General features: G+C 64.1%; 59 protein-coding genes, 1 tRNA gene and 1 pseudogene (2 of these 61 cut by a window edge). 38 read left to right on the top strand and 23 right to left on the bottom strand.

The window, feature by feature from the left end; genetic code table 11:
- From FJ950_RS04535 to FJ950_RS04510, 6 genes are all read right to left on the bottom strand, one after another.
- Positions 1-339 carry the 5' portion of an SRPBCC family protein gene (locus FJ950_RS04535; protein WP_015314541.1) on the bottom strand. It extends 147 nt beyond the left edge of the window, so 339 of the gene's 486 nt are visible here — the first part of the coding sequence; its start codon is at positions 337-339; its stop codon lies off the left edge, out of view.
- Between the two features lie 2 nt (positions 340-341).
- Positions 342-653, bottom strand: coding sequence for a metalloregulator ArsR/SmtB family transcription factor (locus FJ950_RS04530; RefSeq protein WP_015314540.1), 312 nt, complete (start codon positions 651-653; stop codon positions 342-344).
- Positions 654-813: 160 nt separating this feature from the next.
- Positions 814-1,572 (bottom strand): SDR family NAD(P)-dependent oxidoreductase, encoded by a 759-nt coding sequence (locus FJ950_RS04525; RefSeq protein WP_140615345.1) that lies wholly within the window; start codon positions 1,570-1,572, stop codon positions 814-816.
- Positions 1,573-1,663: 91 nt separating this feature from the next.
- Positions 1,664-1,740, bottom strand: a tRNA-Arg gene (locus tag FJ950_RS04520).
- 229 nt (positions 1,741-1,969) lie between these two features.
- Positions 1,970-2,893 carry a DUF1003 domain-containing protein gene (locus FJ950_RS04515; protein WP_015314520.1) on the bottom strand — a complete coding sequence of 308 codons (924 nt, stop codon included), beginning with the start codon at positions 2,891-2,893 and terminating at the stop codon, positions 1,970-1,972.
- Between the two features lie 254 nt (positions 2,894-3,147).
- Positions 3,148-4,041, bottom strand: coding sequence for a D-alanyl-D-alanine carboxypeptidase family protein (locus tag FJ950_RS04510; protein WP_041163258.1), 894 nt, complete (start codon positions 4,039-4,041; stop codon positions 3,148-3,150).
- Positions 4,042-4,300: 259 nt separating this feature from the next.
- On the opposite strand from FJ950_RS04510, the gene FJ950_RS04505 reads away from it, so the two are divergent.
- The 4 genes from FJ950_RS04505 (at position 4,301) to FJ950_RS04490 (ending at position 8,524) form a co-directional block, all read left to right on the top strand.
- Positions 4,301-6,112: a methyl-accepting chemotaxis protein gene (locus FJ950_RS04505; protein WP_181171052.1), complete on the top strand. Its 1,812-nt coding sequence runs from the start codon at positions 4,301-4,303 to the stop codon at positions 6,110-6,112.
- 116 nt (positions 6,113-6,228) lie between these two features.
- A complete protein-coding gene (locus tag FJ950_RS04500) occupies positions 6,229-7,323 on the top strand; it encodes a hypothetical protein (protein ID WP_140615343.1) in 1,095 nt (364 codons plus the stop codon).
- A 138-nt stretch (positions 7,324-7,461) separates the two neighbouring features.
- Entirely contained in the window at positions 7,462-8,082 is a 621-nt protein-coding gene (locus FJ950_RS04495) for a nucleoside triphosphate hydrolase (protein WP_140615341.1), read from the top strand.
- A gap of 85 nt (positions 8,083-8,167) precedes the next feature.
- Complete coding sequence (locus tag FJ950_RS04490; RefSeq protein ID WP_140615339.1) at positions 8,168-8,524, top strand: hypothetical protein; 357 nt, start codon at positions 8,168-8,170, stop codon at positions 8,522-8,524.
- Positions 8,525-8,550: 26 nt separating this feature from the next.
- Here FJ950_RS04490 and FJ950_RS04485 read toward each other — a convergent pair whose 3' ends face one another.
- From FJ950_RS04485 to FJ950_RS04475, 3 genes are all read right to left on the bottom strand, one after another.
- Positions 8,551-9,255, bottom strand: coding sequence for a glutathione S-transferase N-terminal domain-containing protein (locus tag FJ950_RS04485; RefSeq protein WP_140615337.1), 705 nt, complete (start codon positions 9,253-9,255; stop codon positions 8,551-8,553).
- Positions 9,256-9,438: 183 nt separating this feature from the next.
- Positions 9,439-10,647 carry a beta-ketoacyl-[acyl-carrier-protein] synthase family protein gene (locus FJ950_RS04480; RefSeq protein ID WP_015314513.1) on the bottom strand — a complete coding sequence of 403 codons (1,209 nt, stop codon included), beginning with the start codon at positions 10,645-10,647 and terminating at the stop codon, positions 9,439-9,441.
- Positions 10,648-10,651: 4 nt separating this feature from the next.
- Entirely contained in the window at positions 10,652-10,906 is a 255-nt protein-coding gene (locus FJ950_RS04475; protein WP_015314512.1) for an acyl carrier protein, read from the bottom strand.
- Between the two features lie 202 nt (positions 10,907-11,108).
- On the opposite strand from FJ950_RS04475, the gene FJ950_RS04470 reads away from it, so the two are divergent.
- Genes FJ950_RS04470 through FJ950_RS04450 form a run of 5 tightly spaced genes read left to right on the top strand, consistent with a single transcriptional unit; the run spans position 11,109 to position 13,472 of the window.
- Complete coding sequence (locus FJ950_RS04470) at positions 11,109-11,951, top strand: urease accessory protein UreD (RefSeq protein ID WP_140615335.1); 843 nt, start codon at positions 11,109-11,111, stop codon at positions 11,949-11,951.
- Positions 11,952-11,979: 28 nt separating this feature from the next.
- Positions 11,980-12,282: an urease subunit gamma gene (locus FJ950_RS04465; protein ID WP_015314510.1), complete on the top strand. Its 303-nt coding sequence runs from the start codon at positions 11,980-11,982 to the stop codon at positions 12,280-12,282.
- Positions 12,283-12,292: 10 nt separating this feature from the next.
- Entirely contained in the window at positions 12,293-12,547 is a 255-nt protein-coding gene (locus FJ950_RS04460) for a DUF1272 domain-containing protein (protein ID WP_140615333.1), read from the top strand.
- 25 nt (positions 12,548-12,572) lie between these two features.
- Positions 12,573-13,160 carry a HupE/UreJ family protein gene (locus FJ950_RS04455; RefSeq protein WP_140615331.1) on the top strand — a complete coding sequence of 196 codons (588 nt, stop codon included), beginning with the start codon at positions 12,573-12,575 and terminating at the stop codon, positions 13,158-13,160.
- A gap of 6 nt (positions 13,161-13,166) precedes the next feature.
- Positions 13,167-13,472, top strand: coding sequence for an urease subunit beta (locus FJ950_RS04450; protein ID WP_015314507.1), 306 nt, complete (start codon positions 13,167-13,169; stop codon positions 13,470-13,472).
- A gap of 53 nt (positions 13,473-13,525) precedes the next feature.
- Here FJ950_RS04450 and FJ950_RS04445 read toward each other — a convergent pair whose 3' ends face one another.
- Positions 13,526-14,032: a hypothetical protein gene (locus FJ950_RS04445; RefSeq protein ID WP_140615329.1), complete on the bottom strand. Its 507-nt coding sequence runs from the start codon at positions 14,030-14,032 to the stop codon at positions 13,526-13,528.
- Positions 14,033-14,146: 114 nt separating this feature from the next.
- Positions 14,147-14,524, bottom strand: coding sequence for a hypothetical protein (locus tag FJ950_RS04440; RefSeq protein WP_140615327.1), 378 nt, complete (start codon positions 14,522-14,524; stop codon positions 14,147-14,149).
- A 164-nt stretch (positions 14,525-14,688) separates the two neighbouring features.
- Between FJ950_RS04440 and ureC the strand changes: the two genes are divergently transcribed.
- The 9 genes and pseudogenes from ureC (at position 14,689) to FJ950_RS04395 (ending at position 21,599) form a co-directional block, all read left to right on the top strand.
- On the top strand, positions 14,689-16,404 hold the full coding sequence (gene ureC / locus FJ950_RS04435) for an urease subunit alpha (protein ID WP_181171073.1): 1,716 nt from the start codon (positions 14,689-14,691) through the stop codon (positions 16,402-16,404).
- 159 nt (positions 16,405-16,563) lie between these two features.
- Complete coding sequence (locus FJ950_RS04430; protein WP_140615323.1) at positions 16,564-17,052, top strand: DUF29 domain-containing protein; 489 nt, start codon at positions 16,564-16,566, stop codon at positions 17,050-17,052.
- Between the two features lie 55 nt (positions 17,053-17,107).
- Positions 17,108-17,700 (top strand): annotated as a pseudogene (locus FJ950_RS04425) (hypothetical protein).
- A gap of 45 nt (positions 17,701-17,745) precedes the next feature.
- The gene (locus FJ950_RS04420; protein ID WP_140615321.1) at positions 17,746-18,381 is read left to right on the top strand and encodes a glutathione S-transferase family protein; all 636 of its coding nucleotides are present in this window, start codon (positions 17,746-17,748) and stop codon (positions 18,379-18,381) included.
- A 70-nt stretch (positions 18,382-18,451) separates the two neighbouring features.
- Complete coding sequence (gene ureE / locus FJ950_RS04415) at positions 18,452-19,012, top strand: urease accessory protein UreE (protein ID WP_140615318.1); 561 nt, start codon at positions 18,452-18,454, stop codon at positions 19,010-19,012.
- The gene (locus tag FJ950_RS04410; protein WP_015314499.1) at positions 19,005-19,676 is read left to right on the top strand and encodes an urease accessory protein UreF; all 672 of its coding nucleotides are present in this window, start codon (positions 19,005-19,007) and stop codon (positions 19,674-19,676) included. The genes ureE and FJ950_RS04410 overlap by 8 nt, the downstream gene beginning before the upstream one ends.
- Positions 19,673-20,113 carry a DUF3995 domain-containing protein gene (locus FJ950_RS04405; protein WP_140615316.1) on the top strand — a complete coding sequence of 147 codons (441 nt, stop codon included), beginning with the start codon at positions 19,673-19,675 and terminating at the stop codon, positions 20,111-20,113. The genes FJ950_RS04410 and FJ950_RS04405 overlap by 4 nt, the downstream gene beginning before the upstream one ends.
- Positions 20,110-20,751 (top strand): urease accessory protein UreG, encoded by a 642-nt coding sequence (ureG, locus tag FJ950_RS04400; RefSeq protein WP_015314497.1) that lies wholly within the window; start codon positions 20,110-20,112, stop codon positions 20,749-20,751. Before FJ950_RS04405 ends, ureG begins: the two co-directional genes overlap by 4 nt.
- A gap of 80 nt (positions 20,752-20,831) precedes the next feature.
- Entirely contained in the window at positions 20,832-21,599 is a 768-nt protein-coding gene (locus FJ950_RS04395; protein ID WP_140615314.1) for a class II aldolase and adducin N-terminal domain-containing protein, read from the top strand.
- Positions 21,600-21,602: 3 nt separating this feature from the next.
- Here FJ950_RS04395 and FJ950_RS04390 read toward each other — a convergent pair whose 3' ends face one another.
- Positions 21,603-22,235, bottom strand: a complete 633-nt coding sequence (locus FJ950_RS04390) for an HAD family phosphatase (protein WP_140615312.1) — start codon at positions 22,233-22,235, stop codon at positions 21,603-21,605.
- A 242-nt stretch (positions 22,236-22,477) separates the two neighbouring features.
- On the opposite strand from FJ950_RS04390, the gene FJ950_RS04385 reads away from it, so the two are divergent.
- The gene (locus FJ950_RS04385) at positions 22,478-23,437 is read left to right on the top strand and encodes a sugar-binding transcriptional regulator (protein WP_140615310.1); all 960 of its coding nucleotides are present in this window, start codon (positions 22,478-22,480) and stop codon (positions 23,435-23,437) included.
- Between the two features lie 25 nt (positions 23,438-23,462).
- Here FJ950_RS04385 and FJ950_RS04380 read toward each other — a convergent pair whose 3' ends face one another.
- The gene (locus tag FJ950_RS04380; RefSeq protein ID WP_140615447.1) at positions 23,463-23,648 is read right to left on the bottom strand and encodes a hypothetical protein; all 186 of its coding nucleotides are present in this window, start codon (positions 23,646-23,648) and stop codon (positions 23,463-23,465) included.
- A 110-nt stretch (positions 23,649-23,758) separates the two neighbouring features.
- On the opposite strand from FJ950_RS04380, the gene gcvA (FJ950_RS04375) reads away from it, so the two are divergent.
- The 9 genes from gcvA (FJ950_RS04375) (at position 23,759) to FJ950_RS04335 (ending at position 33,833) form a co-directional block, all read left to right on the top strand.
- The gene (gcvA, locus tag FJ950_RS04375) at positions 23,759-24,664 is read left to right on the top strand and encodes a transcriptional regulator GcvA (RefSeq protein WP_015314492.1); all 906 of its coding nucleotides are present in this window, start codon (positions 23,759-23,761) and stop codon (positions 24,662-24,664) included.
- Positions 24,665-24,900: 236 nt separating this feature from the next.
- A complete protein-coding gene (locus tag FJ950_RS04370; RefSeq protein ID WP_140615308.1) occupies positions 24,901-26,211 on the top strand; it encodes a sugar ABC transporter substrate-binding protein in 1,311 nt (436 codons plus the stop codon).
- 124 nt (positions 26,212-26,335) lie between these two features.
- The gene (locus FJ950_RS04365; RefSeq protein WP_015314490.1) at positions 26,336-27,208 is read left to right on the top strand and encodes a sugar ABC transporter permease; all 873 of its coding nucleotides are present in this window, start codon (positions 26,336-26,338) and stop codon (positions 27,206-27,208) included.
- An 11-nt stretch (positions 27,209-27,219) separates the two neighbouring features.
- Complete coding sequence (locus tag FJ950_RS04360; protein ID WP_015314489.1) at positions 27,220-28,044, top strand: carbohydrate ABC transporter permease; 825 nt, start codon at positions 27,220-27,222, stop codon at positions 28,042-28,044.
- A gap of 50 nt (positions 28,045-28,094) precedes the next feature.
- Positions 28,095-29,099, top strand: coding sequence for an ABC transporter ATP-binding protein (locus FJ950_RS04355; protein WP_015314488.1), 1,005 nt, complete (start codon positions 28,095-28,097; stop codon positions 29,097-29,099).
- Between the two features lie 38 nt (positions 29,100-29,137).
- Complete coding sequence (locus FJ950_RS04350) at positions 29,138-29,908, top strand: L-iditol 2-dehydrogenase (protein ID WP_140615306.1); 771 nt, start codon at positions 29,138-29,140, stop codon at positions 29,906-29,908.
- 164 nt (positions 29,909-30,072) lie between these two features.
- On the top strand, positions 30,073-31,551 hold the full coding sequence (locus FJ950_RS04345) for a mannitol dehydrogenase family protein (protein ID WP_140615304.1): 1,479 nt from the start codon (positions 30,073-30,075) through the stop codon (positions 31,549-31,551).
- Between the two features lie 15 nt (positions 31,552-31,566).
- On the top strand, positions 31,567-32,250 hold the full coding sequence (locus FJ950_RS04340) for an HAD-IA family hydrolase (protein ID WP_140615302.1): 684 nt from the start codon (positions 31,567-31,569) through the stop codon (positions 32,248-32,250).
- Entirely contained in the window at positions 32,247-33,833 is a 1,587-nt protein-coding gene (locus tag FJ950_RS04335) for an FGGY-family carbohydrate kinase (protein WP_140615300.1), read from the top strand. The genes FJ950_RS04340 and FJ950_RS04335 overlap by 4 nt, the downstream gene beginning before the upstream one ends.
- A gap of 11 nt (positions 33,834-33,844) precedes the next feature.
- Here the strand turns inward: FJ950_RS04335 and ugpC are convergent, their stop codons facing one another.
- The 6 genes from ugpC to FJ950_RS04305 all read right to left on the bottom strand — a co-directional run bounded on the left by ugpC (position 33,845) and on the right by FJ950_RS04305 (position 40,220).
- Positions 33,845-34,930 carry a sn-glycerol-3-phosphate ABC transporter ATP-binding protein UgpC gene (gene ugpC / locus FJ950_RS04330; RefSeq protein WP_140615298.1) on the bottom strand — a complete coding sequence of 362 codons (1,086 nt, stop codon included), beginning with the start codon at positions 34,928-34,930 and terminating at the stop codon, positions 33,845-33,847.
- 2 nt (positions 34,931-34,932) lie between these two features.
- Positions 34,933-35,979 carry an NAD(P)-dependent alcohol dehydrogenase gene (locus tag FJ950_RS04325; RefSeq protein WP_140615296.1) on the bottom strand — a complete coding sequence of 349 codons (1,047 nt, stop codon included), beginning with the start codon at positions 35,977-35,979 and terminating at the stop codon, positions 34,933-34,935.
- Between the two features lie 15 nt (positions 35,980-35,994).
- Entirely contained in the window at positions 35,995-36,807 is an 813-nt protein-coding gene (locus tag FJ950_RS04320; RefSeq protein ID WP_140615294.1) for a carbohydrate ABC transporter permease, read from the bottom strand.
- Positions 36,804-37,670, bottom strand: a complete 867-nt coding sequence (locus tag FJ950_RS04315; RefSeq protein WP_140615292.1) for a sugar ABC transporter permease — start codon at positions 37,668-37,670, stop codon at positions 36,804-36,806. Before FJ950_RS04315 ends, FJ950_RS04320 begins: the two co-directional genes overlap by 4 nt.
- A 118-nt stretch (positions 37,671-37,788) precedes the next feature.
- Entirely contained in the window at positions 37,789-39,060 is a 1,272-nt protein-coding gene (locus FJ950_RS04310; RefSeq protein WP_140615290.1) for an extracellular solute-binding protein, read from the bottom strand.
- 242 nt (positions 39,061-39,302) lie between these two features.
- Positions 39,303-40,220: an AraC family transcriptional regulator gene (locus FJ950_RS04305; protein ID WP_015314478.1), complete on the bottom strand. Its 918-nt coding sequence runs from the start codon at positions 40,218-40,220 to the stop codon at positions 39,303-39,305.
- Between the two features lie 240 nt (positions 40,221-40,460).
- Between FJ950_RS04305 and FJ950_RS04300 the strand changes: the two genes are divergently transcribed.
- Both FJ950_RS04300 and FJ950_RS04295 read left to right on the top strand, forming a co-directional pair.
- Positions 40,461-41,864: an MATE family efflux transporter gene (locus FJ950_RS04300; RefSeq protein WP_140615288.1), complete on the top strand. Its 1,404-nt coding sequence runs from the start codon at positions 40,461-40,463 to the stop codon at positions 41,862-41,864.
- Positions 41,865-42,037: 173 nt separating this feature from the next.
- Positions 42,038-42,955, top strand: a complete 918-nt coding sequence (locus FJ950_RS04295) for an NADP-dependent oxidoreductase (protein WP_140615287.1) — start codon at positions 42,038-42,040, stop codon at positions 42,953-42,955.
- Between the two features lie 148 nt (positions 42,956-43,103).
- Here the strand turns inward: FJ950_RS04295 and FJ950_RS04290 are convergent, their stop codons facing one another.
- The 4 genes from FJ950_RS04290 to speB all read right to left on the bottom strand — a co-directional run bounded on the left by FJ950_RS04290 (position 43,104) and on the right by speB (position 46,343).
- Positions 43,104-43,751, bottom strand: a complete 648-nt coding sequence (locus FJ950_RS04290; RefSeq protein WP_140615286.1) for an amino acid ABC transporter permease — start codon at positions 43,749-43,751, stop codon at positions 43,104-43,106.
- Positions 43,748-44,404: an amino acid ABC transporter permease gene (locus FJ950_RS04285; RefSeq protein WP_140615284.1), complete on the bottom strand. Its 657-nt coding sequence runs from the start codon at positions 44,402-44,404 to the stop codon at positions 43,748-43,750. The genes FJ950_RS04290 and FJ950_RS04285 overlap by 4 nt, the downstream gene beginning before the upstream one ends.
- A gap of 6 nt (positions 44,405-44,410) precedes the next feature.
- Positions 44,411-45,214 (bottom strand): transporter substrate-binding domain-containing protein, encoded by an 804-nt coding sequence (locus FJ950_RS04280; RefSeq protein WP_181171050.1) that lies wholly within the window; start codon positions 45,212-45,214, stop codon positions 44,411-44,413.
- A gap of 67 nt (positions 45,215-45,281) precedes the next feature.
- On the bottom strand, positions 45,282-46,343 hold the full coding sequence (speB, locus tag FJ950_RS04275) for an agmatinase (RefSeq protein WP_015314472.1): 1,062 nt from the start codon (positions 46,341-46,343) through the stop codon (positions 45,282-45,284).
- 210 nt (positions 46,344-46,553) lie between these two features.
- Here speB and gcvA (FJ950_RS04270) point away from each other — a divergent pair, with 210 nt between their 5' ends.
- From gcvA (FJ950_RS04270) to FJ950_RS04230, 8 genes are all read left to right on the top strand, one after another.
- Positions 46,554-47,525: a transcriptional regulator GcvA gene (gcvA, locus tag FJ950_RS04270; protein WP_140615280.1), complete on the top strand. Its 972-nt coding sequence runs from the start codon at positions 46,554-46,556 to the stop codon at positions 47,523-47,525.
- 118 nt (positions 47,526-47,643) lie between these two features.
- The gene (pncB, locus tag FJ950_RS04265; protein WP_140615278.1) at positions 47,644-48,948 is read left to right on the top strand and encodes a nicotinate phosphoribosyltransferase; all 1,305 of its coding nucleotides are present in this window, start codon (positions 47,644-47,646) and stop codon (positions 48,946-48,948) included.
- 14 nt (positions 48,949-48,962) lie between these two features.
- A complete protein-coding gene (locus FJ950_RS04260) occupies positions 48,963-50,396 on the top strand; it encodes a hypothetical protein (protein ID WP_140615276.1) in 1,434 nt (477 codons plus the stop codon).
- Between the two features lie 158 nt (positions 50,397-50,554).
- Positions 50,555-51,859 carry an ABC transporter substrate-binding protein gene (locus FJ950_RS04255; RefSeq protein WP_140615274.1) on the top strand — a complete coding sequence of 435 codons (1,305 nt, stop codon included), beginning with the start codon at positions 50,555-50,557 and terminating at the stop codon, positions 51,857-51,859.
- Positions 51,860-52,076: 217 nt separating this feature from the next.
- Positions 52,077-52,958, top strand: a complete 882-nt coding sequence (locus tag FJ950_RS04245) for a branched-chain amino acid ABC transporter permease (protein ID WP_140615272.1) — start codon at positions 52,077-52,079, stop codon at positions 52,956-52,958.
- Positions 52,955-53,917 (top strand): branched-chain amino acid ABC transporter permease, encoded by a 963-nt coding sequence (locus FJ950_RS04240; RefSeq protein ID WP_140615270.1) that lies wholly within the window; start codon positions 52,955-52,957, stop codon positions 53,915-53,917. The genes FJ950_RS04245 and FJ950_RS04240 overlap by 4 nt, the downstream gene beginning before the upstream one ends.
- Entirely contained in the window at positions 53,914-54,639 is a 726-nt protein-coding gene (locus tag FJ950_RS04235; protein WP_140615268.1) for an ABC transporter ATP-binding protein, read from the top strand. The genes FJ950_RS04240 and FJ950_RS04235 overlap by 4 nt, the downstream gene beginning before the upstream one ends.
- Positions 54,636-55,149, top strand: the 5' portion of a protein-coding gene (locus FJ950_RS04230) for an ABC transporter ATP-binding protein (protein ID WP_140615266.1). The gene runs 209 nt beyond the window's last position; 514 of the gene's 723 nt are visible here — the first part of the coding sequence; it begins with the start codon at positions 54,636-54,638; its stop codon lies beyond the right edge, outside the window. The genes FJ950_RS04235 and FJ950_RS04230 overlap by 4 nt, the downstream gene beginning before the upstream one ends.

Below are 55,149 nucleotides of genomic sequence, written 5' to 3'. Positions count from 1 at the left end.
CGTTTCGGCGGTGAACCGCACTTCCCACTCGCTGGTCTTGGCCGGATCGGTCTCGATGCGCCATTGCGGGCTGATGTCCCAGCTCAGGAGCACGCGGTTGGGGGGCTCATAGGCCAGCACGCGCGCCCAGCGGCACTCGCTGCCGTCGACGCCGCGGTCATAGACGTGGCCGCCGACGCGAGGCTCGAACACCGTCTCGGCGATCTGGGCTGCAAGCAGGTTATGCTCGGGCGGTTTGAAACTGCCGAAATCCTCGGTGAAGACCTTGAAGGCGCGCTCGATCGGCGCCTCGACGACGACGGATTGTTTCACGGAGGCGATGGGGATCTGGGTGTTCATGGTCACTCCTCTGGTGGGGTTTCGACGGCCAGCTTGTAGGCCGCGAGCGTCTTGCTCCAGAACCGGTCGAGCCAGGCGCGCATCTGGCCCAGCCCGTGCGGATCGATGTGGTAGACGTTGCTGGCGCCCTTCGGCTCCGCGCGCACCAGCCGCGAGTCGCGAAGCACCTTGAGATGCTGCGACACCGCGGACTGCGACACGCTGACCTGCCGCGTGACCTCCGCCACCGAGCGCGGACGCTCCGCGATCAGCTCGAAAATCTGCCTTCGGGTCGGATCGCCCAGGGCGGCAAGCTGTGCGCTATCAACAGTCATGACTTATGATTAGTGCAGGCTGATGGTTGAGTCAAGTGACGGTGCCAGCGGCCAGGTGGCGGCGGGGAAATTTCCTAGGAGATAGAGGTTACACTTCATTACGGTGGAAGGAGTTGCGCCAAGGTGGAAATCCGCCAAGGCATGAGACTGGCCGCGCCGTCTATCCCTTGCGTTCTTCAAGGCTGTTGCCGCCATCGACGACCAGCAAGGCGCCGTTGATATAGCTGGCGCTCTCGGAAGCCAGGAACACGACCGCCGCCGCGACCTCGTCGGGCCGGCCGGCGCGGCCCGGCGGCGCATGCAGGGCCGCCATCCGCTCCGCCTCGCTCGACGCGCCGGTTTCGATCCAGCCGGGCGCGACGGCATTGGCGGTGACCCCATGGCGCGCCGCTTCCAGCGCCAATGTCCGGGTCAGGCCGACCATGCCGGCCTTCGCCGCGGAATAGGCGGCGGTGCCCTGGTAGGATACCAGCGGCCCGGTCACCGACGCGACGTTGACGATGCGCCCATACCCCGTTTCGACCATCGCCGGCAGAAACGCCCTGGTGACGAGAAACGCGGTCTTCAGGCTGGTCTCGATGCCCCGGTCCCACTCGGCCTCGCTCATCGCCAGGAACGTCTTGTCCACGGACGGCGACGCCAGCGATCCCATGCCGGCATTGTTGACCAGGATATCGACAGCGCCGACCTCGGCCCGCAGCCGCTCCACCTCCGTCGCGATGGTAAGATCGGCGACCGCGGCCGTGGCATCGACGCCATCGCCGCGAAGCTCGCCAGCGCGCTCCAGCACCCGCGCGCTGGCGCCGGTCAGGAAAACCGCATGCCCGGCCCGGCCAAACTGCCGCGCAATGGCAAAGCCGATGCCGTCAGCCGCGCCGGCGCCGGTGATCAGGACACGTCTGGTGGTGGTTGTGGCCAAGTCTGGCTCCAAAACCCGTTCGGGTCAGAAGTGTTACCCATGTCTCCGGTATAAACCGTAACCTATGTGTCCGGAACGGACCTTGGAAGCATGGCGCACCCGACAGGATTCGAACCTGTGACCTCTGCCTTCGGAGGGCAGCGCTCTATCCAGCTGAGCTACGGGTGCTTTCAGGGCGAAGAGCCCGGAAAACGAACCAGCCGGCGAACCGGCAAGTCACGGCTTCTTAGCGGAAGCGGGCGCGGGCTTCAACGGGCAATTGGCGGCGTTGCGAACTTGGCTTGATGCGTCTGGGCCTCGCGTACGGCATCCTGCTCTTCGCAGGCTCAGGGCGTTCGAAGCTCGAAAGGCCAAGCAGTTGGCTTTTCGTCCGCTACACGGACCACTCCTCACCCCTTCACTGCTCTACCGGGCTCTTCACCGGCCGCCGCCCGCGCACCGCCCGCTTTGCCTTCTTGGCGCTCGCCAGCTCATGCATGGCATCGAGCTGCATCTGCTGCATCTCGGCCAGCCGCGTCCATTGCCGCGAGATGAGGTAGTCGAGCTTTTCGTGCAGGTGGCGGACTTCCAGTTCGGCCTTGAGGTTGACGCGGTAGTCGTTGAAGGAGCGCAGCCGATCCTTGGCCTCCGTCCGTCTCTGGCTCATCATGATGATCGGCGCCTGGACGGCGGCGATGCAGGAGAGCAGCAGGTTGAGCAGGATGAAGGGGTAGGGGTCGAAGGCGCCCGCCATGCCCGCGATCAGGTTGATGCCGATCCACACCAGGAGCACACTGGCGAACGAGATCAGGAACCACCAGCTGCCGCCGAATGCGGCCATGTTGTCGGAAACGCGGTCGGCGAAGGAGCGGTGCTCCTCGAATTCTTCTTCACTGTTCTCCGAGATCGTGTCCTGCCGGGCGATCGATTCCACCACCTGGCGGTCGAGCTCGGAGAATTCGCCGTGCTCCTGCTGTAAGAGCTCCTCCATGTAGCGCATGCGGTAGCGGCCGAGCTCCTCGCGGCTGATGCGCGCGCCCTTGGGCAGGTCGGGGTGGTCCGAATGAATGCGGTCGGCGAGGCTCGGGCGCAGCGTGTCGATGCGCACAAGGTCGCGCTTGCGGAATTTGCGGCCCGAGATCGCCGATGGCTTTTTCTTCGGCTTCAGCCGTGATGCGCCGGGGCCTGACGGTTCGGAGTCCGGCACTTCGGGCGTGTCGAAATGCTCGTCGGAAACCTCGTGCAAATCCTCTTGCGTGGTCGGCGCCTCGAAATACTCGCCGCCGCTGTCGTTCTCATTGTCGGCCGACTTCTGCTCGGATGCCTTGGGAACGGTGCTCATGATGGGCTCCTGCGCTGTAAGTTAGGATACGCTGAGGCGACGGCGCTTATCCACTGTCGGATTTCGCAGCCTATGCCACGTCTTCCGCACGATTGCGTGACAGTCGCAAGATGGTAGCCGGCTGTGAGGTTTTTACAGTGACCAAGGCACGACTTGGGTCGGCGTCCGCCCAAGGGCGGACCGTGTCTTCACCGTTCATCGTTCAAAAAGCCAGGCAAGTGGCTTTTTGTCCGCTGCGCGGATCACGCCTCACTTCACTGCTGTTCGGCGAACATCAGCCTGGTCTTGGTGTCGGCCATGGTGGGCGACAGGCTGCGCTGGATCAGCGCTTCGACATGGTCGTTGCGCTGGCGGGCACTGTCGGCGCCCATCACCACCACGATCAGCTGGCGGCCGTCGGCATCGTAGGAGGTGACGATGTTGAAGCCGGAAGCCCTGATATAGCCTGTCTTGATGCCGTTCACGCCGCGCACGCGGCCGAGCATGTCATTATGGCCGCGCACCAGCCGGCCGCGAAACATGAAGTCGCTTTCGGAGAAATAATGGAAGTGCTGCGGGAAGCGCCGCTGCAGCGACATGCCGAGCACCGCCATGTCGTGGGCGGTCGTCATCTGGCCGTCGTCGGGCAGGCCCGATGCGTTGCGGAAGGTGGTGCTGCTCATGCCGAGCTGGCGCGCCTTGGATGTCATCATGGCGGCGAACTGGTCTTCAGAGCCGCCGAGATATTCGCCCACCGCCACCGCCACGTCATTGGCCGATTTGACGACGATGGCGCGGATGGCGGAATCGACATCGATCGTCTCCCCGCGCCGGAAACGCATCTTGGTTGGCGGCTGCGAGGCGGCGTGGTCGGAAACCGGGATTTGCGTTTCCTTGGTGACGCGGCCGGTCTCCATCGCCTCGAACAGCAGATAGAGCGTCATCATCTTGGTCAGCGAGGCCGGATAACGCTGCGCCGTCGAATTGACCTCGAACAGCTGCTTGCCGCTCTTTCCGTCGACGACGATGGCCGCGTATTTCTGCGGCGGCGCCGGCACGGCCAGAACGCTGTCGGGCGGGGCCGTGGTCGAGCAGCCGGCCGTCAGGGCCGCCAGGGCCAGGACAGCCAGGATTTTCTGGAAGAGCGGAAAGAGACGCGGCAAGGACAAGGGCTGGACTGTTCTGGCGATGCTGTTGCTGAGATAAGGCGAAGCTAACGTAACGCGGCGGGTGCGTCCATTTGGTTAATGCCGGTTAGCCCCGGGAATGTCGAGTGCCGGCGCGACCTGTTTCCCCACCCGCCAGAGGCCAGGGAGAGGAACCAAGCCTTGCCACCGCCCCGAAATCGCCCGTTTCCTGTCTTTCCTTGCCAAAGCCGCGTTTCCCGTGGGAAGGAGCGTGGCATCTGGCGGCAGGGGGGCTCGCAAAATGGCTGACATTGGGGCTGGCGCCGCGCCGTCATTGATCAGGGCGTCGCTCAGCCGCACCGGCAAATGGGCCGGCAGCATCGCCTTCATCGGCGGCGCCGTTTCCGACATCCTCAACCCGCTGGCGCCGTTCGCCGCCTATATCGCGCTGGCTGCCTCGATCGCGGCCGTCATCATCGCCATTGCCATCGTGCTCAGGCTCGTGCTGGCGGCCAAGGCGCTGCCGGCGCTGGTGTTCGCCACCAGTGCGGCGGCGGTTGCCGGCGGCGTCTACGCCGTGCAGAAGGAGACCAATTCGCAGAACGGCATCATCGCCAGCCTGGTGCCGGCGATCGCCCAACTGCAGCAGTCGATTGGCATCGTCGCCGAAAAGGTGGCCAGGATCGAGCAGACGGTCACGCAAACCCAGAAGACCGTCGAAGAGGTCAAGAAATCGACCGACACGGTTGCCCAGAAAACCGATCAGATCGCCTCCGCCCAGCAGCAGCAAGCGGCCCAAGGCGCCGCGACGCAAAGGACCGTCGAAGCGGTCAAGCAAACCACCGAGACACTCGTGGGCGGCCAGCAGCAGCAAGTGGCCCAGGCCGAAAAGCTTCAGGCGACGACTGAGCAGATCGCCGCCTCGATCGACACGATAGCCAAGGGGTTTGCCACCTTGGCCGCGCAAGGCGGCGCCATCGCCGAGCCGAAGCGGCCGGACGAGTTCTACCACAATGCCCGCGTCTACGAGCTCTCGGGCGACATGCTCAACGCGCGGCGCTCCTACCTCGCCTTTGCCGGCTTCGATGTCGACGCCATCGACCCCTATACGCGCTTTGCCACACTTCTGCGGGTCCAGGATGGCAAGGCCGGCGCCCGCGAGGTGTTCGGCCAGCTCGCGGAGAAAGCCAAGGCGCCATCGATCAAGCTCGTCCACCTGCTGCAGTTCGACGATACCCAGCGGCTCGAAAAGCTCAACGCCTTCATCGCGGCCAATCCGGACTATGCGCCGGCCTATTTCCTGTTGGCGCAGGAGTTCTCGGAGGATCGGCTCGGCAGCCAGACGCTGGCCGATAAGCGCAGCGAAGCCCAGGCGCTGACCAAGTTCGTCTCTTACGAGAAGGATGGCGGGCTGCTCGGATATTTCGTCGACCAGACCCAGCTTGCCGACTGGCTGGACCGCGGCCGCGGCCGGCTGGCGGCCCTTGGCGACGTGCTCGACCCCGCCCGCTTTGCGCCGTCGCTGACGCCGATGCGTTCCAACCAGGGCTGGTCGATGACCATTTCGCTGCCCGAGCCGGCGACCGCGATATCCTGGCGTCTTGGCGGCACCGGCCCCTTCACCGACACCGGCCTGCTGGCGCTCAACGACCAGCGAACCGGCAAGCCGATGCCCAATCCGAGCTTCGAATTGCCCGACAGCACGGCGCAGACCACGATCGCGATCAAATACCTCGACATCAGGGGGCGCGAGACAGGCCCGTTCGACATAGGCTTCGACCCGGATGCCGCCCTGCAACAGGGCAACAAGCAGATCCTCGACCAGTTCTGGACCTCATGGATCGCCTTCGACGCCAGCGGCAATCATGGGCTGGTCTATTTCACGCAGATGCTGTCCTACCGCTGCGCCATCAAGGAAGTGCATTACAGCCTGAATGGTGCCGCGCTCGACAAGACCCTTCCCATGCCGCCCTGCAATGCCAGGGATCCCTACGCCATCCCCGATGATTTCCAGCCCTACTTCAAGGTCGCCGAAGGCGTGACCTCGATGTCGGTGCAGGTGACCTATACCGACGGGACGAAATCGCCGGTGCGGGACTACAAGCGGCAATAGGGCTGGCATTTTCCGACGAAGCGAGCGCGAAACCGATGCAAAATACGCGCCCGCGCGCTTGCGCGGTGCGCCGAACGGGTTCTTCTTGGCACCCTTCGGATTCGGGTGAGAGAGCCATGGATACAGTCACGATCAACGCCAAGGGCATTTCGGTTTCGCTCGACCTCACGGTCGGCCACATCGCCGACATGATCATCGAGAGCGGCGCGCGCCGGTTGAAGCCGCTGCACCGTGCACCCTGGGTCGACGCGGGCGAGACGCTGCCTCCAGACCTGCCGCGAGGCACCGTCAGGCTCTCCGGCGACTTTCTGTGCGCGCCGTTTTCGCGCAGCGATGTCGAGGAGGCGCCGCTGCATGGCTGGCCGGCCAACAGCGCCTGGGATGTGGTCGACAGCGGCGCCACGGATGGTGGCTGGCGCGCGGTCTTCCGGCTGCGCCACAAGGTGATGGGCGCCAGCGTCGACAAGATTTTCACGCTGCGCGACAACCATCCTTTCCTCTACCAGGAACATGTGTTTTCCGGCAGGTCCGGCGCGATCTCGGTCGCCCATCACCCGATGACGGCAATGAAAGGCGGCGGCAGGCTGGCTTTCTCGCCGAAGCGGTTTGCCGCCACGCCAGCCGACCCGCTGGAGCCGGACCCCGTGCGCGGCCGCTTCATGCTGGCCTACCCCGGTCGGTCGTCGGACCTCGGGCATTTCCCTGCTGCCGGCGGCGGCACGCTCGATCTGGCGGATTACCGCATGGATGACCGGCGCGAGGATTTCCTCACCCTGGTCGAGGCCGACCATGGCGGGCCGGGCTGGACCGCGCTGGCGCGCCAGGCCGAGGACGATTTGGTGCTGGTGCTGAAGAACCCGGCCGAACTGCCTGTTACCATGCTCTGGTTCAGCAATGGCGGGCGCGACTACGCGCCGTGGAGCGGCCGCCATCTCGGCGTGCTCGGCATCGAGGATGGGCGCACCGCGGTCGGCCACGCCGCCTCGCTTGGCGACAACTGGCTGAAGCGCGAGGGCGTGGCGACCGCGTTCGAGCTCGGCCAGGATCGCGTCTCGTTCCGCCATGTCATCGGTGCGTTGCCCCTGTCGGGTGGCGGGCCTCCGCGCGCGATCACCACGGCGGGTGGCCACCTGCGGTTGGCTGGCGCCGCGGCATCGGAGGTCCCGTTCGATAGCGAATTTCTGCGTATCGGCCAGCCAGCGGCGCGCTGAAGACAAAGCCGTAACGGACTAATCGCAGTCGCCACTGCTGACTCCACAACCGGTCGCTCTAAATCGTGCAAATCGCGGTTTGAAATTTCAAGCGACCGCCGACAAGATGCGTCCAAAATCTTCGGAAGGAGCCGAAAAATGTCCGAAATCGCCCACCTCGCCGCCACCATCTTCAAGCGTGCCGGCAAGGCAAATCGCTTCATCGTCGCCATTGCCGGGCCGCCGGGCGCCGGCAAGTCGACACTGTCGGCAAGCCTGCATGACCTTTTGCCGGAAGGCGCGGTGGAGGTCGTGCCCATGGACGGCTTCCACTATGACGACATCGTGCTCGAGCGGCGCGGTCTGCGGGCGCGAAAGGGCGCGCCCGACACGTTCGACTTTGGCGGCTTCGAGACGCTTTTGAAGCGCATCCGCGCCGGCGAGGCCGAGATTGCCATTCCGGTGTTCGACCGCGGCATGGAATTGTCGCGCGCCGCCGCGGCAATTGTCGGCGCCGAGACCAAGTTCATCCTGGTGGAAGGCAATTACCTGCTGCTAGACGAGGAGCCGTGGTCGCGCCTGGCGCCGCTGTTCGATTTCTCGATCTTCGTCGACGTGCCGCGCAACGAGCTCGAACGCCGCCTGATGGAACGCTGGCACGAGCATGGACGTTCCGAGGCGGATGCGCGCGCCTGGATCGCCTCCAACGACATGCCCAACATCGAACGCGTGCTTGCGCGGCGCCGGGCGGCCGACCTGGTCTTTGGTCAACCCGGTTAATTTTCAGTATTTTTCGGCGGGAACCTTAAGACTTACAACGCGTTATCCCGATCAGGCAATCATGCCAGAAGAGGGATTCCGTCCGATGGCAGCAAACACAAAAAAGCCCGCCAGGGGCAAGTCAGCACAACCGAGAGCGCCGCGGTCGACGGCCGGGGCTGGCCCGGCGATCGCCCAGCGCTCCAAGGATGCGAAGGCCTTCGGCAAGGCGGCGCCGAAAAAAGTCGTGCCAGGGTCGAAAGCGACCGTGCCGAAAGCGGCCGCCAAGCCCGCCCAGGCGAAGAAGCCGGCCCCAGCCGGCGACTCGAAAGCAGGCGGCGGCTCGAAGGTTCGCACCGCGGCCAATGTCGCCGCTGGCGCGGTCGTGGCCACGGCGCGTGGCGTGGCATCCCTTGCCGCCTCCGTGGTCGGCAGGGGCGGGCCCAAGGCGAAAGCAAAGTAGGCCGCTCTTCCCGTGGGCTGACGGGTTCAGCCTCGCGCCGGAATGGTCAGGCCTTTCTGCACCGCCGGCCGCGCCAGGCCTCGCTCCAGCCAGGCTGCCAGATTGGCGAAATCGTCGAAGCCGACCAGATCGCGGGCTTCGTAGAAGCCGATCAGGTTGCGCACCCAGCCGAGCAGCGAGATGTCGGCGATGGTGTAGTCATTGTCCATGATCCACTTGCGGCCCTTCAGCCTGACGTCGAGAACGCCGAGCAGGCGGCGCGATTCGTCGCGGTAGCGCTCCAGCGGCCGCTTGTCGGCGATCTCGCGGCCGGCGAATTTGTGGAAGAACCCGACCTGGCCGAACATCGGCCCAATCGCCGCCATCTGGAAGAAGACCCACTGGATCGTCTCGTAGCGCCGCGCCGCGTCGACAGGCATGAGCAGGCCGGTCTTTTCCGCCAGGTAGAGCAGGATCGCACCGGATTCGAACAGGCCGATCGGCGCACCGTCCGGTCCGTCGGGATCGATGATCGCCGGGATCTTGCCGTTGGGATTGAGCGACAGGAATTCCGGGGTCCAGCTCTCGTTCTTGCCGATGTTGATCAGGTGCGGCTCATAGGGCAGGCCGATTTCCTCCAGCGCGATCGAGATCTTCACGCCGTTCGGCGTCGTTGCCGAATAGAGCTGGATCTGGTCCGGATGCTTGGCCGGCCACCGGCTTGCGATCGGAAAGGCGGACAGGTCGGCCATCGGGAACTCCTGAGCGGGGGGGATGCGCACCAAGCGGTGCGATATTGGCGGGTCGGCCAAGAATTAGGGCTGCGGCGAGGCCGGATCAATATGGCGGCGCCGCTTTCACCACGCACGGACAGTCACCCAATTCGGACCGCGCGGCCAGGTGGTGACCGCCCGGCCGGTGGTAACCGCCCGGGGTCAGATTGCCTTGAAGGCCAGCACGGCATTGGTGCCGCCAAAGGCAAAGCCATTGCTGATGGCGGCGCGCACCTTGCGCTCGCGCGCGACATTCGGCGTGACGTCGAGATCGCAGTCGGGATCGGCCTCGCGGTAATTCGCCGTTGGCGGCACGACGCCTTCGCGGATCGCCATGACGCAGGCGATCATCTCCAGCCCGCCCGAGGCGCCGAGGCAATGCGCGTGCATCGACTTGGTCGAGGAGACGGATAGCGCGCGCGCATGGTCGCCGAAGACGCGCTTGATCGCGAGGGTTTCGATCTGGTCGTTGGCCTTGGTGCCGGTGCCGTGCGCGTTAAGGTAGTCAATGTCTTCGGGATTGAGCCCGGCATCCGCCAGGCAGAAGCGCATCGCCGCTTCCGGCCCCTCGACGGTCGGCGCGACGATATCGGAGGCATCGGCCGAAAGGCCGGCGCCGGCGATTTCAGCCAAAATGGTGGCGCCGCGTGCCATCGCATGGTCGTAGCTTTCCAGAACCGCCATGCCGGCGCCTTCGCCCAGCACCAGCCCCTGGCGGTCGGCCGAGAACGGCCTGCATGTGTCGGGCGAAAGCACACGCAGCGCCTCCCAGCCCTTCAGCACGCCCCACACGAGCGGCGCATCGGTGCCCCCGGCCACCATCACGTCGGCGCGCCCGAGCCTGATCTGGTCGACCGCCGATGCGATGGCATGATTGGCCGACGAACAGGCCGAAGTGACGCCGAACACCGGTCCGCGCAAACCCAGATGCATGCTGACCTGACCGGCGGCGGCGCCCGGCATCACTCTTGGAACGGTGAAGATACCGGCGCGATTCTTGCCCTCGAGCAGGATGGCGCGATAATTCTCCTCGACGGTCTCGAAGCCGCAGACGCCAACACCGACAATGGTTCCCATCCGATAGGTGTTGTCCGCATGCGGGACCAATCCGGACTGCCGCATGGCTTCTTTCGCCGCGAGCACCGCCAGCAGGCTGAAGCGATCCATCGACACCAGTTGCTTGCGCTCGATGCCGTGATCCGGCAGGGCTTTGATCTCGCAGCCGGTCTTGACCTTCAGGTCGTGCAGGAAGGGGTTGTCGATCGGGCCAATCGCCGACCGGCCGGCCCGCATCTCGGCCCAGATTGCCTGCGCATCGGTGCCCAATCCGCACAGTCCACCGATGCCGGTAATGACGACGCGCTTCAGCATTCGGTCAGGCTTTTTTCGCGATCAGCGCGCGAACGGCCTCGACCATGTCGCCGACGTTCTTCAGGTTGCTCCAGGCGTCGACCGTGTTCATCTCGATCTCGATGCCATATTGCTCCTCGAGGTCGAAGATGATCTCGGTCAGCTCCAGCGAATGGATGCCGAGCGCCGTCAATTCGGTTGTGGTGGTGATTTCCTCGCCGCCCGGCTCGGCATGGGCCTTGATCTTCTCGATGATGTCCGCTGCCAGCTGGTCAGCCATTCGGTTTCTTCCCCACTGTGTCGTTTCCCGACGCCAACTGAACGGCGCCTTCTTGTCCTCGATATCAGGCCGCGATCTTCGCCTTATCCCTCCGCCAAGCGTCGCCTGACCGTACCAAGGTGGTTCCCTCTATAGAAACGGAAACGCCATCAAGCAACAAGCTATATGTCGACAAAAGCGCCACAGTGCTTAACCTGACGGCGTGGATACGATCGAAAATACCAGGTTTTCAGGTCAGCTGGCCCAGCGCGCGGCGGGCAAGGCGCGGCTAGGTTGCGCCAGCATTGACGGCCGCACGCGGCTGCGGCGCCTCTATCAGGACGGCTCCGCCAAGATAAGGCTGCCGTATGTTTCGGCCGGCCCGCTGGAGGCCGTCCTGATCAACACCGCCGGCGGGCTGACCGGCGGCGACCGCCTCGGCTGGGATGTCGATGTCGGCCCGCATGCCAGCGCGGGGATAACGACCCAGGCCTGCGAAAAAGTCTATCGCGCCGCATCGGACCATGCCGAAGTCCGGGTCAGGCTGACCGTCGGAGAGAACGGCAGCATCGCCTGGCTGCCGCAGGAAACCATCGTCTTCGATCGCGCCGCGTTTGTCCGTACGTTGGACGTCGAGCTTGCCGCGGGGGCCGAGGCGCTGGTGCTGGAAGCGGCCGTCTTCGGCCGCCTGGCCATGGGCGAACGTGCCGCACAGGGCACTTTTCGCGACCGCTGGCGTATCCGCAGGGAAGGAACCCTCATCCACGCCGAGGATTTCCGCATCGGACCTGATATCGCCGACATGATGGCCCGTCCGGCGATAGCAAATGGCGCGATCGCCGTGGCTACGCTGCTGCTGGTGTCGCCGCGCGCGGAAGCCCTGCTCGATCAGGCCAGGGAGATCATTGGCGACCGGGGCGGCGCCAGCGTCTGGACCGTGAAGACATCTGGCAAGCTTCTTGCGAGGCTTTACGCTGGGGACGGCTACCAGCTGCGCCAGCGGCTGGTCCCGCTCGTCGGATTGCTCAACGGAAAAGCGGGGCTGCCCAAATTATGGTCACTGTGACTGTGTCCGCATCATTTCAGGAAGACGCATGAACCTGACGCCAAGGGAAAAGGACAAGCTGCTGATCGCCATGGCGGCGATCGTGGCGCGCAAGCGGCTGGAGCGCGGCGTCAAGCTCAATCATCCGGAAGCGATCGCGCTGATCACCGATTTCGTCGTCGAGGGCGCCCGCGATGGCCGCCCGGTGGCCGAGCTGATGGAGGCCGGCGCCCATGTCGTCAGCCGCGCGCAGGTGATGGAAGGCATTGCCGAGATGATCCATGACGTACAGGTGGAAGCGACCTTTCCCGACGGCACCAAGCTGGTGACCGTGCACGAACCGATCCGGTGAGGAGAGAGACATGCTTGAACTGCGCCCGAACTGTGAATGCTGTGACAAGGACCTGCCGCCGGAAGCGACGGATGCGCGGATCTGCACCTTCGAGTGCACCTTCTGCACCGGCTGCGTCGAAAACGTGCTTGGCGGCGTCTGCCCGAACTGCGGCGGCAATTTTACGGCCCGGCCGATCCGCCCCGCCGCGATGCTGAAGAAATATCCGGCTTCGACCAAACGCGTGCTCAAGGCCGAGGGCTGCGGCCCCCGCAAGGCCGCGTGACACCGCAAAACGAAAGGCAAGTAAAATGATCCCTGTCAAACGCCTGTGCCTCTCGGCGATCCTGCTCGTGGCCGCGGCGATGCCTGCCTACGCCCATGTCGGTATCGGCACGACCTCCTCCGCCATGGCCGGCTTCACGCATCCGCTGTCGGGCCTCGACCACATGACGGTGATGCTCGCCGTCGGTCTGTGGGCAGCCCTCAAGGGCGGCAAGGCGATCTGGGTCTGGCCGGCGGCGTTCGTCGGCGTCATGCTCGGTGGCGCGGCCCTGGGCACGGCCCATGTGCCGCTGCCCTTCGTCGAGCCGGGTATACTGGCCTCCGTCGTGGCGCTCGGCCTGCTGGTGGCGCTGGCGGTCGATCTGCCTGTTTCGGCCGGTGTCGTCATCATCGGCCTGTTCGCGCTGTTGCACGGCCATGCCCATGGCACGGAAGTGCCGGAAAATGCCGGCGGCCTCGAATATATGGCCGGTTTTGCCGTCGCCACCGTGCTGCTCCATGCCATCGGCATCGCCGTCGGGCTTGGCCTCGGCATGAGGTCCCGCGGCGTGGCCCGCATCACGGGCGCCGCCTGCGCGGCGATCGGCGTCGGCCTCGCCTTCGGCGTCGTGTGAGGTCCCATGATTCCAGGCGAAATCATCCCCGTTCAAGGCGACATCGAGCTCAACAAGGGTCTGCCGACCGTCATCCTGAAAGTGGCCAACAGTGGCGACCGACCGGTCCAGGTCGGCAGCCACTATCATTTCTACGAAACCAATGAGGCGCTGAAATTCGATCGTGAACGGGCGCGCGGCATGCGCCTCGACATCGCCGCCGGCACCGCAACGCGCTTCGAGCCGGGGCAGGAACGGGACGTCACGCTGGTGCCGCTTGGCGGCAAGCGTGAAATCCATGGCTTCCAGCAGAAGGTGATGGGCAAGCTGTGAGGGCTTCTTATGGGTGGCCGGCAAGGCCAGCGCGCGCAAGCGCTGCGTGGGGCTCAGCCCGAGGGCTTGGCGGCCGCATAGATGACGATCTTTCCCGGATCGTCGAACTCCACGGCGAGAACGTCCTGAGCAAGGACGCGCCGCGAATCGAGGGCATTGAAAAGCAGGGCGTTGGCCTCGATCTCCTTGCGCAGCTCGGTGACATCGTCCTGATGCTGCCGAACCTTGTTCTCGATGGCCGGCGGCGGGCCGCCTTCGCTGCGCGCCGCGTCGGTGAGGAACACGATATCGACCTTGTCGAGCTTGGACGTCTTGCGCACCGTGCTGATGTTTTCGCGCGTGCGGTCGATCGCCGAACTGACTTTTCCGATTTCAGCGGTCGTCTTCGCCTCTTCCTGGTTGACTTGCGATCCGACGATGCGGTCCACGGTCTCGGGACTTTCCAGGCCCTGCGCGTTGAGCGCCGCCCGCGGGACACTCGCCGCCAGAAACGCAGCCGCGGCAATGACATGCAACCATCGCGCATGGCATCGGGCATCGGGCAGGGTGGTGAGGGTCATCGTTCGCTTTCGCAGTTTGCTTCAAGTCCTTTGAAACGAAACGTCCCCAGCCCTGTCACGGTTCCCTCTCCGGTTCGGTGGGCGGACCGGATACCGGCCCGCCGCGCCGGTTCGTCAGCTGGCTTTCTTGGTGATCAGGGTCAGCGCGCCGTTCGGCTCCATGCTGGCCGCGACCACCTGGGCCGACGTCATGCCCTTGGCCTGGAGGGCGGATTTCACCTTGGGGGTGGCATCGATCGAACTGCGCAATTTCTGCAGGCCGGCATCGCCACGCTGGGCAATGACCTGGTTGACCTGCGTCTGGGTGTCCTTCGGCAACTCGCTGATGTCGATCACGTTGACGCTCTGGATCGCCGGCGCGGCCTGCTGACCGCCGGGCGCGGCTGGAGCCGGCGTAGTCGGGGCGGGCTGTTGCGCGGGCTGCTGCTGGGCGCTGGCGGCACCCGCCAGCATCAGGCTGGCGGCGGCTGCAAGAATTATCGCTTTGCGCATGGATTTTCCTTCCATCGATTTGGCAAACGGTCGTTTTGGGGTGACCCTTCCACCTCAACCGCCAAATGGGTCCGGAAGGTGTCGCCCAGCGGGTCATTGCGTGACCATTGGAGGGCGGCAATGTGCAGCCCGGCTTTACCAACACCGCATTTCGGGAGCAACCGCTGATGGCCAGACTAACGCGTGCCGCCTACGCCCAGATGTATGGCCCGACGGCCGGCGACAAGGTGCGGCTTGCCGACACCGAACTCTTCATCGAGGTCGAGAAGGATTTCACCATCCATGGCGAGGAGGTGAAATTCGGCGGCGGCAAGGTCATTCGCGACGGCATGGGTCAGAGCCAGGTTTCCCGTGCCCAAGGTGCGGTCGACACCGTCATCACCAATGCGCTGGTGATCGATGCCAGCGCCGGCATCTTCAAGGCCGATATAGGTTTGAGGGATGGCCGCATCGCGGCCATCGGCAAGGCCGGCAATCCGGATACGCAGGACGGCGTCACCATCATCATCGGCCCCGGCACGGAAATTATCGCCGGCGAGGGCAAGATCCTGACCCCGGGCGGCTTCGACGCGCATATCCACTTCATCTGCCCGCAGCAGATCGAGGAAGCGCTGATGTCGGGCATCACCACCATGCTCGGCGGCGGGACCGGTCCGGCGCATGGCACGCTGGCCACGACCTGCACACCGGGGCCGTGGCACATGGCACGCATGATCCAGTCCTTCGACGCCTTCCCGATGAATATCGGCCTGTCGGGCAAGGGCAATGCCTCGCTGCCGGCCGCGCTCGAGGAGATGGTGCTGGGCGGCGCCTGCTCGCTCAAGCTGCACGAGGACTGGGGCACGACGCCGGCGGCGATCGACTGCTGCCTGTCGGTGGCCGACGATTACGACGTGCAGGTGATGATCCACACCGACACGCTCAACGAGAGCGGCTTTGTCGAGAACACGGTGGCGGCGATCAAGGGCCGCACCATCCATGCCTTCCACACCGAGGGCGCCGGTGGCGGCCATGCGCCTGATATCATCAAGGTCTGCGGCCTGCCCAACGTCATCCCGTCCTCGACAAACCCGACGCGGCCCTACACAGTCAACACGCTCGCCGAGCATCTCGACATGCTGATGGTCTGCCACCACCTGTCGCCGTCGATCCCCGAGGACATCGCCTTTGCCGAAAGCCGCATCCGCAAGGAGACCATCGCGGCCGAGGACATCCTGCACGACATCGGCGCCTTCTCGATCATCTCGTCGGACAGCCAGGCCATGGGCCGGGTCGGCGAGGTGGCGATCCGCACCTGGCAGACGGCCGACAAGATGAAGCGCCAGCGCGGGTCATTGCCTCAGGAGACGGGCGACAACGACAATTTCCGCGTCCGCCGCTACATCGCCAAATACACCATCAATCCGGCCATCGCGCATGGCCTGTCGAAGGAGATCGGCTCGATCGCGATCGGCAAACGCGCCGACCTGGTGCTGTGGAACCCGGCTTTCTTCGGCGTCAAGCCGGACATGGTGCTGATCGGCGGCATGATCGCGGCCGCCCCGATGGGCGACCCCAACGCCTCGATCCCGACGCCGCAGCCGATGCACTACCGGCCGATGTTCGGCGCCTATGGCAAAGCCCGGACCAATTCGTCGGTGACCTTCGTTTCGAAGGCCGCGCTCGAGTCCGGTTTGCTCGGCCGGCTCGGCGTCGACAAGCAGTTCGTCGCCGTCGAAAACACGCGCGGCGGCATCGGCAAGCACTCGATGGTGCTCAACGACGCCACGCCGCATATCGAGGTCGATCCGGAAACCTACGACGTTCGCGCCGATGGCGAACTCTTGACCTGCGAGCCAGCGACCGTGCTGCCGATGGCGCAAAGGTACTTTCTGTTTTGAGACGTTCCGCTGAAATTCATGAATGCGCAATGAACCGCCATGAAAGCGCATGCGCTTCGTCAACTGCGGCAGCGGAATGTTGCGCCGAAGGGTTCGGATAAGGGTCTACCTTTTCCGTCTGGCTTGGAAATTACGTGCTTTGAGAGCAATATCACTTAAATGAACAAGATTTTTCGAAAACAGCAATTGACGCCCTATGAGGCCGATTATGCTCAGTGGTGCGCCGAGCAAGGCGCGCTGTTGCGCGAAGGTCGCCTCTCAGACCTCGATCGCGATAACCTGGCGGAGGAGATCGAGAGCTTGGGGCGGAGCGACAAAAGAGAAATTGCGAGTAGACTTGGCACCTTGCTCCTGCATTTGCTCAAATGGGAATTTCAGCCCGAAAGGCGCAAAACTGGATGGTTGCTGACCATCCGCGAGCAGCGATTTCAGATCGAAGATCTGCTCGATGAAAGCCCTAGCTTGAAAGCCTATCCGGGACAGCGGCTCGGACGAGAATTCAAAATAGCGAGATTGAAGGCTGCGGACGAGACCGGCCTGAGGGAGGGCAATTTCCCCGCGGACTGTCCGTATTCGATCAGGGAAATTCTCGACTATGACTATTTTCCCGGCACGCCGTGGTCATCGGATCAGCTTATTCGCGAATAGCACCACGTGGTCCGCTAGAGCTTTTTCATAGCATCGAGAGCATTATTAGCTACCTATGGACCAGCAAATAGCCTCCGCCCACGACATTTTCCCGCATATTCGCATCGTCATGGGCATGGTGATCGGGCTTGGCGTCGCGCGCCTGCTGTCGGGGGTGGCGCGCATTGTCCAGCATCCCGGCCAATACCGTCTCTACCCCGTGCATCTGGCCTGGGTCGCCTCGGTGCTGTTGATGCTGGTGCATTTCTGGTGGTGGGAGTTCGGCCTCTACACCATCGAAACCTGGACCTTCGGCAAGTACCGTTCATCATTTTCTACGCGATCACCCTGTTCCTGCTCTGCGCGCTGCTGTTTCCGGATTCGATGCTGGACTACACCAGCTACGAGGATTTCTTCTATTCGCGCCGCGCCTGGTTCTTCGGCCTGCTGGCGGCGACCTACCTGCTCGACGTGGTCGACACTTTGCTGAAGGGGCCTGAGCATTTCGCCCGCTTCGGCAGCGAGTATCTGTTCCGCACGCCGGTCTTCGTCGTGCTGTGCGTCGTCGCGATCCTGGTGCGCGACCGCCGGTACCACATCGCCTTCGTCGCGGCGGCGCTGATCTACCAGATATCGTTCATCCTGCGGCTCTTCGACACGATCGTATGACGGCCGCGGATGCACTAGGCTGCTCGGGAAAGGCAGGGTTCAACGATGTACAAGGCCGTCGGATCGCGCGGATCCCGGGTCAGTCGCGTCCTCTGGATGCTGGAGGAACTCGGCCAGCCCTATGAGTTCGTCGAGGTCAAGCTGCGCTCGCCCGAAGCCTATGCGCTCAATCCGTCGGGCAAGGTGCCGATCCTCATCGACGGTGAATTGACGGTGACGGATTCGGCGGCGATCTGCGTCTATCTCGCCGACAAGCACGCCGATAAAGGTATGGGCGCCAATCCCGGTCTCGCTGGCCGCGCGGAAATGGATTCCTGGATGCATTTTGCCCAGAGCGAGTTCGAGGCGCCGCTGTGGAACAAATTGCGCCACCGTTTCCTCCTGCCCAGGGAGGTGCGGGTCGATGTCGGTCCTGCCGCGGCCTTTGACTTCGCCACGGAGGTCAAGGCGCTGGAGCGCCGGCTCGGCGACAAGCCGTTCGCGCTCGGCGACCGGTTTTCCGCCGTCGACGTGCTGCTCGGCGACATGGGCGGCTGGGCGCGTGCCGGCCGTTTCCCGATCGACTCCGAGCGCGTCAATAGCTATTTCGATCGCCTTCTGGCGCGGCCGGCCCGGACCCGGGCGCAAGCCAATGCATCGGCCCGAAAATCGGAATCGATTTTCGGAAAGCACGATGCATAGATTCAAACATGTTAGAGCGTCCTTTGCGCGTCCAAGGGGACGCGCGGCGCTCTGATGGAGGTTCCATGAAATGAAGCTCAATCTCAACACCGACTTCACCAAATTCCCGCGCGCCGTCTCCGTATTGCCCGCCGGCACGGCCGCAACCACCGCGCCGTCCGGCCGTGCCGTTCTCGCCCATGACGAGCGGCATCTGCGCCGCCGCGCCATCGAACTTGCCGACGGCGGCAAGGTGCTGGTCGACCTGCCCGAGCCTGTCGCTCTGAACGATGGCGACCGGCTGGTGCTGGAGGATGGCGGCCATATCGAGATCATCGCGGCGCCCGAAGAGGTCTATGACATCCGCGCCCGCGACGCCGTGCATCTCGCCGAACTCGCCTGGCATATCGGCAACCGCCATCTCGCCGCAGGCATCGAGGCGCACCGTATCCTCATCCTGCGCGACCACGTCATCAAGGCGATGCTGGAGGGGCTAGGCGCCACGGTGCGCGACGTCTCCGAGCCGTTCAAACCGGTGCGCGGCGCCTATTCCGGCGGGCATGATCACGGCCACGCGCATGGCCACAGCCATAGCGAAGCGCATGCGCACAGCCACGCGCATTCGCACGATCACCACCATGATCATGACTGACCAGCCGTCCGGCATCGCCCTGCTACGGCTGATGGCGTGGCTGTCGCCGGCCTTTCCGGTCGGCGGCTTTGCCTACAGCCATGGCCTCGAGCGCGCGGTGCAAGATGGGCTGGTGACCAATGCCGCCGGCCTTGCCGGCTGGCTGGAGGCGCTGGTCGAGATGGGCTCGGGCTGGAACGATGCCGTGCTGTTCGCCGAAAGCTGGCGCCGCGCCCGTGAAGGTGGCGATCTGGCCGAGGTTGTCGCACTGGCCGAGGCACTGGCCGGCTCGCGCGAACGCCACGCCGAGACCATGCTGCAAGGCGCGGCCTTCCTCAAAGCAGCCGCCGCCTGGCCCACTGCCGTGCTGGAGCGCTTGCCGGCCGATTGCGCCTATTGCGTGGCCGTCGGAGCCGTGGCCGGCGGCAATGGCATCGCGCTTGAGGACGCGCTGTGCGCCTTCGCGCAAGCCTTCTTCTCCAACCTCGTCCAGGCCGCGATCCGGCTCGGCATGATCGGCCAGAACGAGGCGACGACGCTGCTCGCGGGTTTCGAGCCGCTGGCGCTCTCGACCGCTGCCCGCGCGTCCCGCTCGACATTGGACGACCTCGGCGGCTGCGCCTTCGTCTCCGACGTCATGGCCATGAAGCACGAAACCCAGTATTCGCGATTGTTCCGCTCATGATCCTCCTCGCCTTCGTCCTCTCCTTCGTCCTGCTGCTGATCACGGCACTGCATGTCTATTGGGGCATAGGCGGCGTCTGGCCGGGCAGGGACGCGGCGTCCTGCGCCCACGCTGTCGTCGGCTTTCGCGGCGTCAACGAAATGCCGACGCCGTTCGCCAGTTTCGCCGTTGCCGCCTGCCTCGGCCTGGCAACGCTGTGGCCGCTGGCGCTCATCGGTTTCTTTGCCTCGCCGTTTCCCAAGCAGGGCCTCGCGGCTACCGCGATGCTGATCGGACTGGTGTTCCTGGGGCGCGGCATTGCCGGTTTCACGCCCTGGTGGCGCCGGCTGGCGCCGCAACAGCCTTTCGCTCGGCTCGATTCCAGTTTCTATTCGCCGCTCTGCCTGTTGATCGGGCTCGGCTTCGCAGTCCTTGCCATCACGGAGTTTCCGACATGACACAACCCAACGGCCCCCTTCGTATCGGCATTGGCGGCCCCGTGGGTTCCGGCAAGACGACGCTCACCGAAAAACTCTGCAAGGCGCTGCGCGACGAGTTCTCCATCGCCGTCGTCACCAACGACATCTACACCAGAGAGGACGCCATGATGCTGGCCCGGCTGCAGGCGCTGCCGGAGGACCGCATCGTCGGCGTCGAGACCGGCGGCTGCCCGCACACCGCCATCCGTGAGGATGCCTCGATCAATCTGCAGGCGATCGCCGAGCTCAACCGCAAATTTCCCGACCTCGACATCATCTTCATCGAATCCGGTGGCGACAACCTTGCCGCCACTTTCTCGCCGGACCTTGCGGATCTCACGCTCTACGTTATCTCGGTGTGCCAGGGCGAAGAAATTCCGCGCAAAGGCGGCCCGGCGATCACGCGGTCCGATTTCCTGGTCATCAACAAAAGCGATCTTGCGCCCTATGTGAACGTCAATCTCGACGTCATGGAGAGCGACGCCGGCCGCATGCGCGGCAAGCGGCCGTTCGGCTTCACCGATCTTTCGCGCGGCAAGGGCCTGCGGGAGGTAATCGATTTCATCATCGAGCACGGCGGACTGCGAACCGTTGGCGCCGCAAGCACCGCGGCATAACTGGCCTTCTGCACCAAGCGAAAGCGGTTGCGGGCACCAGCGGCGCGCGGCATTCTGGGCCAAACTGGAGGATCTTTTCGATGAGCATCGCCCGCCTGCAGAAGGAAACGCTCACCAACCTGCCCTTCTACGAAGAGCGCGTCGATCTCGCCTGCGCCTTCCGCTGGACGGCGCGGCTCAACATGCATGAGGCGGTGGCCAACCATTTCTCGCTGGCGGTCAACGACGACGGCACCAAGTTCCTGATGAACCCGAACCAGGTGCATTTCTCGCGCATCAAGGCCAGCGACCTGATCGAGATCGACGCCAACGACCCCGAGACGCTTTCCGGGCCGAATGCACCCGACCCCACGGCATGGGGCCTGCACGGCGCCGTCCATCGCAACGTGCCGCACGCGCGCTGCGTCATGCACGTCCATTCGATCCACGCCACCGTGCTGGCCTCGCTTGCCGACTCGACGCTGCCGCCGATCGACCAGAATTCGGCGATGTTCTTCAACCGTCACGTCGTCGACGCCCATTATGGCGGACTGGCCTTCGAGGAAGAGGGCGAGCGCTGCTCGCAGCTTCTCGCCGACCCCAAGGTCAAGGTGATGGTGATGGGCAACCATGGCGTGCTGGTCATCGGCGACACCGTCGCCGACGCCTTCAACCGCATGTTCTATTTCGAGCGTGCCGCCGAGACCTACATCAAGGCCCTGTGGACGGGCCGGCCGCTGCGCACCCTGCCCGACGCGATCGCCGAGAAGGCGGCGAGCGAGATGGACAACTATCCCGGCCAGGCCGAACGTCATCTCGCCGAGTTGAAGGCGATCCTCGACGAGCAGGAGCCGGTGTACCGGAACTGAACGCTACAGTCCGAGCTGAGCCCGCAATTCCCCGGCGCTGTTGATGACAATGGCGCCGGGCGGTCCTTCCATCGGCTTTTCAGGCCAGAAGATCGTCTTCATTCCCGCCGCCAGGCCCGCCATGGCGCCCGGCCAGCTGTCGTCGACCGCGACGGCGTGCGCGGGATCGACGTCTGCCAGATAGGCGGCGCGAAGGAAAGGCTCCGCGTGCGGCTTGCCCTCCCGCACATCGTTGCGGCTGATCGTCTTCATGCCGGGGTAGGTCAGCCCGACCATATGCAGATTGGCGTCGACGATCATCCGATCCGAGTTTGAGACCACCGCCTGCTGCACGGCGAGCGCACGCAACTCCTTGAAGATCTCGATGGCGCCTGGGCGCGGCTTCAGCCCCTCGACCAGCGGCAGGTAATGCTCATATTTGTGAACGATCCATTCGTCGAAGGGCAGTTGCAGCCCGAACTCGTCGCGCATCATTTCGTAGACCGGCCAGGCGGCGACGCCGAGCACGCGTTCGTGCAGATCGGCCGGAGGCGTGAGGCCGGCATTGCGCATCGCTGCGATGAGGGCTGCCTCATGCAGCGGTTCGCTGTCGACCAGCGTCCCGTCCATGTCCCAGAAAACCGCCTTCGGTGTCATGCAGCGCTCCTTTTTTCGATCCCTTAAAGGGTTTGCGCCGCGAGATAAACCTTTGGCGGCCATTGAACATGCCTTCAGATGGGGAAACGGACCCGCGACGCTTTCTCCGACAGGATGTTTGCGGAGAAATCACCGCTGCTTCGGCGCAAGCATTTGCTCTTTAGATTGACAATTGCGCAGGCGGTCATTCCCTGCGAAACTGATACGACCGCCTGATGATCGGCGGTTTTGGGAGGCAGGACGTGAATACCCGGCAGGATGGCGGCAGCAACAGGCTGGACGACGCGGCGCGCGCCGGCTGGCTCTATTATGTTGCCGGCAACACACAGGACCAGATCGCCGCTACGCTCGGCATATCGAGGCAGACGGCGCAGCGTCTGGTGTCGCTGGCGGTGTCGGAAGGCCTGATCAAGGTCCGCGTCGATCATCCGATCGCCAACTGCCTTGATCTCGCGGCACGGCTGAAATCGCGCTTCGCGCTCGACCTGGTCGAGGTGGTGCCGAGCGACCCCAATTCATCCTCCACCACCATCGGCATCGCCGAAGCGGCGGCCGCCGAGATCGAGCGGCGGCTGCGGTCGCCGACGCCGATCGTCATGGGCATCGGCACCGGACGGACGCTGAAGGCGGCGATCGAACAATTACCACCGATGGAATGCCCGCAGCACAAGGTGGTGTCCTTGACCGGCAACATCTCGCCAGATGGCTCGGCCGCTTTCTACAACGTCATCTTCACCATGGCCGACAGGGTCAAGGCGCGGTCCTTCCCGATGCCGCTGCCGGTCATCGCCTCTTCGCCGCAGGAGCGCGAGATGCTGCTCAACCAGCCGATGATCCAGCCGACACTGGTGCTTGCGGCGGAGGCCGACGTCACCTTCATCGGTATCGGCGACCTCGGCCCGAAGGCGCCGCTCTACGAGGATGGCTTCATTTCCGAAAGCGAACTGAAAGCCTTGCAGAAGGCCGGCGGCGTCGCTGAAATCGTCGGCTGGGTGTTCGACCGCGAGGGCCGCATGATCGACGGCATCACCAACGACCGGGTGTCGTCGGCGGCGCTGCCGTCGCGCGAGAAGTCGCTGGTGATCGCGCTCGCCATGGGCGAGCGCAAGCTGCCCGGCATCCTGGCCGCGGTCAACCGACGGCTTGTCAACGGGCTCATCACCGACGAGCGGACGGCGGCCGCCCTGCTGGCCAGTATCTGACGGCTTCGCGATAAAGCCAGCAAGGCTATTGGTGCCGGCCGAAAGGGTCGTTGCCATCGAGGAAACCGAGGTCGCGCTGCAGGTGCGGCGACAGGTCCCTGACGTCGAGATGCGCCCTTTTTCGGGTCGCGAACCAGCCGAACCCGTCCACAAGCCACGAAATCCAGCGATGATCGGGGGCGGGAGTGCATTTTTGCTGCGCCATGGTCATGATCGTCAACCTTCGTTATCCTGAACCCGAATGACGGGTTGAGGATGAATGTCGGCCTTGCCGGCCGCTTTTGCCAATCGAACGTCGATAACGATCCATAAGGAGGCTTTATGCCTGATCTCAGCGCGCCGCAGGTTTCGCAGCTGCCGCCGTTACAGGCGATCCGGGTGTTCGAGGCGGTGGCGCGGCATCTTTCCTTCACCAAGGCCGCTGGCGAACTCGCCATGACGCAAGCGGCGGTCAGCTATCAGATCAAGGTGCTGGAGGAGCGCGTCGGCGCTCCGCTGTTCCTGCGTCGGCCGCGGCAGATCGAACTGACCGAAGCCGGCCAGCGCCTGGCGCCGGCGGTCAGCGAGGCCTTTGCCATTCTTAGCCAGGCCTATGCCGCCGCGCGCGGCGGGGCGGACGGGTTGTTGTGCGTCACCACGGTGCTGACTTTTGCCTCGAACTGGCTGGCGCACCATCTGGGCGCATTCCAGATCGCGCATCCCTCGCTTGCCGTGCGGCTCGACACGTCGAGCCGGCTGACGGATTTCGCCCGCGAGGATGTCGACCTCGCCATTCGTTCGGGCGGCGGCAAATGGCCGGGGCTGGAAGCCCACAAGCTGCTCGATGCCGATTTCACGCCCATGCTGAGCCCGAAGCTCGCTGCGAGCATCGGCGGCATCAACGAACCGGCCGACCTGCTCAAGCTGCCGATCCTCGATCCCAGCGATATCTGGTGGACGCAATGGTTCGAGGCCGCCGGCGTGCACAGCCACGACCTTGCCAGGCGGCCCGGCAGCAGCATGGGCGCGCAGGCCTATGAAGCCAACGCGGCCATATCGGGCCATGGCGTGGCGATTCTGACCCGGGCGCTGTTCAAGGCCGAACTCGCCGACGGCCGGCTGATCCAGCCATTCGACCTGGTCGGCGACGACGGGCACGCCTACTGGCTGGTCTACCCCGAGGCGCGCCGCAACGTGCCCAAGATCCGCGCCTTCCGCGACTGGCTGCTGGCCGAGATCGCCTGCTGACCGGCACATAAGCTGACGTCGGACCGGGGCGACAAACGACATCCCGTTCGAGAGGCTTTGGCCCCGCTGCCTGGACTCCAGACGGCTGCAATCCGAGCCCTGTCGCCGAACCTCCGTACCATTCACCGGCCGTGTGCTGCGCTGCAGCATCGAATCCGGCTTGACATAATTAAGACTAAGTGAGTAATTGCTCACAGCCAAGGCAAATGCTCAACTTGGTTCATGGGAGGAATTTGATGAAACTTCGCACGCTCACCCTGGGCTTGTTGTCGGCCAGCACGCTTGCGTTCGCCGCACACGCCGAATCCATCACCATCGCCACCGTCAACAATGGCGATATGGTCCGCATGCAGAAGCTGACCGACGACTTCACCAAGGCTAACCCGGACATCCAGCTCAACTGGGTCACGCTCGAAGAGAACGTGCTGCGCGAGCGCGTCACCACCGACATCGCCACCAAGGGTGGCCAGTATGACGTGATGACCATCGGCACCTACGAGGTTCCGATCTGGGCCAAGCAGAGCTGGCTCCTGCCGCTCGACAAGCTCGGCGACGACTATGACGCCAAGGACATCATCCCGGCCATCGCCGGCGGCCTTTCGGTCGATGGCAAGCTCTATGCCGCGCCCTTCTACGGCGAGAGCTCCTTCGTCATGTACCGCAAGGACCTGATGGAGAAGGCTGGGCTGAAAATGCCCGACGCCCCGACCTGGGATTTCATCAAGCAGGCGGCCGACAAGATGACCGACCGCGCCAATGGCGTGAACGGCGTCTGCCTGCGCGGCAAGGCCGGCTGGGGCGAGAACATGGCTTTCCTGACCGCCATGTCGAACTCCTTCGGTGCCCGCTGGTTCGACGAGAACTGGAAGCCGCAGTTCGACCAGCCGGAATGGAAGAAGACGCTGCAGTTCTATGTCGACCTGATGAAGGCCGACGGTCCCGAGGGCGCCTCGTCCAACGGCTTCAACGAGAACCTGGCGCTCTTCCAGCAGGGCAAGTGCGGCATGTGGATCGACGCCACCGTCGCCGCCTCCTTCGTCTCCGACCCGAAGAACTCCACCGTCGCCGACAAGGTCGGCTATGCCCTGGCGCCGGATAATGGCTTGGGCAAGCGGGGCAACTGGCTGTGGGCATGGTCGCTGGCGATCCCGGCCGGCACGCAGAAGGCCGACGCCGCCGAGAAGTTCGTCTCATGGGCGACCAGCAAGCACTATGCCGAACTCGTCGCGTCGAAGGAAGGCTGGGCAAACGTGCCTCCGGGCACGCGTTCCTCGCTCTACGCCAATCCCGAGTACCAGAAGGCGGCTCCGTTCGCCAAGATGACGCTGGACTCCATCAATGCCGCCGACCCGACGCATCCGACCGTCAAGCCGGTGCCTTATGTCGGCGTGCAGTTCGTCGCCATCCCTGAATTCCAGGGCCTTGGCACAACCGTCGGCCAGCTCTTCTCGGCGGCTCTTGCCGGCCAGTCGAGCGTCGACGATGCGCTGAAGCAGGCCCAGGACGCCGCCACCGCGGCGATGACCGAGGGCGGCTACATCAAGTAAGGCTCCTCCCGGTGCCGAACGCCGGTCACCTCCTCGACCGGCACCGGCCGCCCGAAACCCAGTTCGGGCGGCCGCCTTTCCAGAGCCTGTGAAAATTCAGCCTGATCCTTGAAGGGTGACCGTCATGGCTACTCAGCAGACCCGTTCGCTTGCCCGATTCATGATGGCGCCTTCCGTGGTGCTGCTGTTCGTCTGGATGATCGTGCCGCTGGTCATCACGATCTGGTTCTCCTTCCAGCAGTACAATCCGCTCAACCCGATGCGCGACGGGTTCGTCGGCTTATCCAATTACGCGCTGTTCTATTCCAATCCGGCCTTCCTGCAGTCGATCCTCAACACGCTTGTCCTGGTGGTCAGCGTGCTGCTGATCACGGTGATCGGCGGCATCCTGCTGGCGCTGCTCATCGATCAGCCGATGTGGGGACAAGGGATCGTGCGCATCCTCGTCATTTCGCCGTTCTTCGTCATGCCGCCGGTGGCCGCATTGGTGTGGAAGAACATGATCATGCACCCGCAATATGGCGTGTTCGCCGACATAGCGCGCTTCTTCGGAGCACAGCCGATCGACTGGTTCGGCCAGCATCCGATGACGGCGATCATCATCATCGTTGCCTGGCAGTGGCTGCCTTTCGCGACATTGATCCTCCTGACCGCGCTGCAGTCGCTCGACGGCGAGCAGAAGGAAGCCGCCGAGATGGACGGGGCCGGCTTCATCAGCCGCTTCATCTATCTGACGCTGCCGCACATGTCGCGCGCGATCACCGTCGTCATCCTGATCCAGACGATCTTCCTGCTCTCGGTCTATGCCGAGATCCTGGTCACCACCAATGGCGGCCCTGGATACGCCTCCACCAACCTGCCCTTCCTCGTCTACCAGAAGGCGTTGCTGGAATTCAAAATCGGCCAAGCATCCGCGGGCGGTGTGATCGCCGTCATTCTCGCCAACATCGTCGCCTTCTTCGCCATGCGCGCCGTCGGCAAGAACCTGGACAAGTAAGGGAGGATACGATGGCACGCTCAGTCACCACCCAGCACAAGACAATCGCGACAATTGCCGCCTGGACCGTCGCGCTGCTGATCTTCTTTCCGATCCTCTATACGATCATCACCTCGTTCAAGTCGGAACAGGAGGCAATCCAGGGCTTCAACCTGATCCCGTCCGGGACTTTCGAGAGCTATGCCGAGGTCCAGGCGCAGAGCGGTTACTTCAAGTTCTTCCTGAACTCGGTGCTGCTTTCTGTCGGCTCGACCATCCTGGCGCTGTTGGTCGCCATTCCGGCGGCATGGTCGATGGCGTTTTCGCCGACCAAGCGGACCAAGGACATATTGATGTGGATGCTGTCCACCAAGATGATGCCGGCGGTCGCCGTGCTGTTCCCGATCTACCTGATCTTCCGCAATCTCGGCCTGCTCGACTCGCGCATCGGCCTGATGATCATGCTGATGCTGATCAACCTGCCGATCGTGGTGTGGATGCTCTACACCTACTTCCGCGAAATCCCGGGCGAAATCCTGGAAGCCTCGCGTATGGACGGCGCATCCTTGTGGGGTGAAATCTGGTACGTGCTGACGCCGATGGCGGTGCCGGGCATTGCCTCGACCATGCTGCTCAACATCATCCTGGCCTGGAACGAGGCGTTCTGGACGATCCGGCTGACCACCACCGAAGCCGCCCCGCTCACCGCCTTCATCAGCTCCTTCTCCAGCCCGCAAGGCCTGTTCTGGGCCAAGCTTTCGGCCGCCTCGACCCTGGCCATCGCGCCGATCCTGATCATGGGCTGGTTCAGCCAGAAGCAGCTGGTGCGCGGCCTGACATTTGGCGCGGTGAAGTGACGGAAATTGCCTGAAGCAATCGGCGAAAAACAGCCCTCGGGGAGGAAACCATGGGAAACATCACGCTCAAGAACGTCTCCAAGTCCTTTGGTTCGACGTCCATCATCCCCGGCCTCGACCTGGTGATCGAAAACGGCGAGTTCGTCGTCTTCGTCGGCCCGTCGGGTTGCGGCAAGTCCACGCTGCTCAGGCTGATCGCCGGTCTTGAGGACACCAGCGGCGGCACCATCAACATCGATGGCCGCGACGTCACCGGCGAGGCGCCGGCCAAGCGCAAGCTTGCCATGGTGTTCCAGTCCTACGCGCTCTACCCGCATATGACGGTGGCCAAGAACATCGCCTTCCCGCTGAAGATGGCGGGCGAGGACCAGGCGACCATCGACAGGAAGGTGAAGGACGCGGCGCGCGTGCTCAACCTTACCAACTACCTCGAACGCCGCCCCGGCCAGCTCTCCGGCGGCCAGCGCCAGCGCGTCGCCATCGGCCGCGCCATTGTGCGCCAGCCCTCGGCCTTCCTGTTCGACGAACCGCTGTCCAACCTCGACGCGGCACTGCGCGGCACCATGCGGCTGGAGATCAGCGAACTGCACCATCAGCTGAAAACCACGATGATCTACGTCACCCACGATCAGGTGGAGGCCATGACCATGGCCGACAAGATCGTCGTGCTCAACGCCGGCAATATCGAGCAGGTCGGCTCGCCGATGGAACTCTACAAGACGCCGAAGAACCTGTTCGTCGCCGGCTTCATCGGCTCGCCCAAGATGAACCTGATCGAAGGCGCGCCGGCTGGCAAGTACACCGCCAAGACCATCGGCATCCGGCCCGAACATATGCAGATATCGACCACGGCGGGCGACTGGAAGGCGACGGTCGGCGTGGCCGAGCATCTGGGCTCCGACACGTTCCTGCACGTTCAAGCCGACGGCGTCGGGCCGCTGACGGTGCGCGCCGACGGCGAACTGGCGGTCCGCCATGGCGACACGATCTATCTCACCCCTGACAAGGCCAAGCTGCATCGCTTCGGCGCTGACGGCAAGGCGATGGCCCAGTGAGGGTGGGCCAGTGAGGATGGGCCGGTGAGGATGGGACAGTGAGGCTGCAAGGCAAATCGGCGCTGGTCACGGGATCGGCGCGAGGCATCGGCAGGGCTTTCGCCGAAGCCTATGTGCGCGAGGGCGCCACTGTCGCGATCGCCGATATCAACCTTGAAGCCGCGCAGAAGACGGCCGCCGCGATCGGCGACAACGCCTATGCCGTGAAACTCGACGTCACCGACCAGGCATCCATCGATGCGGCGGTGAAGGCGGTGGAGGACAAGGCGGGCGGTCTCGACATCCTGATCAACAACGCCGCTTTGTTCGACCTGGCCCCGATCGTGGAGATATCTCGGGCGAGCTATGAAAAGCTTTTCTCCGTCAATGTCGCGGGCACGCTGTTCATGCTGCAGGCAGCCGCCCGGTCGATGATCGCGCGGGGCAAGGGTGGCAGGATCATCAACATGGCAAGCCAGGCCGGGCGTCGCGGCGAGCCGCTGGTCGCGGTCTATTGCGCCACCAAGGCCGCGGTTATCTCGCTGACCCAGTCGGCCGGTCTCGATCTGATCAGGCACCGCATCAACGTCAACGGCATCGCGCCCGGCGTCGTCGACAGCGACATGTGGGACGAGGTCGATGCCCTGTTCGCCAAATACGAGAACCGGCCGAAGGGCGAAAAAAAGCGGCTGGTCGGCGAAGGCGTGCCTTACGGCCGCATGGGCAAGCCGGAAGACCTCGCCGGCATGGCCGTGTTCCTCGCCAGTGACGAGGCCGAATACATCGTCGCCCAGACCTACAATGTCGATGGCGGCCAATGGATGAGTTGAAAAGAACGATTTGAGGGGGACGGCGCCTCCTTCTTTCCTCCGGAGAAGGCGCCGCGGGGGCGGGTGAGGGGCCGCATGCTGGAAGACCAGGTGCGGCCCCTCATCCTCGCCCTCCCGAAGGAGGCGAAACAGTCGGGCTGCAAATCGGCCAAAGGGTAAAGCAGATGACCGTGAAACTTTCTTCCTCGAGCCTCGTCAGGCTTCCGCCCAAGGTCGCAGGTCCGAACTATGACCGCTCGGCGCTGAAAGCCGGCATCGTGCATTTCGGTGTCGGCAATTTTCACCGCTCGCACCAGGCCGTCTATCTCGACGACCTGTTCGGTCAGGGCATCGGTCATGATTGGGCGCTGGTCGGCGCCGGCGTGTTCGACGGCGAGAAGATCGGCCGCGGCAAGCTTGAAGAGCAGGATTGGCTGACCACAGTGGTCGAGCAGGACGAGGGCCATATGAGCGCCCGCGTCACCGGCGCGATGATCGATTTCCTGATGCCGGGAGATGCCGCCGCCATCATCGATCGGCTGGCCGATCCGGCGATCAGGATCGTTTCGCTGACCATCACCGAAGGCGGCTATTTCATCGACCCGGCCTCCGGCGTCTTCAACCCGACCCATCCCGACATCGTCGCCGACGCGCAGCCGGGCGCCACACCGAAAACCGTGTTCGGCATTATCCTGGCCGGGCTGGTGCGACGCCGCCAGGATGGTATCGTGCCGTTCACCGTGATGTCCTGCGACAACATTCCCCACAACGGCCATGTCACGTCGGATGGTGTTATCGGCCTTGCCCGCCTGATCGACGAGGATCTGGCGAGCTGGGTCAGCGAGACGGTCGCCTTCCCGAACGCCATGGTCGACCGCATCACGCCGGCCACCAGCGACCGCGAGCGCAAGATCCTCGCCGACGATTTTGGCCTCGAGGACAACTGGCCGGTGTTCTGCGAGCCGTTCCGGCAATGGGTGCTGGAAGACCATTTCACCGATGGCCGCCCGCCGTTGGAAAAGGTCGGCGTGCAGTTCGTCAAGGACGTCGCCCCTTATGAGCTGATGAAGATCCGCATCCTCAATGGTGGCCATGCCACGATAGCCTATCCGGCTGGGCTGATGGACATCCACTTCGTCCATGAGGCGATGCAGGAGCCGCTGGTGCGCGGGTTCCTCGACAAGCTCGAGCACGACGAGATCATCCCGACGGTGCCGCCGGTGCCGGACACGGTGCTGGAAGACTATTACCAGCTCATCGAGAAGCGCTTCTCCAATCCCAAGATCGGCGACACGGTGCGCCGGCTCTGCCTCGACGGGTCCAATCGCCAGCCGAAATTCATCATCCCGACCATCGCCGACCGGCTGAAGGCCGGCAAAGGCGTTGCCGGACTGGCGCTGGAATCGGCCCTTTGGTGCCGCTACTGCTTCGGCACGACGGACAGCGGCGCCGTCATCGAGCCCAACGACCCGAGCTGGGACCGGCTGAAGGCAACGGCAAAGGCGGCAAAGGACGCGCCCGCTGCGTGGCTTGCGATGGACGATATCTATGGCGACGTCGGCCGCGCCGCCGCCTTCGTCGAGGCCTTCGCCCACGCACTTAACGTGCTCTGGGCCAATGGCACGCGCGCCACGCTGACGCGCTACCTCGCCGGCAAGCTCTGAGAGCCAGCCGGCATCATGACGCCTGAACTGGTCATCTTCGACTGCGACGGCGTGCTGGTCGATAGCGAGGCGCTCTCCGTCTCGGCGCTGCTCGGCATGATCGAACTTGCCGGCGGCAGTCTTGGCGAGGACGCTGCCTACGAGCATTTCCTCGGCAAGAGCATGAAAAGCGTGCGCGAGATCCTCAGCCGCGACTTCGGCCTGGAGATCACCGACCAGCATCTCACCGCCATGCGCGTCGACCTCATGCGAAAGTTCCGCGAGGAGCTGATGCCGATCCCCGGCGTCAAGGAGATGCTGCCGAAGCTCGGCCTGCCGTACTGCGTCGCCTCTTCCGGCACGCTGGAACGCATTCGTTACGCGCTCGACATCACCGGTCTGCTGACGCTGATGGAGCCGCATCTGTTCAGCGCGGCCATGGTTGCCAAGGGAAAGCCGGCGCCCGACCTTTTCCTCCACGCCGCCGCCACCATGCGAGCCCATCCGCGCAGATGTCTCGTCATCGAGGACAGCCCGGCCGGTGTCGCCGCCGCACGCGCGGCAGGCATGCGCGTCCTTGCCTTTACCGGCGGCGCGCACGCCGGCAATCCGGGATTGAAAGCGCGGCTTGCGTCGACCGAACCGGACTTTATATTCGCTGACATGCTGCAATTGCCCGATCTGATTGCAGGCCTGGGAGCGAGAGTTAGAGCATCTTGACGAAACAGTTTGTCTGCGCGGTCGATGTCGGCACCGGGAGCGCTCGCGCGGGCATTCTCGACGCCAGTGGCACCTTGCTCGGCCGCGCCGAGCGGCCGATCGCCATGAACCAGCCGAAGCCGGATCATGCCGAGCATGATTCGCGCGATATCTGGTCCGCCGTCTGCACCGCCGTGCGTGCCGCGCGGGAAAAGGCCGGCGTCGCCGCCGGGGATATTGCCGGCATCTCCTTCGATGCCACCTGTTCTCTGGTCGTGCGGGACAGGCAAGGCGGCCAGCTCAGTGTGTCGACCACCAGCGACAAGCGCTGGGACACCATTGTCTGGCTCGATCACCGCGCCATCGCCGAAGCCGACGAATGCACGGCGAGCGGCCACGAGGTGCTGAATTATATAGGCGGCGTCATGTCGCCCGAGATGGCGACGCCGAAGCTGATGTGGCTGAAGCGAAATCTACCAAAGACATGGAATGAAGCTGGCTATCTGTTCGACCTGGCCGATTTCCTGACCTGGCAGGCAACGGGCTCGCTGGCCCGCTCGCAATGCACGCTGACAGCGAAGTGGACCTATCTGGCGCACCAGGACAGCGCATGGCAGCGCGATTTCTTCGAACTCGTCGGCCTCGACGATCTTTTTGACCATGGCAATCTGCCCGAAAAGGCAAGCCCGGTCGGCGCCGATATCGGTCCGTTGACGGCGCAGGCAGCGGCGGAACTCGGCCTGACCGAAAACTGCCGCGTCGGCGCAGGCGTCATCGATGCCTATGCCGGGGCGCTTGGCGTGCTCGGCGGCTTTGCCGGCGACGACCAGAATATCGGCCGCCATCTGGCGCTGATCGCCGGCACATCCTCCTGCGTCATGGCGATGTCGCCCGACCCGCAGCCTTTCGCCGGCGTCTGGGGCCCTTACTACGGCGCCGCGCTGCCGAAGCTGTGGCTATCGGAAGGCGGCCAGTCGGCGACCGGCGCGCTGCTCGACCACATCATCCGCTGGCACGGCGCCGGCGGCGAGCCGAACGCGGCCATGCATGCCAGGATTGCCGGGCGCGTCGCCGAACTGCGCGCCGCCGAGGGCGAGAACCTTGCCGCGCGGCTGCATGTGCTGCCGGATTTCCACGGCAACCGCTCGCCGCTGGCCGACCCACACGCCGTCGGCGTCGTCAGCGGTTTGACGCTGGATTCGTCGTTCGACAGCCTGTGCAAGCTCTACTGGCGCACCGCCGTCGGCATCGCGCTCGGCGTGCGCCATGTGCTGGAGGCGCTGAATGAGAACGGCTACCTGATCGACACGCTGCACGTCACCGGCGGCCACACCAAGAACCCGCTTCTGATGGAGCTCTATGCCGACGCCACCGGCTGCACGGTGGTCGAGCCGCTGGCCGACGAGGCGGTGCTGCTCGGCACCGGCATGGTGGCGGCGACCGCCGCCGGGCTGTTCCCCGACCTCAACGCCGCCTGCCTTGCCATGCAGCAGGGTGGCAAGACACGCGCCGCCAACCCGGCGGCCGGCGCCCGCTTCGATCGCGACTACCGCATTTTCCTGGAAATGCACCGGCAGCGGCAGGTGCTCGACGCCATCCGGTAGGTCTCAGCGCTCTACTGCTTGCGCAGGGACGCGCCCGATGTCGCGTCGAACAGGTGGATCGCTTCCTCCTCGAACGTATAGCGGACGGGCGCATGCAGCACCGGGCATTCGCGTGCCGGAACCAGTGCGCTGATCTCCTTGCCGCCGGAGCCGAAGGTCACCAGCGCGTCATTGCCATGGAATTCGATGAGATCGGCAGTGCCTTGCAATATGCCGGAGGCGCCGGCGCCGGCCGTCTTCAGGTCCGGCGGGCGGATGCCCAGCACGGCGCGATCGCCCGGCTGGAGATGAAAGCCCTTCCCGTCTATCGAAAGCACCGTTCCGGCGCCGGTCAGCGTCAAGCCGTTCCCCGCCCGGCCAACCGTCACCTCGATGAAATTCATGTTCGGCGTGCCGATGAAGCCGGCCACGAAAATATTGCCCGGCTGCCGGTAGATTTCCGCCGGCGAGCCGATCTGCTCGATGACGCCGTCCTTGAGCAGCACGATGCGGTCGGCAAGCGTCATCGCCTCCAGCTGGTCGTGGGTGACATAGACGGTGGTGGTCTTCAGCGACTGGTGCAGCCGCGCGATCTCGACGCGCATATGGTTGCGCAATTTGGCGTCGAGATTGGACAACGGCTCGTCGAACAGGAACACCTTGGGCGTCTTGATCATGGCCCGGGCGATCGCCACGCGCTGCTGCTGGCCGCCGGAAAGTTCGGCTGGCTTGCGGCCGAGATAAGGGTCGAGCCCCAGCGTCCCCGACACCGCTTCGACCCGCTTGCGGATCTCGGCCGCCGGCACCTTCTGGCGCCGCAGCCCGAAGGCGATGTTGTCGAAGATCGTCATGTGCGGATAGAGCGCGTAGTTCTGGAACACCATGGCGATGCCGCGATCCCCCGGATCGAGGTCGTTGACCACCTTGCCGCCGATCGAGACCTCGCCGCCGCTGATGTCCTCCAGACCCGCCAGCATCCTGAGCAAGGTCGACTTGCCGCAGCCGGACGGGCCTAGGAAGACGACGAATTCGTGCTCTTCGATGCTGAGGTTGAGATCGCGGATGACCGTGGTGGCGCCATAGGCCTTGTCGACATGGGAGCAGACAATCGCGGACATGGTCAGCCCTTTTCGCCTGTAAGCAGGATCTGCAGCTTGACGTCCTGCGGGTTGCCTTCGGCGGCTCGTTCGAACGCCTTGATGCTGTCGGCGAAATCATAGGTGCCGGTGATCAGCGGCTTGAGGTCGACCTTGCCGGAGGCGATGAGCTGCAGGGCGCGGTCGAAAATGTTGGCATAGCGGAACACCGTCTCGATGCGCACTTCCTTCGAGATCGCCGCCGGTACGTTGAGGGCCACCGGCTCCACCGGCAGCCCGACCAGCACCACCGCGCCACCTGGCCGCACGACATCGAACAGGTCGGCGAAGGCCTTGGGGCTCCCGCTCGCCTCGAAGACGATGTCGGCGCCCCAATTGTCGGTCGCCGCCGCGACGGCGTCGACAAGCGACTGCTCGCCGATATTGACCGGCACGATGCCGGCATATTGCGCTGCGATCGTCAGCTTGGGCGCGGAAAAGTCGGAAATCAGCACTTTCGAACAGCCGCCGGCAAGGGCGGCAAGCGCGATCATGATGCCGATCGGGCCGCAGCCGACGACGACGGCGACATCGCCCGGAATGATGCGGGCACGGCTTGCCGCCTGCATGCCGATGGCGAAGGGCTCGACCATGGCGCCCTCGGCGAAGGAGACATTGTCGGGCAGCCTGTAGGTGAAAGCCGCCGGGTGCACGGCAAAGGGAGCAAGAATGCCGTGCACCGGCGGCGTCGCCCAGAAAGTGACGTCCGGGTCGACATTGTAGATGCCGAGTTTTGTCGCGCGCGACGACAGGTTCGGCACGCCGGGCTCCATGCAGACGCGGTCGCCGACTTTCAAACTCCTGACATTAGCGCCGACCTCGACGATTGTGCCGGCGGCCTCGTGGCCGAGCACCATCGGCGCCCGCACGACATAGCTGCCGATGGCGCCATGGGTGTAATAGTGCACGTCGCTGCCGCAGACGCCGACCGTGTGGATGGCGATCCTGACGTCGTCGGGTCCGACATCGAGCGGCAACGCGATCTCGCGCAGCGACAGTTCGCCTTTTTTCTCAAGTACCAAAGCCCGCATCGGGTCGTCCTCACTTCAAGTCTTTTTTTGCCGGAAAATGGAATTCAGGAAACCGCTGAGCACGCCGAGGAAAAGCAGCGGCGGCAGCGACAGGAGCACGACCGAGGCGTTCAAAATCCCCCACGGCACGTTCATGCCTTGCTGGGAGAGTTCGGAGGCGACGATCGGCAAGGTCTTGGCATTGGAACTCGACAGCATCAGCGCGATCAGGAACTCGTTCCAGACCAGCACGAAGCTGAAGGCAATCGCGCCGATCAGCGAACGGGCAGCCACGGGCAGCGCGATCCGCCAGAACACCGCGTAAGCGCCGTACCCGTCAACGAAGGCGGCTTCCTCGATTTCCTTCGGCACGGCCTGGAAGGCTGGAATGGCCAGCCACATAATCACCGAGATGGTGAGCAGGGAATAGGTGACGATCAAAGCCGGCAAAGTGTCGTAGAGGCCGAGCTGCAGCCAGATCACCATCAGCGGGATCGCCACCGCCACCGGCGGCAGGAAACGCAGCGACAGCACGAAGAACTGGATATCGCCGGCCCAGCGGTTGGGATAGCGCGCCACCGCGTAGGCCGCGGGCAGGCCAAGCACGACGCCGATCAGCACGGCCGTGCCGCAGGCGACGACCGAATTGTAGAGGCCGGTGATGACGCTGTCGCGGCCAAGGATGTAGCTGATATTGGCAAGCGTCGGCGTGAACACGAGGCGGGGAACGCGGGTGATGATGTCGACGCTGTTCTTCAGCGAATTGAGCGCCGTCCACAGCAGCGGGAATACGGCGAGGAAGCCGGCGAAGGCCAGGACGGCTTTGGCGATGACGCGGCCGGGCCTCATGCCTGCACCCGCTTCCACAGCATCGTGAAGGTGATGACGGTGGCGATCATCATCAGCACGGCCATCGCCGAGGCGTAGGAGACCTTGCCGGACTCGATGAAGCCTTGCGAGAAGGCGTACATGTCGAGCGTTTCGGTTGCCACGCCGGGGCCGCCGCGGGTCATCACATAGATCAGGTCGAAGGAGCGCAGCGACTCGATCATCTTGACGAACATCAGGCTGATCAGCGGCGCCTTCAGCATCGGCAAGGTGACGTAGGCGTGGATCTGCCAGCGCCGGGCGTGATCGAGCCGGGCCGCCTCGATCGGCTGCGGCGGCAACGTCTCCAGCAGCTTGAGCACGATGACGGCGAAGAACAGGCCCCATTGCCATACGTCGACCGAAGCCACCGCGAAGAGGGCCGTCGCGGGCTTGGACAGCGGATCGAAGATCAGCCCGCCGGTAATGAGCCGGTAGGGGTAGGTGGCGATGCCGTAGAGTGGATGATAGGCGAACTTCCAGACGAAGGCGGCCGAGACGCGCGGCAGCAGCACCGGGATGATGAACAGCAGGCAATAGAGATTGCGCAGGCGCGGCGAAGCGACCTCGAACATCAAGACGCCCAGCCCAATGGCCACGGCCATGGTCGCCACGACGGTGACGATCTCCCATTTCACCGACACCCAGACGGCGTTGAGGAAGCGGCGGTCGGAGAATAGATCCAAGAAGTTCGAGAACCAGACCCAGGAATAGGCCGTCGAGCTCAGCTCGCGGTTCTGCAGGGCGATGATGATCGCATAGAGCGTCGGCACCATCGACAGGATCAGCAGAATGACCAGCGTCGGCACGACAAAGGTGACCGGCAGGGATGAACGTCGAGGCATTGGTCTCAGGCCTTGCTGTGTCTCTGATATCTGGACATGACGGGCAGGCCCTCCTGCGACGCACAGGTTCCGGCGGTCCCGAGACTGCCGCGAACCGCGCGCCGCAAGAGGGAGGGACCTACTTCTTCACCAGCTCATTGGCATAGGCCTCGAGCTCGTTGAGGCTGCCCTTGACGTCGGTGCGCGTGCCGGCGATCAATTCCTCGAGGATGATGCCCCAGCGGTCGCCGAGATCCGGCCAGCGTGGATCCTGCCAGAAGTTCACCGCCGTCACCTTGCCTGTTTCGGCAAGCGCCTGGCCGAGATCGGCGCCGTAGATGTCGGCGAACTCCTTGCTGGCCAGGATGCTGGTGCGGTTCAGCTCACCGAACTGGTGGGCGTCGAGCCGGCGCTTCTCGTTTTCCTTCGACGTTGCCCAGGCGATGAACAGGCCGGCGCATTTCTTCGAAGCGTCGTCGGCATTGGCCTTCGCCGCGATGGCGAGGCCATGGCCGTAACCGCCGCCGGGAAGTGGCGAGGGCGGCGGCAGGAAGCCGATCTTGCCGACCACTTGCGAGGTTTTCGGATCGACCGCCATGCCCGAAAGCGGCGTCGATTCGACGAGGATCGCGACCTGGCCCGACAGGAAGGCGCCGGTCGATTCGTCCCAGCTGCCGGTCTGCGTGCCGGGTGCCGAATCCTTGAACAGCTTCAAATAGGTCTCGGTCGCCTTGACCGCGGCCTCGGAATTGAAGGCCGGCTTGTCGCCGTCGAACCACTTGCCGCCATAGGCCTTGAAGAACGGCATCCAGCGCCAGACATTGGCGCCCGAGCCGCGTGCGCCGCGCAACGCGATGCCATACATGCCCTTGTCGGCATTGGTCAGCTTCGGCACGTCGGCGATCAGCTCGTCCAGCGTCTTGGGCGGCTGGATGCCGGCGGCCTCCAGCACGTCCTTGCGGTAGACCATCAGGTCGCCGCCGCCGGTCAGCGGCGCGAACCAGACCTTGCCGTCATAGGTGGCGACCTTCTGGCGGCCCGGGTCGAAGTCGGCATAGTCGTAGTCGGCCGGATAAAAATCGGTCAGCGGCACGATCCACTTCGACGAGGCGAAAAGCGCCACATTTGCTTCATCGACATAGTAGACGTTGTAGTTGCCGACTGTGGACGCGTCCGCGCGCGACTTGGCGCGGCGATCGTTCTCGTTGAGATAATCGATCTTGAAGCTCGCGCCGGAGAGCTTCTCGAACTCGGCCTTTGAGTCCTCCAGAAGCGTCAGGCCGTCGCGTGGCTGCGCCAGCACCTTGACCGGTGCCGAGCAGACCGGCGCCTGCGCCAGGGCTAGGGTTGAAACGGTAGCGGAAAGCACGAGAGCTGCGCCAAGGCTGGCAGCGAGCCGAACTGGTTTCATGATCTTTTTCTCCTCCAGGAATACGTCGCAGGAAACGCAGGTCATCGGGTTGCGCGATCCTCACCATCGCCCGGACGACATGCCACCCGTCGCCAAAATGCGCAGTTGCGATGGGCCAAGCTAGAAGCCCCGTTGCAGCCGACCTGTACTTTTATGCATTGTGCAGCGCAAAAAACGGCACCCACATAGGGGACGCGTCACACGAGTATCGATCTGGTCCAAAAGGGTGATTCAGGATGCGCTTATGCGCGCATCGCCAGACGCTGCCGCGACAGCTTGCGATAGGATGACGGCGTCATCTTGTGCTTGCGCAGGAACGCGCGGTTGAAGTTGGAGATGTTCATGTAGCCGACCTGGAAACAGATGTCGGTGATCGGCACATCGGTATCAGCCAGCAGCTTGCACGCCTGCCACAGCCTGAGCTTGGCAAGATGGTCGCTGAAGGAATTGCCGGTGTTCTTCTGGAAGAACCGCGAGAAGGTGCTTTCGCTCATGCCGGCCAGCTCGGCCACGTCAGGCAGCTTCAGATCCTCGGCGAAATGCTGGAACAGATAGGTCAGCGTGCGCTGGATGATGTCGAGCGAGGCGGCGTCGAGAACCGGCTGGAAGTTCGGTGATGACAACAGCTCATACTCATCGGTCCGGGCCAGCAGGTCGACCAGTTCGAGGAACAGGCAGAACCGGGCCAGCCCATGCACCGTACCCATCCGCTCCATCAGCGCGGCGCCTTCAAGCGCGGTCCCGCCGTGGAAGACCATGCCGCGCAGCGACCGTTCCAGGAACGGCTCCAGTTCGCGCAATTCCGGCAGCATGTCAGCCGATCCTCGCAGCCGCTCGGCATCGAATTGCAGCACGATGTCGCGACCCTCGATCAACTCGCCTGGCTGCACCGCGGTGACCCAGTCATGCGGCAGGCCGCCACCGACGATGGTGAGGTAGCCCGGCCCGAACTCGCCAATATGATCGCCGACCAGGACCACGCCGGAGGATTTTCGCAGCAGGTGGATCTCGTATTCCGGGTGGAAGTTCCAGACATTGCGCTCCCAGGGATAGTCGTCCAGCCGCCACAGGAAACTGTCGCTCGCCTCGGTGACGATATGCTCGAAGGAAGGCGCCGTGCGCGGGATCGCCGCCGTGTTCTTTCTGCGTCTGAACGCCATCCTGCCTCCCATATTCGCCCGCCGCCGACGTTTTAATCCGGAGCAGCCCGGGCCGGCAAGGGAACGAGGCGACGCCTCCCGGCAATGGCGCTGGCTCAATCTGTTCTCGCGCCCCTCCCTTGCCTTCATGTCGCATTTCGTTCAAGAGACGGCGCAAACGCGCGAAACCGAAGGTTTTGCCGTTTGCAATGCGGCTTCCGGCTCTTTGCCGACGCGCCGCAACCTTGAAAGAGCAGGACAATGTCCGCGATCGAAGCCGGCGCTCGCGCGCCGGAAAATCTTTGGCGTCAGGAAATCAGGGCGACGCTGGCGCTGGCCTGGCCGATGGTGCTGACCAATCTCGGCCAGACGGCGATGACCGCCACCGACGTCATGATGATGGGCCGCCTCGGCGCCGACACGCTGGCCAGCGGCGCGCTCGGCGCCAACCTGTATTTCATGCCGCTGATCTTCGGCCTCGGCCTGATGCTGGCGACCTCGCCGATGATCGCGACCGAGCTTGGCCGCCGCCGCTATTCCGTACGTGACCTGCGCCGCACCGTGCGCCAGGGCCTGTGGCTGGCGATCCTGATCTCGGTCCCGATCTGGCTCGTGCTGTGGCACGGCGAGGCCATCCTGCTGGCCATGGGCCAAGAGCCGGCGCTGGCGCGCCAGGCCGGCATTTACCTGCGCTGGCTGGAGTGGGCGGTGCTGCCCTTCTACGGCTACATCGTGCTGCGCTCGTTCATCTCGGCGCTGGAGCGGCCGGGCTGGGCGTTGGTCATCGTCTTCGTCGCCGTGGCCTTCAACGTGTTCGCCAACTGGGTGTTCATGTTCGGCAATCTCGGTGTTCCGGCCATGGGCATCGCCGGCTCGGGCCTTGCGACCTCGCTGTCCTCAACGCTGATGTTCGCCGGCATGGCTGTCGTGGTGATGCGGGAGAAAAAATTTCGGCGCTATCACCTGTTCGGCCGCTTCTGGCGATCCGACTGGCCGCGCTTCAAGGGCCTGCTGCGGCTCGGCCTGCCGATCGCCGGCATCCTCGCCTTCGAGGTGACGATCTTCAATGCCGCCGCCCTGCTGATGGGCCTGATCGACGCGGATTCGCTGGCCGCGCACGCCATCGCCATCCAGATCGCCTCGATTTCCTTCATGGTGCCGCTCGGCCTCAACCAGGCGGTGACGGTGCGGGTCGGGCTTGCCCATGGCGCCGGCAATCCCGAAGGTGTGTCGCGTGCCGGCTGGACCGCCTTCGTCATCGGCGTTTCTTTCATGGCGCTGATGGGGCTGGTGATGGTGCTTTGGCCGCATCTCCTGATCAGCGCCTTCATCGACCTTGGCAATCCCGCCAATGACAGGGTGATCGCGCTAGCCGTTTCGTTCCTGGTTTTCGCCGCCCTGTTCCAGGTCTTCGACGGCGCGCAGGCGGTGGCTGCCGGCATGCTGCGCGGCCTGCACGACACCAAGGTCCCGATGATCTACGCCGCGATCGGCTATTGGGGTGTCGGCCTGCCGCTCGGCGTGGTGCTCGCCTTCCATTTCGGGTTCCACGGCGTCGGCATCTGGATCGGCCTGTCTTCGGGGCTGGCCGTGGTGGCAGCGCTGCTTCTGGCCCGCTGGCTGCGCCGCGACCGCATCGTGCCGTCAGGCGCGTTCGGACATTGAACGCAAGACGGCCACCGAACCCGCCGCCGTTCGTCCCAACCTTGTGGCTCATCAATGGCGCCTTCAGATCGGCCCACGGACGCCCGCTAAGAGAAGGCCCTGGCATGAGATATTGAACGGTTCCCAGGCGGCAAACGTTTCCACCAAGAGACAAATGACCGAGGAGAATTATCATGAAGGCAATTGTGGTGACGGACCAGGCTGCGGGAACGGCCGGGATGAAGCTGGTGGAGCGCCCTGAGCCGCAGCCAGCGATAAACGATGTCGTCGTTCAGGTTCATGCTTCGGGATTCGTCCCGACCGAGCTGGCATGGCCCTCGACCTGGACCGATCGCCGCGGCCTTGACCGAACACCGTCGATCCTTGGGCACGAGCTGGCCGGAGTTGTCGTCGCACTCGGCTACGGCACAACGGGACTGTCGGTAGGTCAGAGAGTATTCGGCCTCGCCGACTGGCATCGCGACGGCACGCTCGCGGAGTATGTAGCCATGGAAGCACGCAACCTCGCGCCGCTGCCGGGCGACGTCGACTTCACGGTGGGCGCAAGCCTGCCGATCTCGGGTCTCACCGCGTGGCAGGGACTCTTCCAGCATGGCCGCCTTCAGGCGGGGCAGAGCGTCCTCGCGCACGGTGCGGCCGGCGCGGTCGGGTCGATGGTGACGCAACTTGCACGAGAGGCGGGCGCCTACGTCATCGGCACCGGACGCGCCGCCGACCGTCAGACGGTGCTCGACTTTGGCGCGAATGAGTTCGTCGACCTCGAGAACGACGCCCTCGAAGACGTGGGCGAAGTCGCTCTCGTGTTCGATGTGATCGGCGGGGCAATCGGGAAGCGGTCCGCCGGCCTGATTCGAGCCGGAGGAACACTGGTGTCCGTCGTCGGATCGACAGAGGCGCGGCCTGCCGACGGCCTGGCGGTCGACTTCGTTGTCGAGTCCGATCGTGCCCAACTGAGCGAGATCGTCCAGCGGGTGCGGGACGGACGACTGCGGACGAACATCGGCAACGTTTCGACCCTCAACGATGCCGTCGCCGCCTTCAACCCTATCGGGCGACGCACTGGGAAGACGATCATCCGCGTTCGTCCGTGAGGATTTGGAAACGGCGAGGGGCAAGGGTCCTCCTCGGTCGAAAGCTGAGCATCCAGCAGATCAAATGACCTTCAAGAGGCATTCGAACGCTAGGCACCGGGAGTTTCCGGCCGCCGTCGATGTTGGCCAGCGCAACACGCCGTCGGACTCAGCGCACCGCAGCCCGCTTCTCGAGCCGTCGCGCATACTGCGTCAGCGGAAAGCATAGGGCGAAGAAGATCAGCGCCACCAGCCCATAGACCTTGAACGGCTCGAAGGTGGCGTTGTTGATGGCGTTGGAGGTTCGCACCAGCTCCTCGAAGCCGATGATCGAGGTCAGCGCGGTCGACTTGATCAGCTGCACCAGGAAACCGACCGTCGGCGCGCGGGTGATCGCGAACGCCTGCGGCAGGATGATCAGCCTGAGCTCCTGCAGATAGTGCAGGCCGAGGCTGGCGCCGGCATCCCATTGGCCCAATGGCAGCGCATCGACGCCGGAGCGCCAGATTTCGGCCAGATAGGCGCTGGCGAAGAAGGTGAGGCCGAGCACCGCCGCCGTCCACGGCTCGATGCGCAGGCCAAGCATCGGCAGGCCGAAGAACATCAGGAACAGCTGCATCAAGACCGGCGTCCCCTGAAACAAGGCGATGTAGCCGGAGGCAACGCGCCGGCTCCATTTATTCTTAGCGATCCTCAGGAACAGCACCGCCATTCCGACCACCGCGCCGCCGACGAAGGCGGCCAGCGACAAAAGCACCGTCCAGCGCGCGGCAAGCAGAAGGTTGCGCACAATGTCCCACAGGGTGAATTCGATCATGACACGCCAGCTCCGAGCGCGCGGCGGCCGCCTGCAACCAGCAGCCGCCGCAAGGCCATCGACATCAAGAGATAGACCAGCGTGACGACGAAATACGTCTCGAAAGAACGGAAAGTGCGCGCCTGCAGCATGTCGGCCTCATAGGTCAGCTCGCGCACCGCGATCTGCGACACCACGGCTGATTCCAGCATCATGATGACGATCTGGCTGGTCAGCGCGGGATAGATGATCTTGAGCGCCTGCGGCAGCACGATCTTGATGAACACCTGGCGCGGCCTCAGCCCAAGCGCCAGGGCCGCTTCCGTCTGCCCGTGCGGCACCGCGTCAAGGCCGGCGCCGACGATCTCGATCGTGTAGGCGGCCATGTTGAGCGTCATCGCCAGCATGGCGGCCAGGATCGGATCGAGCCTGATGCCGAGGCTCGGCAGGCCGAAGAAGATGAAGAAGAGCTGCACCAGGAACGGCGTGTTGCGCATCACCTCGACATACCAGCCGATGGCCCTGCGCAGCAGCGCGGGGCCGCTTCGCCGCCCGGCGGCACCGAGGATGCTGAGCAGCGTGCCCGCAAGCGTGGTGACGGCGATCAAAAGGATCGTCGTCGCCGCGCCGTGCGCGATGTCGCCCACGGCACCTGGAAGCCAGCCGAAGGCCACGGCAACTCAATCCTTGAGGTTGTCGGGATTGAGCGGCGTCTTCAGCCAGGCCTTCGAGCTTTCGTCAAGCTTGCCGTCGGCCAGCATCTTGGCAATGGCGTCGTTGACCGCCTTCTTGAGGGCATCCTCATGCTTGTTGAGGCCGATATGCGAAGGCGAGGTCAGAAGCTGAAACTTCTGCTCCGGCTTCAGCGCATCCTGCTTGGCCAGCACCTGCGCGCCGACATCGTTGCCGACGACCATCAATTGGGTCTGGCCTGAGATGAAGGCCTGGATCACTGAATTGTAGTTGTCGAAACGCTTGATGTCCGCCGAGGCCGGTGCTGCTTCGGTGAGCGAGGCGTCTTCCAACGTGCCGCGATTGACGGCGATCGACTTGCCGCCGAGATCTTCCTTGCCTTTGACTGGCATTGCCGCCGGACCGATCACCGCGATGTAATAGGGCGCGTAGGCAGCGGCGAAGTCGATGACCTGCTCGCGCTCTTTCGAGTAGCCGACGCTCATCAGGATGTCGACGCGATGGTCGTTCAAATAGGGGATGCGGTTCTGGCCGGTGACGGCAACGGTGTTGAGCTTCACCTTGAGCGTGTCGGCGATGTACTGCGCCACATCCATGTCATAGCCCTTGAGGCTCATGTCGGCACTGGCCGAGGAGAAGGGCGGGAAGTCGGCGAAGACGCCGACATTGATGGTGCCGGCCTTGGTGATGTCGGCCAGCGCGTCGGCATTGGCGGCTTGCGTGGCGAAGCCGGCTAACCCCAGGAGCAGAACGGCGGCGATGGATGATTTGCGGTGGATTGTCATTGTCATTCCCCTTCTGGACGCTTTGATTGTTTGGGTCGGCCGCCGGCTCCAGTGCGGCGGCCGCCTTTCTCTGTCAGGCCCCCTTGCCTGATACTGCCGGGCTGAACACCATCAGGCTCAGGATCTCGAACAGCACCTGCGCGCCGGCGTGCGCCGTGTTGGTGGTGGCGTCATATTGCGGCGCCACCTCGACGACATCGCCACCGACAATATTGAGACCCTTGAGGCCGCGCAGCAGTTCGAGCACTTCGCGCGTCGTCAGCCCGCCGACTTCCGGCGTGCCGGTGCCCGGTGCGAAGGCGGGATCGACGCTGTCGATGTCGAAGGACACATAGGTCGGGCCGTCACCGACTATTCTGCGCGCCTTCTCGATGATGGCGGGAATGCCGAGACCGGTCACTTCCTCGGCATGGACCACGGTCATCCCGGACTCGTAGGTGAATTCCCACAGATATTCGGCCGAGCCGCGGATGCCGATCTGGATGGTGCGCGTCGGATCGAGCACGCCGTCCAGCACCGCGTTGCGGAACGGGCCCCCATGGTGGAATTTGGTCAGGTCGAACAGGCCGCTGGTGTCGCAATGGGCGTCGATGTGGATCAGGCCGACCGGCGCCTTCTTGCCGACCGCCTTCAGGATCGGGTGGGTGATCGAATGGTCGCCGCCGACCGACAACGGGATGACCCCGGCGTCGACGATCTGGTTGATGCGCCGCTCGATATCCTCATGGCTGGTCTCCAGCCGGTAGCGGCTCTGGAACGGAACGTCGCCGATGTCGGCGACCCTGAGTTCATGCGTCGGCGCGCATTCCAGCACATGATTGTAGGGGCCGATGCGCTCGATCGCTCGCAAGGCGCGCGGCCCGAAGCGCGAGCCCGGCCGGTTGGTGACGCCGAGATCCATCGGCACGCCTGTTATCGCCACCTGCAGGTCGCCGAAATCCGGATTGTCCGCTGCGATTTCGCGGTAGGGCGCGGTGAGGAAAGTCGGGATGCCGGAATAGGGCGCCAGCCGCGTGCCGCTCTTGGAAAAGATCTTGTCGGCGACCTTGCGGAATTTCGGGTCGAACATCTCGCCGCCATGGCTCTCGCCATATTTGCGACGCAGCGCATCGAGCTTGCCGCGATCGTATCCCATATCCGCTTCTCCTCGGCTGATGCAGTGGTGCCGGCGGTGATTTCGGGCGAACCGACCGTCATCCGGCCGGGCCGTTGTCCCGCTGGCAGTCTGCAGATTTCACGTCTTGATGTTGCTCCGGATCAAAGTGTCCGGCAGCCGCTTTGAAAAAGCAATTGATATTGTTAGGGTGTTTCCTGTGAGAAAATCTCACAGTAAAGCCGAGCATCCATGGCCAAGCGCCTGCCACCACTCAACCCGCTGCGCGCCTTCGAGGCCACGGCCCGCCATGCCTCGCTGACCAAGGCGGCGAACGAACTGAATGTCACGCACGGCGCCGTCAGCCACCAGATCAAGGCGCTGGAGCAATCGCTTGGCGTCAAGCTGTTCGAGCGCGTCGGCCAGCGGGTCAAGCTGACCCCGCATGGCGCCGAACTTTTGCCGGCGGTATCGGTCGCCTTCGACGGCATCGCCGCCGCCACCCAACGGCTGACGCGGCCGGCAAGCAGCGGCGCGCTGTCGGTGTCCTGCGTGCCTGCGTTGCTGCTCTTGTGGATAACGCCGAGGCTGGGCAGCTTCACCGCGCAATATCCCGACATCCAGCTGACGCTCATTCCCTCCAACGATCCCAGGGATAGCCGGGCGCCGCATATCGATGTCTGCGTGCACTATGGCGATGGCAGCTGGACCGACTGCTGGATGCGCAAATGGTCGGGCCTGGAGCTGTTCCCGGTGGTCAGCCCGACGCTGATCAACAACCGGCCGATCCGCAATGTTCGCGACCTCGCCGACCATGTCTTGCTGCATGGCGACGATGGCCGCGAGTGGCACACCTGGCTGGCCGCCGCCGACGCGCTGGACCTGGAGCGCGGCCGGCGTCATCATCTCGGCGATGCACGCATGACGGCGGAAGCCGCCGTCCATGGCCATGGCGTGGCGCTGGGCGACTCGGTGACGGCAAGCGCGCTGCTGGCCAGGGGCATGCTGGTCGCGCCGTTCAGCCTGTCGGTGCCGGCGGTCGACGATTTCTATGTCGTTTGCCGCAACGAAATGCGGGGGACGCCGATCGTGCAGGTGTTCATCGACTGGCTGTTTGCCGAGAAGGCCGGGGATGACGGCCGCGCCGACGCCCCGGTTGCGGGCCGCCTCGTCACCCGCCGCAAACGTCCCGCGCTCAAGGTGATGGGCGGCAAACCCACATAGCCGCATGCAGGGCTTTCTTTTTGTCGGGCCAGCCTGAAAGCGGGCAGCGTTTTTGCCAATTCGATGCTATGAGGCCTGTCGCGATTGTGGGTGGCAGGCAGCGAAGGCGGCAGCAAGCATGGCAAAGACCGATATTGCGCGGCGTGTCTATAACCACACCTGGAAGCTCGACCCGATCGTGCGCAGCCTGCTCGATACGGATTTCTACAAGCTTTTGATGCTGCAGATGATTTGGGGCATGTACCCCAAGGTCGACACCACCTTCTCGCTGATCAATCGGACGACTTCGGTCCGCCTCGCCGACGAGATCGATGAAGGCGAGCTGCGCGAACAACTCGACCATGCCCGCACCTTGCGCTTCTCCAAGAAGGAAATGATCTGGCTGGCCGGCAACAATTTCTACGGCCGCAAGCAGATTTTCGAGCCGGAATTCCTCGCCTGGCTGGAAGGCTTCCGGCTGCCCGACTATGAGCTTTCCAAGCGTGACGGCCAGTACGAGCTCTCTTTCTCCGGCCCCTGGATGTACACCACGCTTTGGGAGATCCCCGCGCTCGCCATCATCAATGAATTGCGTTCGCGTGCCGCTTTGCGATCGTTCGGGCCTTTTACGCTCGACGTGCTCTATGCCCGCGCCAAGGCCAAGATGTGGGCCAAGACCGAACGGCTGAAGGCGCTGCCCGGCATCCGCATCTCGGATTTCGGTACCCGCCGGCGCCATTCCTTCCTGTGGCAGCGCTGGTGCGTCGAGGCGCTCAAGGAAGGCATCGGCGAAGCTTTCACCGGCACCTCCAATGTGCTGCTGGCCATGGACAATGATCTCGAAGCGCTGGGCACCAACGCGCATGAACTGCCGATGGTGTTTGCCGCCCTTGCCAATTCAGAGAAGGAGCTGAAACAGACCCCCTACAAGGTGTTGCAGGACTGGCAGCGCTACTATGGCGGCAACCTCTTGATCGTGCTGCCCGATGCTTTCGGCACCGCCTCGTTCCTGCGCGACGCGCCGGACTGGGTCGCCGACTGGACCGGCTTCCGCCCCGACAGCGCGCCGCCGATCGAAGGTGGCGAAAAAATCATCGACTGGTGGCGCGAGAAGGGCAAGGACCCCAGGCAGAAGCTGCTGATCTTCTCCGACGGGCTTGAGGTCGAGACCATCGAGGAGACCTACCGTCATTTCAAGGGCAAGGTGCGCATGTCCTTCGGCTGGGGCACCAACCTGACCAACGACTTCGAAGGCTGCGCGCCGACCGAGACCAACAGCCTCGACGCCATATCGTTGGTCTGCAAGGTCACCGAGGCCAATGGCCGGCCGGCGGTCAAGCTCTCCGACAACCCGGCCAAGGCGACCGGCGATCTCAAGGAGATCGAGCGGTATTTGAGGATTTTTGGGCAAAAGGATCGCGTGGAGCAACTGGTCAAGGTTTGAGGGTGGGCGGACCCTTGGACAGTTCGAGTTTCGTCGTAGAACGCCTCCGTCTGCCGTTCGCCTTATGGTTCTCGGCCTTGTGGCTCGTCTCCCCCACTCTCGCCTTCGCCCATGCCTCCGACCGCGGCCACGTCCTGCTCCTTCCTACCGGCTATTATCTCGCCGGCGGCGCTTTCGTCGTGGCCGCCAGTTTCCTTGTCTTGGCATTGCTGCCGCCCGACACCCTCGACCGTTTCTGGCGCCGACGCCTGCCGCTATTCGCCTTCGGCGACAGCGTCCGCGCCGCCATCAGCTTGATCTCCTTTGCCGGCTTTGCAATTCTCCTCGCCGCCGGCTTCATAGGCAGCCGCGACCCGCTCTCCAACCCGCTGCCACTGGTGGTGTGGACGCTGCTATGGGCCGGCCTGACACTGCTGCAAGGCGTGTTCGGCGATCTCTGGTCGTGGCTCAACCCCTGGTACGGCCCGTGGCGGCTGCTGTCGCGGCTGACCGGCGGAAGCGATGACGGCGTCAGGCAACTTCCGCAATGGCTCGGCTGCTGGCCGGCTGTCATGCTGTTTTTTGCCTTCGCCTGGTTCGAACTCGTCTATCCCGCTCCTGACGATCCGGCGCGGCTGGCCTTCGCCGCCGGCCTCTACTGGCTGTTCACCTTGGTGGCGATGCTGGTGTTCGGCTACGACAGATGGGGTCGAAGCGGTGAATTCCTCGGCATCTTCTTTTCGGTGGTGGCGCGCTTCGCGCCGATCGAGCGCGGCGACAAAGGCCGACTTGCGCTGTGCTGGCCGGGCGCCAAACTGCTCCGGGCCCAGCAGCTGCCCGCCAGCGGCATCGCCTTCCTGCTGCTCGCTTTGTCCTCGGTCTCCTTCGACGGCCTGTCGAAGACCTTCTCCTGGCTCGGCCTGTTCGGCATCAATCCGCTCGAATTTCCGGGCCGCACGGCCGTGATCGGCAGCGGCACGCTTGGGCTCGTTATGACCTTCGTGCTGCTCGCGGCGGTGTTCCTGCTTGCCGTCGTCCTCGGCCAGCGTCTTGCCCGCGGCGGCCAGCCTTTCGCCCAGGCAGCCGGCATGCTGGTGTGGTCGATCGTGCCGATCGCGCTCGCCTACCATGTCGCGCATTATCTGACGGCGCTGCTGGTCGACGGCCAATATGCGCTGGCCTCCCTGTCCGATCCCTTCGCGCTTGGCTGGAACCTGTTCGGCACCGCCGACATGCAGGTCGAGGCCGGCATCGTCGCCGGTGCGGCATCGGCATGGTGGCTGTGGAATGTCCAGGCGGGCGCCATCATCCTTGGCCATGTGCTCGCTGTCCTCGTCGCGCACGGCTTTGCCTGGCGCCTGCATCCCCAGCCTGCCCGCGCCGCGCTCAGTCAGTTTCCGCTCACCGTGTTGATGATCGCTTACACCATTTTCGGTCTCTGGCTGCTTGCCACGCCGACAGTCGGATGAGACAAGCCATCTCCTGTGAGCCATGCCCCGACGGAAAGCTCGCTTGCCAGGCCAAGCCTTTGGTGATTTAGTTTGTACACATGCAATTTTGCATCCTCTTGCCGAGGATGTTCGAGCCGCCTTATCGTTGGTCAAAACACAAAAACAGGGGAACGAACGTGACTGACAAGAACGGATTTTTCGATCTCTCCAAAACCGCACTCACCCGCCGTACCACGCTGAAGGGCCTCGCCGCCGGCGCTGGCCTCGCCATGGCGCCCGGCTTCGTCCGCTACTCCCAGGCACAGAGTTCGGCGCCGATCAAGATCGGCTTCCAGTCGCACCGCACCGGCATTGGCGCCGCCTATGGCCGCTGGTACGAGAAGACGACCGCCGCCGCGATCAAGGCGATCAATGCCGCCGGCGGCATCAATGGCCGCCAGGTCGAGGTGATCATCGAGGATGATGGCACCGATCCCGGCCGCGGCGCCGAAGTGGTCGGCAAGTTCGCCACCCAGCACAAGACCGACATCGTCTTCGGTACGCTGTTCTCGCATGTCGTCATCGGATCGGCGCCTGCCGCCGGCGAAAACAAGATGCCCTACTTCGTCGTCAGCGAAGGTCACCACGTCGCCTCGACCAAGCTCAACCGCTATGTCTTCCAGCCCGGCATCACCGACGTGAAGAGCCAGATCCAGTCGATGGCGCCATGGATCGCGGCCAATGCCGGCAAGAAGGTGACGCAGATATTCCCCGATTTCGCCTTCGGCTACGACCATCGCGACTACCTGCCGCCGGCGCTGAAGGCGCAAGGCGCCGAGGTGATCGCGCAGATCGCCATTCCGCCGACGGAATCGTCCTTCACCAAATACTTCCCGCAAATCCCGCCCGAGACCGAGGTGATCTACCACGTCATGGTCGGCCCGGCGGTGCTCACCTTCGTCAAGGAACTCGGCGAGTTCTACGGTTCCAACCGGCCGCAACTCTTCGGCTTCATCGATTCGCTGGAAGCCGTGGACATCAACAGCCCCGGCCTCGAATTCCTCGACGGCAGCCATTTCTGGGAAGGCTCGCCGCGCTACGCCCAGCCCGACGACACCGAAGCGCAGAAAGCCTATCGGGCCGCTGTCGGAATCGACGACAATGGCGCCGCCGTCGGCGACGCCAAGGATGTCTCCACCGCCGCGCACATGTTCGGCTGCTGGGAAACGCTCTACGTCGTCAAGAAGGCGATGGAAGACGCCGGCTACAAGGGGCCGGAAGACCGCGCCAAGCTGGTCGAGGCGACCGAGGCGCTGAAGGAATTCGCCGAAGGCCCGGAGCATCCGCAGGGGCCAAAAACCTTCAATGGCAAGATCCACCAGTGCTTTGGCATCCAGAACATCTCCAAGGTCGAGGGCGGCAAGCTGAAAGTCGTGCACAAGACCAAGATCGAGGATGGCCTTTACGAGGCCGAAGGGGATTACACGACGCAGGCGCTGTGAACTTGGCCATCTAGCAAGCGTGAGCGCCAAGGCACCCCCCTCTGGCCTGCCGGCCATCTCCCCCGCAAGGGGGGAGATCGGCAGTTCGTATGGCAGCGCCCATCTGCCCGCGTTGATGATTGGCGAAACCAGCGAGGACATCCAATCTCCCCCCTTGCGGGGGAGATGCCCGGCAGGGCAGAGGGGGGTGCCTCGCGCATCCGTTGGTGCATAACAAATGCACTTTGGACCCCACCTTCTCCTCGCAACCCTTGAAGGCCTCGTCACCTCGGCCGTGCTGGCGTTGACGGCGCTGGGCTTGTCGCTGGTGTTCGGCGTCATGCGTGTCGTCAACGTCGCCCATGGCGAGTTCTTCATGCTGGGCGCCGTGCTTGCCTGGGCGATCACATCGGCAATTGGCGGCCATCCGGCTCTTGGCTTCCTGGCGGCGCTGGTGATCGCGCCGCTGATCGTCGGCGCCATCGCGCTGGTCGCCGAACGGCTGGTGCTGAGCCGGCTCAACTACAATCCGGAAGCCACCATCGTCGCCACCATCGGCATGCTCTACATCATCCAGCAGCTGGCGCTGACCTTCTATGGCCCCGAAGCGCGGCCCGTGGAGCCGCCGTTCAGCTATCGCATCCTTCTGCCGTGGTTCGGCTATTCCGGCTACAAGCTGTCTATCATCGCCGCATCCGCTCTTCTGCTGATCGCGACATGGCTGGTGCTGACGCGCACCAGGATCGGCCTCATCATGCGTGCCACGCAGTATGACAGCGAGACGGCGCAGGCCTTCGGCATCCCGGTCGGCCGCGTCTATGGCGGCGTTTTCGCGCTCGGCGCCATGCTGGCGGCGATCGCCGCGGTGCTGATCGTGCCGATCAGCCAGGCGCACTATCTGATGGGGCAGGATCCGCTGCTCTTGTCCTTCATCGTCGTCATCATCGGCGGCCTCGGCTCGTTGCGCGGCACGGTCGTCGCCGCCGTGCTGATCGGCCTCTCCGACGGCATCATTTCGATGTTCTTCTCGCCGACGCTGGCCAAGATCATCGCCACGCTGCTGGTCGCCATGGTGCTGGTGTTCCGGCCGCAAGGCCTGTTCGGGACGGCATCGCGATGAGCGAAGCTTCGCCGGCAAAGGCCTATGCGCTGCATCTCGGCGTGATTGCCCTGCTCTTCATGCTGAGCTTCCTCTTGCCTGGCTATTACCACGGCCTGCTCGCCCGCATCATGGTGCTGGCGGTCTTCGCCATGGGCTACAACATGCTGTTCGGCTATGTCGGCCTGCTCAGCCTTGGCCATGCGATGTTCTTCGGCGCCGGGCTTTACGGCGCCGGCCTTGCCGTCATCCAGCTCGGCTGGAGCGTGCCTCTGGCGTTCCTCGCCGGCATTGCCTGCGGCGCGGCGTTGGCGCTGGTGATCGGCCTCCTGGCGCTGCGCACCACGGGCGTGGCCTTCATGATCGTCACCATGATGTTCGCGCAGGTGTTTTATCTGGCCATCCTCTATTTCGCGGCCTGGACCGGCGGCGATCAGGGTCAGGTCGTGCCGCAGCCGGCGCGTGTCCTCAATCTCGGCGCCACCTCGCTCGATCTCACCAACCCGACCGTACGCTACATGACGGCGCTCGGCTTGTTTTCGCTCGTGCTGCTGATCACGCTTGCCGTCGTCCGGTCCAGATACGGTCGCGTGCTGATCGCGATCCGGGAGAATGAGGAACGCACGAAGATGCTGGGCTACGACACCTTCTCCAACAAGCTTGCCGCCGTTATCGTCTCCGGCACGATCTGTGCGGCGTCCGGCGCCGCCTACGCGCTGCTGTTCGGCTATGTCGGGTCGAGTTTCGCCTCGGTACAGTATTCGATCCTGCCGCTGCTGTGGGTGCTGCTCGGCGGTGCGGCCACAACGCTTGGACCACTGATCGGCACGCTGTTCATGTACTATGTCATCGACGTCACCAGCGGCTACACGTCGGCCTACCTGCTGATCGTTGGCATGGCACTCATTCTGCTGGTGCTGTTTTTCCCGAAAGGCATTCTCGGCACCATCCGCCAGCGCTGGCTTGGATGGCTGCCATGACGCCGCTGCTGACCACCAAGGGCCTGTCGCGCAGCTTCGGCGGCCTGCGTGCGGTCGACAATGTCGACTTCACCCTGATGCCGGGCGAGATCCGCGCCGTCATCGGTCCGAACGGCGCCGGCAAGACAACCTTCGTCAGTCTGATCAGCGGCCGCATCCAGCCGTCTTCGGGAGCGATCGTCTTCGACGGTGCCGACATCACCGGCCTGCCGACCTATGCCAGGGTCCGCCGGGGCATCGCCTACACCTTCCAGATCACCAGCGTCTTTGCCAACCTCAGCGTCTATGACAATGTCGCGCTGCCGGTGCAGCTCACGCTCAGCGATCGCCGCTCGAAGGCTGAGCTGCGTGCCGGCGTCATCTCTGCGCTTGAACGTACAGGGCTGGCCGACCGCACCCATATGCCGGCCGGGCAATTGTCCTACGGCCATCAACGATTGCTCGAAGTGGCGATGGGCCTGGCGCTGAAACCGCGCCTGCTGATCCTCGACGAGCCGACGCAAGGTCTGGCCGACAGCGAGATCGACAATTTCATCGAACTCGTGCGCGACATCGCCAAGAGCGCCACCGTGATGCTGATCGAGCACAACATGCCGGTCGTGATGCAGCTTGCCGATCGCATCACCGTCTTCAACGCCGGCAGGATCCTGGCCGAGGGCACGCCCGAGGCGATCCGCGAGAACGCCGCGGTTCAGGAAGCCTATTTGGGAACGGCGCCATGACGGAGGCGAGCACGGTCGAAGCGCTGACGATTTCCGGGCTCGATTGCTTCTATGGCGCGGTCCAGGTGCTCTATGGGCTCGACCTGGTGCTGAACAAGGGCGAGGTGCTGTGCCTGTTCGGGCGCAACGGCGCCGGCAAGACGACGACGCTGAAGGCGATCATGGGCCTGGTTCCCGCGCGCGCCGGCTCGATCAGGCTCGCAGGGCAGGAATTGACCGGCCTGCCGGCGCATGAAGTGCCGAAGGCCGGTGTCGCCTACGTGCCGCAGGGCAGGCGGCTGTTCGCCGAGATGACGGTGGCCGAAAACATCGAGATCGGGCTGATGGCGCGCGGCAAAGGCAAGGCGACGCGCGAGAACGTTCTCGACCTCTTCCCGCTGCTGCGTCAGCGGCTGCGGCAGCGCTCGGGCACCTTGTCCGGCGGCGAGCAGCAGATGCTGGCCATGGCGCGCGCGCTTTGCCTTGAGCCGCAGGTGCTTTTGCTCGACGAACCGACCGAAGGGTTGATGC

The organism is Mesorhizobium sp. B2-3-14, from assembly GCF_006442175.1.
Lineage (GTDB): Bacteria > Pseudomonadota > Alphaproteobacteria > Rhizobiales > Rhizobiaceae > Mesorhizobium > Mesorhizobium australicum.
Note: the sequence above shows the minus strand (reverse complement) of the source record. Positions and strands in the feature narration are given on the sequence as shown.

Bases quoted from the DNA above. Each gene is read 5' to 3' on its own strand.
- FJ950_RS04280 (WP_181171050.1), bottom strand. From the start codon at position 45,214: ATGACAATGACAATCCACCGCAAATCATCCATCGCCGCCGTTCTGCTC.
- FJ950_RS04245 (WP_140615272.1), top strand. From the start codon at position 52,077: ATGCACTTTGGACCCCACCTTCTCCTCGCAACCCTTGAAGGCCTCGTC.
- FJ950_RS04455 (WP_140615331.1), top strand. From the start codon at position 12,573: ATGATCCCTGTCAAACGCCTGTGCCTCTCGGCGATCCTGCTCGTGGCC.
- FJ950_RS04320 (WP_140615294.1), bottom strand. From the start codon at position 36,807: ATGAGGCCCGGCCGCGTCATCGCCAAAGCCGTCCTGGCCTTCGCCGGC.
- FJ950_RS04370 (WP_140615308.1), top strand. From the start codon at position 24,901: ATGAAACTTCGCACGCTCACCCTGGGCTTGTTGTCGGCCAGCACGCTT.
- FJ950_RS04500 (WP_140615343.1), top strand. From the start codon at position 6,229: ATGGATACAGTCACGATCAACGCCAAGGGCATTTCGGTTTCGCTCGAC.
- gcvA (WP_140615280.1), top strand. From the start codon at position 46,554: ATGGCCAAGCGCCTGCCACCACTCAACCCGCTGCGCGCCTTCGAGGCC.
- FJ950_RS04465 (WP_015314510.1), top strand. From the start codon at position 11,980: ATGAACCTGACGCCAAGGGAAAAGGACAAGCTGCTGATCGCCATGGCG.
- ureE (WP_140615318.1), top strand. From the start codon at position 18,452: ATGAAGCTCAATCTCAACACCGACTTCACCAAATTCCCGCGCGCCGTC.
- FJ950_RS04355 (WP_015314488.1), top strand. From the start codon at position 28,095: ATGGGAAACATCACGCTCAAGAACGTCTCCAAGTCCTTTGGTTCGACG.
- FJ950_RS04365 (WP_015314490.1), top strand. From the start codon at position 26,336: ATGGCTACTCAGCAGACCCGTTCGCTTGCCCGATTCATGATGGCGCCT.
- pncB (WP_140615278.1), top strand. From the start codon at position 47,644: ATGGCAAAGACCGATATTGCGCGGCGTGTCTATAACCACACCTGGAAG.
- FJ950_RS04395 (WP_140615314.1), top strand. From the start codon at position 20,832: ATGAGCATCGCCCGCCTGCAGAAGGAAACGCTCACCAACCTGCCCTTC.
- FJ950_RS04315 (WP_140615292.1), bottom strand. From the start codon at position 37,670: ATGCCTCGACGTTCATCCCTGCCGGTCACCTTTGTCGTGCCGACGCTG.
- FJ950_RS04310 (WP_140615290.1), bottom strand. From the start codon at position 39,060: ATGAAACCAGTTCGGCTCGCTGCCAGCCTTGGCGCAGCTCTCGTGCTT.
- FJ950_RS04305 (WP_015314478.1), bottom strand. From the start codon at position 40,220: ATGGCGTTCAGACGCAGAAAGAACACGGCGGCGATCCCGCGCACGGCG.
- FJ950_RS04300 (WP_140615288.1), top strand. From the start codon at position 40,461: ATGTCCGCGATCGAAGCCGGCGCTCGCGCGCCGGAAAATCTTTGGCGT.
- FJ950_RS04360 (WP_015314489.1), top strand. From the start codon at position 27,220: ATGGCACGCTCAGTCACCACCCAGCACAAGACAATCGCGACAATTGCC.
- FJ950_RS04235 (WP_140615268.1), top strand. From the start codon at position 53,914: ATGACGCCGCTGCTGACCACCAAGGGCCTGTCGCGCAGCTTCGGCGGC.
- ugpC (WP_140615298.1), bottom strand. From the start codon at position 34,930: ATGTCCGCGATTGTCTGCTCCCATGTCGACAAGGCCTATGGCGCCACC.
- FJ950_RS04340 (WP_140615302.1), top strand. From the start codon at position 31,567: ATGACGCCTGAACTGGTCATCTTCGACTGCGACGGCGTGCTGGTCGAT.
- FJ950_RS04410 (WP_015314499.1), top strand. From the start codon at position 19,005: ATGACTGACCAGCCGTCCGGCATCGCCCTGCTACGGCTGATGGCGTGG.
- FJ950_RS04240 (WP_140615270.1), top strand. From the start codon at position 52,955: ATGAGCGAAGCTTCGCCGGCAAAGGCCTATGCGCTGCATCTCGGCGTG.
- FJ950_RS04450 (WP_015314507.1), top strand. From the start codon at position 13,167: ATGATTCCAGGCGAAATCATCCCCGTTCAAGGCGACATCGAGCTCAAC.
- gcvA (WP_015314492.1), top strand. From the start codon at position 23,759: ATGCCTGATCTCAGCGCGCCGCAGGTTTCGCAGCTGCCGCCGTTACAG.
- FJ950_RS04515 (WP_015314520.1), bottom strand. From the start codon at position 2,893: ATGAGCACCGTTCCCAAGGCATCCGAGCAGAAGTCGGCCGACAATGAG.
- FJ950_RS04505 (WP_181171052.1), top strand. From the start codon at position 4,301: ATGGCTGACATTGGGGCTGGCGCCGCGCCGTCATTGATCAGGGCGTCG.
- FJ950_RS04295 (WP_140615287.1), top strand. From the start codon at position 42,038: ATGAAGGCAATTGTGGTGACGGACCAGGCTGCGGGAACGGCCGGGATG.
- FJ950_RS04390 (WP_140615312.1), bottom strand. From the start codon at position 22,235: ATGACACCGAAGGCGGTTTTCTGGGACATGGACGGGACGCTGGTCGAC.
- FJ950_RS04490 (WP_140615339.1), top strand. From the start codon at position 8,168: ATGGCAGCAAACACAAAAAAGCCCGCCAGGGGCAAGTCAGCACAACCG.
- FJ950_RS04530 (WP_015314540.1), bottom strand. From the start codon at position 653: ATGACTGTTGATAGCGCACAGCTTGCCGCCCTGGGCGATCCGACCCGA.
- FJ950_RS04405 (WP_140615316.1), top strand. From the start codon at position 19,673: ATGATCCTCCTCGCCTTCGTCCTCTCCTTCGTCCTGCTGCTGATCACG.
- FJ950_RS04290 (WP_140615286.1), bottom strand. From the start codon at position 43,751: ATGATCGAATTCACCCTGTGGGACATTGTGCGCAACCTTCTGCTTGCC.
- FJ950_RS04460 (WP_140615333.1), top strand. From the start codon at position 12,293: ATGCTTGAACTGCGCCCGAACTGTGAATGCTGTGACAAGGACCTGCCG.
- FJ950_RS04345 (WP_140615304.1), top strand. From the start codon at position 30,073: ATGACCGTGAAACTTTCTTCCTCGAGCCTCGTCAGGCTTCCGCCCAAG.
- FJ950_RS04495 (WP_140615341.1), top strand. From the start codon at position 7,462: ATGTCCGAAATCGCCCACCTCGCCGCCACCATCTTCAAGCGTGCCGGC.
- FJ950_RS04440 (WP_140615327.1), bottom strand. From the start codon at position 14,524: ATGCGCAAAGCGATAATTCTTGCAGCCGCCGCCAGCCTGATGCTGGCG.
- FJ950_RS04480 (WP_015314513.1), bottom strand. From the start codon at position 10,647: ATGCTGAAGCGCGTCGTCATTACCGGCATCGGTGGACTGTGCGGATTG.
- FJ950_RS04380 (WP_140615447.1), bottom strand. From the start codon at position 23,648: ATGACCATGGCGCAGCAAAAATGCACTCCCGCCCCCGATCATCGCTGG.
- FJ950_RS04325 (WP_140615296.1), bottom strand. From the start codon at position 35,979: ATGCGGGCTTTGGTACTTGAGAAAAAAGGCGAACTGTCGCTGCGCGAG.
- FJ950_RS04445 (WP_140615329.1), bottom strand. From the start codon at position 14,032: ATGACCCTCACCACCCTGCCCGATGCCCGATGCCATGCGCGATGGTTG.
- FJ950_RS04420 (WP_140615321.1), top strand. From the start codon at position 17,746: ATGTACAAGGCCGTCGGATCGCGCGGATCCCGGGTCAGTCGCGTCCTC.
- FJ950_RS04430 (WP_140615323.1), top strand. From the start codon at position 16,564: ATGAACAAGATTTTTCGAAAACAGCAATTGACGCCCTATGAGGCCGAT.
- FJ950_RS04485 (WP_140615337.1), bottom strand. From the start codon at position 9,255: ATGGCCGACCTGTCCGCCTTTCCGATCGCAAGCCGGTGGCCGGCCAAG.
- speB (WP_015314472.1), bottom strand. From the start codon at position 46,343: ATGGGATACGATCGCGGCAAGCTCGATGCGCTGCGTCGCAAATATGGC.
- ureG (WP_015314497.1), top strand. From the start codon at position 20,110: ATGACACAACCCAACGGCCCCCTTCGTATCGGCATTGGCGGCCCCGTG.
- FJ950_RS04475 (WP_015314512.1), bottom strand. From the start codon at position 10,906: ATGGCTGACCAGCTGGCAGCGGACATCATCGAGAAGATCAAGGCCCAT.